54 protein-coding genes and 1 riboswitch (2 of these 55 cut by a window edge) are annotated in these 57,671 nt (G+C 41.5%); of the genes, 30 read left to right on the top strand and 24 right to left on the bottom strand.

Annotated features, from left to right (window positions below; all coding sequences use genetic code 11):
* The 6 genes from AC4CU2_RS08350 to AC4CU2_RS08325 form a co-directional block, all read right to left on the bottom strand.
* Nucleotides 1-852, bottom strand: the 5' portion of a protein-coding gene (locus AC4CU2_RS08350; protein ID WP_004693166.1) for an efflux RND transporter periplasmic adaptor subunit. It extends 375 nt beyond the left edge of the window; 852 of the gene's 1,227 nt are visible here — the first part of the coding sequence; it begins with the start codon at nucleotides 850-852; its stop codon lies beyond the left edge, outside the window.
* Nucleotide 853: 1 nt separating this feature from the next.
* On the bottom strand, nucleotides 854-2,176 hold the full coding sequence (locus AC4CU2_RS08345; protein ID WP_004693168.1) for a TolC family protein: 1,323 nt from the start codon (nucleotides 2,174-2,176) through the stop codon (nucleotides 854-856).
* A 47-nt stretch (nucleotides 2,177-2,223) separates the two neighbouring features.
* Nucleotides 2,224-2,652 carry a cation efflux protein, CzcI-like gene (locus AC4CU2_RS08340; RefSeq protein WP_004693170.1) on the bottom strand — a complete coding sequence of 143 codons (429 nt, stop codon included), beginning with the start codon at nucleotides 2,650-2,652 and terminating at the stop codon, nucleotides 2,224-2,226.
* Between the two features lie 65 nt (nucleotides 2,653-2,717).
* Nucleotides 2,718-3,626, bottom strand: a complete 909-nt coding sequence (locus tag AC4CU2_RS08335) for a cation diffusion facilitator family transporter (RefSeq protein ID WP_004693172.1) — start codon at nucleotides 3,624-3,626, stop codon at nucleotides 2,718-2,720.
* Nucleotides 3,627-3,756: 130 nt separating this feature from the next.
* Nucleotides 3,757-4,593 carry an SDR family NAD(P)-dependent oxidoreductase gene (locus tag AC4CU2_RS08330; protein WP_010326685.1) on the bottom strand — a complete coding sequence of 279 codons (837 nt, stop codon included), beginning with the start codon at nucleotides 4,591-4,593 and terminating at the stop codon, nucleotides 3,757-3,759.
* 756 nt (nucleotides 4,594-5,349) lie between these two features.
* Complete coding sequence (locus AC4CU2_RS08325; protein ID WP_490768634.1) at nucleotides 5,350-6,237, bottom strand: EamA family transporter; 888 nt, start codon at nucleotides 6,235-6,237, stop codon at nucleotides 5,350-5,352.
* A gap of 175 nt (nucleotides 6,238-6,412) precedes the next feature.
* Between AC4CU2_RS08325 and AC4CU2_RS08320 the strand changes: the two genes are divergently transcribed.
* Both AC4CU2_RS08320 and AC4CU2_RS08315 read left to right on the top strand, forming a co-directional pair.
* Nucleotides 6,413-6,718 (top strand): IS630 transposase-related protein, encoded by a 306-nt coding sequence (locus tag AC4CU2_RS08320; protein ID WP_000122230.1) that lies wholly within the window; start codon nucleotides 6,413-6,415, stop codon nucleotides 6,716-6,718.
* A 47-nt stretch (nucleotides 6,719-6,765) separates the two neighbouring features.
* Nucleotides 6,766-7,260, top strand: coding sequence for an IS630 family transposase (locus tag AC4CU2_RS08315; protein WP_490768633.1), 495 nt, complete (start codon nucleotides 6,766-6,768; stop codon nucleotides 7,258-7,260).
* A 143-nt stretch (nucleotides 7,261-7,403) separates the two neighbouring features.
* Here AC4CU2_RS08315 and AC4CU2_RS08310 read toward each other — a convergent pair whose 3' ends face one another.
* From AC4CU2_RS08310 to AC4CU2_RS08300, 3 genes are all read right to left on the bottom strand, one after another.
* Nucleotides 7,404-8,681 carry a DcaP family trimeric outer membrane transporter gene (locus tag AC4CU2_RS08310; protein WP_490768632.1) on the bottom strand — a complete coding sequence of 426 codons (1,278 nt, stop codon included), beginning with the start codon at nucleotides 8,679-8,681 and terminating at the stop codon, nucleotides 7,404-7,406.
* Between the two features lie 240 nt (nucleotides 8,682-8,921).
* The gene (locus AC4CU2_RS08305) at nucleotides 8,922-10,289 is read right to left on the bottom strand and encodes an MFS transporter (RefSeq protein WP_490768631.1); all 1,368 of its coding nucleotides are present in this window, start codon (nucleotides 10,287-10,289) and stop codon (nucleotides 8,922-8,924) included.
* A gap of 280 nt (nucleotides 10,290-10,569) precedes the next feature.
* On the bottom strand, nucleotides 10,570-11,484 hold the full coding sequence (locus AC4CU2_RS08300) for a LysR family transcriptional regulator (protein WP_004979722.1): 915 nt from the start codon (nucleotides 11,482-11,484) through the stop codon (nucleotides 10,570-10,572).
* A gap of 115 nt (nucleotides 11,485-11,599) precedes the next feature.
* Here AC4CU2_RS08300 and AC4CU2_RS08295 point away from each other — a divergent pair, with 115 nt between their 5' ends.
* From AC4CU2_RS08295 to accC, 15 genes are all read left to right on the top strand, one after another.
* Nucleotides 11,600-12,709, top strand: coding sequence for a muconate/chloromuconate family cycloisomerase (locus AC4CU2_RS08295; protein ID WP_490768630.1), 1,110 nt, complete (start codon nucleotides 11,600-11,602; stop codon nucleotides 12,707-12,709).
* 29 nt (nucleotides 12,710-12,738) lie between these two features.
* Nucleotides 12,739-13,029 carry a muconolactone Delta-isomerase gene (gene catC / locus AC4CU2_RS08290; protein WP_005399484.1) on the top strand — a complete coding sequence of 97 codons (291 nt, stop codon included), beginning with the start codon at nucleotides 12,739-12,741 and terminating at the stop codon, nucleotides 13,027-13,029.
* Between the two features lie 145 nt (nucleotides 13,030-13,174).
* On the top strand, nucleotides 13,175-14,095 hold the full coding sequence (gene catA, locus AC4CU2_RS08285) for a catechol 1,2-dioxygenase (protein WP_490768629.1): 921 nt from the start codon (nucleotides 13,175-13,177) through the stop codon (nucleotides 14,093-14,095).
* 78 nt (nucleotides 14,096-14,173) lie between these two features.
* A complete protein-coding gene (gene benA, locus AC4CU2_RS08280; protein WP_004693190.1) occupies nucleotides 14,174-15,571 on the top strand; it encodes a benzoate 1,2-dioxygenase large subunit in 1,398 nt (465 codons plus the stop codon).
* Nucleotides 15,568-16,077 carry a benzoate 1,2-dioxygenase small subunit gene (gene benB, locus AC4CU2_RS08275; protein ID WP_004979732.1) on the top strand — a complete coding sequence of 170 codons (510 nt, stop codon included), beginning with the start codon at nucleotides 15,568-15,570 and terminating at the stop codon, nucleotides 16,075-16,077. Before benA ends, benB begins: the two co-directional genes overlap by 4 nt.
* A gap of 90 nt (nucleotides 16,078-16,167) precedes the next feature.
* On the top strand, nucleotides 16,168-17,184 hold the full coding sequence (gene benC / locus AC4CU2_RS08270; RefSeq protein ID WP_490768628.1) for a benzoate 1,2-dioxygenase electron transfer component BenC: 1,017 nt from the start codon (nucleotides 16,168-16,170) through the stop codon (nucleotides 17,182-17,184).
* 15 nt (nucleotides 17,185-17,199) lie between these two features.
* Nucleotides 17,200-17,985 carry a benzoate diol dehydrogenase BenD gene (benD, locus tag AC4CU2_RS08265; protein WP_490768627.1) on the top strand — a complete coding sequence of 262 codons (786 nt, stop codon included), beginning with the start codon at nucleotides 17,200-17,202 and terminating at the stop codon, nucleotides 17,983-17,985.
* Nucleotides 17,986-18,039: 54 nt separating this feature from the next.
* Nucleotides 18,040-19,272: a benzoate/H(+) symporter BenE gene (gene benE, locus AC4CU2_RS08260; RefSeq protein WP_490768626.1), complete on the top strand. Its 1,233-nt coding sequence runs from the start codon at nucleotides 18,040-18,042 to the stop codon at nucleotides 19,270-19,272.
* Nucleotides 19,273-19,299: 27 nt separating this feature from the next.
* Nucleotides 19,300-19,980: a 3-oxoacid CoA-transferase subunit A gene (locus AC4CU2_RS08255; protein WP_004693199.1), complete on the top strand. Its 681-nt coding sequence runs from the start codon at nucleotides 19,300-19,302 to the stop codon at nucleotides 19,978-19,980.
* 13 nt (nucleotides 19,981-19,993) lie between these two features.
* Nucleotides 19,994-20,644, top strand: coding sequence for a 3-oxoacid CoA-transferase subunit B (locus AC4CU2_RS08250; protein ID WP_490768625.1), 651 nt, complete (start codon nucleotides 19,994-19,996; stop codon nucleotides 20,642-20,644).
* Nucleotides 20,645-20,895: 251 nt separating this feature from the next.
* The gene (gene pcaF, locus AC4CU2_RS08245; protein ID WP_490768624.1) at nucleotides 20,896-22,101 is read left to right on the top strand and encodes a 3-oxoadipyl-CoA thiolase; all 1,206 of its coding nucleotides are present in this window, start codon (nucleotides 20,896-20,898) and stop codon (nucleotides 22,099-22,101) included.
* Between the two features lie 100 nt (nucleotides 22,102-22,201).
* Nucleotides 22,202-22,978: a 3-oxoadipate enol-lactonase gene (pcaD, locus tag AC4CU2_RS08240; RefSeq protein ID WP_490768623.1), complete on the top strand. Its 777-nt coding sequence runs from the start codon at nucleotides 22,202-22,204 to the stop codon at nucleotides 22,976-22,978.
* A gap of 1,093 nt (nucleotides 22,979-24,071) precedes the next feature.
* Nucleotides 24,072-24,527, top strand: a complete 456-nt coding sequence (aroQ, locus tag AC4CU2_RS08235) for a type II 3-dehydroquinate dehydratase (RefSeq protein WP_087527492.1) — start codon at nucleotides 24,072-24,074, stop codon at nucleotides 24,525-24,527.
* A 16-nt stretch (nucleotides 24,528-24,543) separates the two neighbouring features.
* Complete coding sequence (accB, locus tag AC4CU2_RS08230; protein ID WP_004979753.1) at nucleotides 24,544-24,963, top strand: acetyl-CoA carboxylase biotin carboxyl carrier protein; 420 nt, start codon at nucleotides 24,544-24,546, stop codon at nucleotides 24,961-24,963.
* Between the two features lie 16 nt (nucleotides 24,964-24,979).
* Nucleotides 24,980-26,341, top strand: coding sequence for an acetyl-CoA carboxylase biotin carboxylase subunit (gene accC / locus AC4CU2_RS08225; RefSeq protein ID WP_005399493.1), 1,362 nt, complete (start codon nucleotides 24,980-24,982; stop codon nucleotides 26,339-26,341).
* Between the two features lie 63 nt (nucleotides 26,342-26,404).
* On the opposite strand, the gene AC4CU2_RS08220 is transcribed toward accC, so the two are convergent.
* The 6 genes from AC4CU2_RS08220 to AC4CU2_RS08195 form a co-directional block, all read right to left on the bottom strand.
* Nucleotides 26,405-26,842: a hypothetical protein gene (locus AC4CU2_RS08220; RefSeq protein ID WP_224216854.1), complete on the bottom strand. Its 438-nt coding sequence runs from the start codon at nucleotides 26,840-26,842 to the stop codon at nucleotides 26,405-26,407.
* Nucleotides 26,843-27,083: 241 nt separating this feature from the next.
* Nucleotides 27,084-30,689, bottom strand: coding sequence for an urea carboxylase (uca, locus tag AC4CU2_RS08215; RefSeq protein WP_490768622.1), 3,606 nt, complete (start codon nucleotides 30,687-30,689; stop codon nucleotides 27,084-27,086).
* A 5-nt stretch (nucleotides 30,690-30,694) separates the two neighbouring features.
* Entirely contained in the window at nucleotides 30,695-31,345 is a 651-nt protein-coding gene (locus AC4CU2_RS08210; protein ID WP_490768621.1) for an urea amidolyase associated protein UAAP2, read from the bottom strand.
* A 17-nt stretch (nucleotides 31,346-31,362) separates the two neighbouring features.
* Nucleotides 31,363-32,103, bottom strand: a complete 741-nt coding sequence (locus tag AC4CU2_RS08205) for an urea amidolyase associated protein UAAP1 (RefSeq protein WP_490768620.1) — start codon at nucleotides 32,101-32,103, stop codon at nucleotides 31,363-31,365.
* Nucleotides 32,104-32,130: 27 nt separating this feature from the next.
* Nucleotides 32,131-32,234, bottom strand: a riboswitch (guanidine-I (ykkC/yxkD leader).
* A gap of 144 nt (nucleotides 32,235-32,378) precedes the next feature.
* Nucleotides 32,379-33,272 (bottom strand): LysR family transcriptional regulator, encoded by an 894-nt coding sequence (locus tag AC4CU2_RS08200; RefSeq protein ID WP_004979763.1) that lies wholly within the window; start codon nucleotides 33,270-33,272, stop codon nucleotides 32,379-32,381.
* Between the two features lie 319 nt (nucleotides 33,273-33,591).
* Complete coding sequence (locus tag AC4CU2_RS08195; RefSeq protein WP_490768619.1) at nucleotides 33,592-34,764, bottom strand: thiolase family protein; 1,173 nt, start codon at nucleotides 34,762-34,764, stop codon at nucleotides 33,592-33,594.
* Between the two features lie 521 nt (nucleotides 34,765-35,285).
* On the opposite strand from AC4CU2_RS08195, the gene AC4CU2_RS08190 reads away from it, so the two are divergent.
* On the top strand, nucleotides 35,286-35,897 hold the full coding sequence (locus AC4CU2_RS08190; RefSeq protein ID WP_004693224.1) for a TetR/AcrR family transcriptional regulator: 612 nt from the start codon (nucleotides 35,286-35,288) through the stop codon (nucleotides 35,895-35,897).
* A gap of 61 nt (nucleotides 35,898-35,958) precedes the next feature.
* Here the strand turns inward: AC4CU2_RS08190 and cysK are convergent, their stop codons facing one another.
* The 8 genes from cysK to rutD all read right to left on the bottom strand — a co-directional run bounded on the left by cysK (nucleotide 35,959) and on the right by rutD (nucleotide 43,435).
* Nucleotides 35,959-36,957 carry a cysteine synthase A gene (gene cysK / locus AC4CU2_RS08185; RefSeq protein ID WP_062034814.1) on the bottom strand — a complete coding sequence of 333 codons (999 nt, stop codon included), beginning with the start codon at nucleotides 36,955-36,957 and terminating at the stop codon, nucleotides 35,959-35,961.
* 161 nt (nucleotides 36,958-37,118) lie between these two features.
* A complete protein-coding gene (locus AC4CU2_RS08180; RefSeq protein WP_445290546.1) occupies nucleotides 37,119-37,955 on the bottom strand; it encodes an NAD(P)-dependent oxidoreductase in 837 nt (278 codons plus the stop codon).
* A gap of 45 nt (nucleotides 37,956-38,000) precedes the next feature.
* Nucleotides 38,001-39,356: a pyrimidine utilization transport protein G gene (rutG, locus tag AC4CU2_RS08175; protein WP_490768618.1), complete on the bottom strand. Its 1,356-nt coding sequence runs from the start codon at nucleotides 39,354-39,356 to the stop codon at nucleotides 38,001-38,003.
* Between the two features lie 36 nt (nucleotides 39,357-39,392).
* Nucleotides 39,393-39,917, bottom strand: a complete 525-nt coding sequence (gene rutF / locus AC4CU2_RS08170) for an NADH-dependent FMN reductase RutF (RefSeq protein ID WP_419276193.1) — start codon at nucleotides 39,915-39,917, stop codon at nucleotides 39,393-39,395.
* A gap of 97 nt (nucleotides 39,918-40,014) precedes the next feature.
* Complete coding sequence (gene rutC, locus AC4CU2_RS08165) at nucleotides 40,015-40,398, bottom strand: pyrimidine utilization protein C (protein WP_004979782.1); 384 nt, start codon at nucleotides 40,396-40,398, stop codon at nucleotides 40,015-40,017.
* 30 nt (nucleotides 40,399-40,428) lie between these two features.
* A complete protein-coding gene (gene rutB / locus AC4CU2_RS08160) occupies nucleotides 40,429-41,178 on the bottom strand; it encodes a pyrimidine utilization protein B (RefSeq protein WP_490768617.1) in 750 nt (249 codons plus the stop codon).
* The gene (gene rutA / locus AC4CU2_RS08155) at nucleotides 41,175-42,287 is read right to left on the bottom strand and encodes a pyrimidine utilization protein A (protein WP_004979789.1); all 1,113 of its coding nucleotides are present in this window, start codon (nucleotides 42,285-42,287) and stop codon (nucleotides 41,175-41,177) included. The genes rutB and rutA overlap by 4 nt, the downstream gene beginning before the upstream one ends.
* 344 nt (nucleotides 42,288-42,631) lie before the next feature.
* Entirely contained in the window at nucleotides 42,632-43,435 is an 804-nt protein-coding gene (gene rutD / locus AC4CU2_RS08150; RefSeq protein ID WP_490768616.1) for a pyrimidine utilization protein D, read from the bottom strand.
* 390 nt (nucleotides 43,436-43,825) lie between these two features.
* On the opposite strand from rutD, the gene AC4CU2_RS08145 reads away from it, so the two are divergent.
* From AC4CU2_RS08145 to AC4CU2_RS08090, 12 genes are all read left to right on the top strand, one after another.
* A complete protein-coding gene (locus AC4CU2_RS08145; RefSeq protein WP_004693230.1) occupies nucleotides 43,826-44,143 on the top strand; it encodes an ArsR/SmtB family transcription factor in 318 nt (105 codons plus the stop codon).
* A 93-nt stretch (nucleotides 44,144-44,236) separates the two neighbouring features.
* Nucleotides 44,237-44,988 (top strand): IS5 family transposase gene (locus tag AC4CU2_RS08140; protein WP_101495461.1). Its coding sequence is split into 2 segments (ribosomal slippage): nucleotides 44,237-44,573 and nucleotides 44,573-44,988, totalling 753 coding nucleotides; the frame shifts between segments, so codons are not numbered across the junction.
* A gap of 73 nt (nucleotides 44,989-45,061) precedes the next feature.
* Nucleotides 45,062-46,795: a SulP family inorganic anion transporter gene (locus tag AC4CU2_RS08135; protein ID WP_490768615.1), complete on the top strand. Its 1,734-nt coding sequence runs from the start codon at nucleotides 45,062-45,064 to the stop codon at nucleotides 46,793-46,795.
* A 233-nt stretch (nucleotides 46,796-47,028) separates the two neighbouring features.
* Nucleotides 47,029-48,222 carry a serine/threonine transporter SstT gene (gene sstT / locus AC4CU2_RS08130; RefSeq protein WP_004979798.1) on the top strand — a complete coding sequence of 398 codons (1,194 nt, stop codon included), beginning with the start codon at nucleotides 47,029-47,031 and terminating at the stop codon, nucleotides 48,220-48,222.
* Nucleotides 48,223-48,261: 39 nt separating this feature from the next.
* On the top strand, nucleotides 48,262-48,930 hold the full coding sequence (locus AC4CU2_RS08125; RefSeq protein WP_010326651.1) for a YoaK family protein: 669 nt from the start codon (nucleotides 48,262-48,264) through the stop codon (nucleotides 48,928-48,930).
* Nucleotides 48,931-48,950: 20 nt separating this feature from the next.
* The gene (locus tag AC4CU2_RS08120; RefSeq protein WP_490768614.1) at nucleotides 48,951-49,487 is read left to right on the top strand and encodes a DUF2058 domain-containing protein; all 537 of its coding nucleotides are present in this window, start codon (nucleotides 48,951-48,953) and stop codon (nucleotides 49,485-49,487) included.
* 264 nt (nucleotides 49,488-49,751) lie between these two features.
* A complete protein-coding gene (locus tag AC4CU2_RS08115; RefSeq protein WP_490768613.1) occupies nucleotides 49,752-50,990 on the top strand; it encodes a mechanosensitive ion channel family protein in 1,239 nt (412 codons plus the stop codon).
* Between the two features lie 278 nt (nucleotides 50,991-51,268).
* Nucleotides 51,269-51,451, top strand: a complete 183-nt coding sequence (locus tag AC4CU2_RS08110) for a hypothetical protein (RefSeq protein ID WP_010326649.1) — start codon at nucleotides 51,269-51,271, stop codon at nucleotides 51,449-51,451.
* Between the two features lie 238 nt (nucleotides 51,452-51,689).
* Nucleotides 51,690-53,540, top strand: coding sequence for an ABC transporter ATP-binding protein (locus tag AC4CU2_RS08105; protein ID WP_183176075.1), 1,851 nt, complete (start codon nucleotides 51,690-51,692; stop codon nucleotides 53,538-53,540).
* Between the two features lie 302 nt (nucleotides 53,541-53,842).
* Nucleotides 53,843-54,871: an AraC family transcriptional regulator gene (locus AC4CU2_RS08100; protein WP_490768612.1), complete on the top strand. Its 1,029-nt coding sequence runs from the start codon at nucleotides 53,843-53,845 to the stop codon at nucleotides 54,869-54,871.
* A 71-nt stretch (nucleotides 54,872-54,942) separates the two neighbouring features.
* On the top strand, nucleotides 54,943-55,317 hold the full coding sequence (gene gcvH / locus AC4CU2_RS08095) for a glycine cleavage system protein GcvH (protein WP_004693240.1): 375 nt from the start codon (nucleotides 54,943-54,945) through the stop codon (nucleotides 55,315-55,317).
* A 260-nt stretch (nucleotides 55,318-55,577) separates the two neighbouring features.
* Nucleotides 55,578-56,756, top strand: coding sequence for an MFS transporter (locus AC4CU2_RS08090; RefSeq protein ID WP_490768611.1), 1,179 nt, complete (start codon nucleotides 55,578-55,580; stop codon nucleotides 56,754-56,756).
* 47 nt (nucleotides 56,757-56,803) lie between these two features.
* Here AC4CU2_RS08090 and AC4CU2_RS08085 read toward each other — a convergent pair whose 3' ends face one another.
* Nucleotides 56,804-57,671 carry the 3' portion of a PilT/PilU family type 4a pilus ATPase gene (locus AC4CU2_RS08085; protein WP_234966381.1) on the bottom strand. 326 nt of this gene lie beyond the right edge of the window, so the window shows 868 of its 1,194 coding nt (coding positions 327-1,194); its start codon lies off the right edge, out of view; it ends in the stop codon at nucleotides 56,804-56,806.

Below are 57,671 nucleotides of genomic sequence, written 5' to 3'. Positions count from 1 at the left end.
TTGGATAATGGCTTCATATTTTTGTTCAGAAGCATTCGGCTTAAATGTCAGACTCTGATTGGCTTGTAACTGACCTGAGTACTGAGCAGGCAGATTAAACTCAAGCCATAACTCTTTAAATTGTTCAATCACAAAAAGCTGATCGGCCAATTGTACGTTTTCACCCACTACGATATCTTTTTGGCTAATCACACCTGAAATGGGTGCTTTAATGGCAAAACGACCATTTACTCCACCTGTTGCCCCTAGGGCGTTTAAGCGGCTTTGCACCGATTGCACAGTAATCTGCGCTTGTCGGTAAGCATTTTCTGCCCGTTGGTAATCCTGCTTGGCGGAAATGCCCTGTGACCATAACTGCTGTTCACGTTGATAATCTTGACGTGCCAAATCCAAACTGGCTTGAGCCATCCGCAAATTGGCCTGTTGATCAATCAGTTCTGGGACGGACAGTACAGCTAAGGTTTGTCCTTTTTGTACGTTTTGACCAAGTTCAACATTCACCTGTTCCACATGCCCACCAAAGTTTGGCGAAATATGTGCTTGCTGATCGGTATTAACCACAAGCTTTCCAGGCAGAACGGTAACTTGAGACACCACGCCTTGTTGAGCTGAAGCGATTTGAATGCCTTGCTCTGTCAGTTGCTGTGCCGTCAGTTGAATTTCACCTTCCTCGGCATGTCCTTTTTCTGCCTCGGGCTCATCCGAATGTTCAGATTCTTCATGCGCATGTTCATCAGTGGTTGTATCTTTCGAGCTAAACCAAATTCCAACAGCGATGAGAAATGTAATGAGGAGCAAAAGCCCAATCATCAATGGCTGTGATATTTTTCCAAATTGGTTTTTTAGTTGCATATTATTGTGCTCCGCCAAGGATGAGGTCTTGTATTTGTGCGATTGAATTTTTACTGATTTGGCTATAAGCATCTGAACTACTGATCTGCTCATAGCTAGTACCGAGGCTGAGTGCTTCTGCGCTCAATGCAGTCTGCCAAGCTTGACGTAATAACTGCAACTGCCCAAGGCGTATGCTTTGCAGCTGTAAGTTGGCTTGTTGAATGTCGGTAATGGACAGCTTTCCCGCTTTAAAACCTTGCAGCGTGCGGACTTGCACTTGTTCTGCCAAAGACGTTTGTTGACTCATCGAACTAAACTGTTTATTTAGTCCTTTGAGTTCATGCATGGCATTGGCGATATCTAAAATTTGCTGTTTTAACTCACGCTGTTGCTGCTGATTCAACAGGCTTTGCTGACGCTGGGCCATCGGAATGCTGTATTGCTGACGGTTAAAAATATTCAGCGGAATATCCACGCCGACACCTAATGTGGTATCGCTACTTTCATTCGGTGCTTGGCTCCGTTTCATGCCGACATTTAAGGTCGGATTGGGACGTGCCTGCACTTTTAAACTTTCAATGTTTAAATTGGACTGTTGAATGTTCAGTGCATATAGCTTTTCCAACCAACCTTCAGCAATATAGCGCTGTACTGTGGCATCGCTTTGATCTGGCCATGGCATTGAGGTCGCATTGAGTTGAATATCGGCTTTGGTTTCGCCCCAAAGGTTTGAGAGTTGACGCTGTGCTACTTGTTCTGACAGTACCGCTTGTTGGTATAAGCGCTGCATATCCAAACTTTCGATTTGCGCACGTTCATAGTCAACCAAAGCAATACTGCCCGCCTGATAACGTTTTTTGGCACTGTCTAAATTGTTTTGACTCACTTTGAGTTGTGCTGCGTACAGCGATTTTTCAACTTGTGCCAAAGCCAACTGAGACCATGCAAATTTCACCACCAATTGGCTTTGTGCTGTCCACAGTTGTTGTTGTAACTGTCCTTGTTGCTGCGCTGTTTCTGCGAGTTTTTGATTAAGCTTACGCTGTCCAAAAACATCTAAGGGCTGACTGATGGCAATACTGAGCTCTTGATTGGTATTTGAACCCAAACCATCTTGATTGATATTTAAGCTAGGATTTTGCCATAGGCCACTGTTTTTGATGTTCAGCTCTGAAATGCTTTGACGCTGTTGCCCAATGTCGCTTTGGTTTTGATAGCGCTCTACTTTTGCTAAAGCTTCATCCAAAGTCTTGATCGGTTCGGCAAAACTCCATTGCATTGCGGCTGTTGTTATGCCCACAGCAAGGGCTTGGCGTATAAACGCCTTAAATTGATTCGACATGTTTTTTCCCACTAATTTTTAGAAGAAGTGGTGGGAAATGTTTTAGGCTACCCCACCATTAGCGGGGAAAGTTCAGGAGGAGGATGTTGCCCCAATAAATCAGGGGCTTGATAGGCATTGTGCCAAAAAAACTGCGGACGCTCACGAACTTCAAACGCGAGCGGCATTTGATAGTTTATTTCTTTCGGAATAATCAAATGTGCCATTGAAGGCAAATGATCTTGATGGTCTTGATGGTCTTCACCCAATTCAAACTGATCATTTGCCGTTTGAGTATGGCTATCGGCACTGCTTTGCTGGTGTGCCTTATCATCAGACACACACAAGGTGGTTTGATGATGCCCAAAATGAAAATTTTGTTGCGTCACGACTTGAGTTTTTTGTTCTTCATGGACGCAAAAAGCTGCCGCCACGTTCCAAAGACTTTGGAACATGAATAAAGCAACTAAGACGCTAATCCACGTGGTAGAACGCATAATGTCGTACTGAAATAAAGTGACGCTATTGTAAAGCCTAGACTAAGTCTAAGGTCAAGTCTTTTTTAATGACTATGTTCATGTTGGTGTGGATGGCATTCATCTTCTTCAATCTGCAAAGTCACTTGCGTAATCCCATGCTCATGCCCCAATAACTCCACAGCTTGGTGGTATAAAGCTCTCTGATCTACATCAGGTGCAATCAAATGCGCTGTTAAATGCACATTCTTAGAGGTAATGGCCCAAACTTTAAGCTGGTGAATACCTTGTACACCCTCTAAAGCCAGCAAATCATTGCGTAAAGATTCGATATCAATTTCACTTGGTACACCTTCGAGCAAAATATTGATACTTTGTTTCAGTAGCACCCAAGTTCTAGGTAAGACCCAAAAGCCAATCAACACCGCAATAACGGTATCTACCCACATCCAACCTGTGAAATAAATCACCAGTGCGCCAATGATCACACCCACAGAGCCCAAGGCATCACTGAGCACTTCAAGATAAGCCCCTTTCACATTTAAGCTGTCTTGACTGCTCGACACCAAAATCTTCATTGAAATCAGGTTAATGATTAAACCCAGAACCGCAACAACCAACATACCCAAGCTTTGAATTTCAGGTGGCTGACTAAAACGCTGATAGGCTTCATATAAAATGTAAATGGCTACCACAAACAACATCATGGCATTAAACAAAGCTGCCAAGATTTCAAACCGTTGATAGCCAAAAGTACGTTTATCATCGGCAGGTTTTTGCCCAATTTTGATGGCTGCTAAAGCAATCGCTAAAGCAGCGGCATCGGTAAACATATGCGCTGCATCGGACAGTAAGGCCAAGCTTTGCGTGATAAATCCTGCGACCACTTCTACAATTAAGAAGGTAAACGTCAGGGCAAGTGCGATGGTTAATTTCTTGGCATTTTTTGCAGTCACTTCAACATGACTGTGATCATGGTTATGAGAACCACTCATGTAGGACTCCTTATCATTTTATTTAACGGAATGCTTTAGCATTGAAATCGAAGCTTTTTTTAATTTAAAAATTACTCGATTTAGTATACTCGGTTAAAACAATAAAATCATCTTTCATGTGAATACGTCTTTATTTACGGCGTTTTTTCCCTGTCAAAAAGCTCATGGCCTGCGTATAGCCTGTTGGTGTAATACGCTGTACCAGATCGATAATTTTGGCATCTGTTCCAATTAAGACACGGCGCTCATCTTTTTTTACAGCCTTTAAAATGGCCTGTGCTGCCACATCTGGCGGGGTTTTAAGCATTTTATTGAAAGAACGGCTAGCACGCTCTGGGTTCATACCCAGCGCACGAATACTGTCACTCATTCGAGCACTATTGGCAATATTGGTACGTATCCCACCCGGGTGAACACAAGTTGCACTGACACCACAGTTTTCTAGGTCTAGTTCTTGGCGTAGTGCCTCGGTAAAACCACGGACAGCAAACTTTGTCGCATTATAGGCACTCTGAGTAGGTTGAGCAGTGAGCCCAAATAGACTTGAAATATTCACAATATGCCCAGAGCCACTTTGTTTTAAGTAGGGTAAAAAAGCTTTGGTTCCATACACCACACCCCAAAAGTTGATGTTGAAAATCCACTCGGCATCTTCATAGCTCAGACCTTCAACAGTACTCGCTAACGCGACCCCTGCATTATTAAAAACTAAATTGACCTGCCCGAAATCCTGCTCACACTGCTTTGCCCAATCCTCTACTGCTTTACGGTCTGAAACGTTCAGTTTTGTGAGCGTGACTGAAACAGGATAATCTTTGACGTGGTTTAAGGTTTCCGCCAAACCTTGTTCATTGAGATCACTGAGTGCCAAATGTGTACCTTGTTTAGCCAGTTGAATCGCCAACTGCTGCCCAATGCCTGAACCTGCGCCTGTGATCGCTGCCACTTTATTTTCAAAATTTTTCATAATGCTCTCTAAATATCGTTTTAAACTTAAACGCCATGCTGAAGGTTCAAGTACTTTAGTTCTACGCAGACAAGGTCTATTTTAGTTAATGTACAAAAATTACAGTCATGAATGAAATGATCATTTCTAATGATTCAGTATGTATAAAATTCATGAGTGGTATTTTAAATATAAGATCATTTTTAATTTTCTTGTATTTTCAAGTGATAGGACTCTGAAAACAAGTTACTGATATCTACATAGTGTGTCACATAGGCTTTAGACTATAACAGTCCTGAGCAATTCTGCTTCATCTGTTATATTTTTTTAATCTTGTTTTTGTACCTGTTTCATCAGTCGTTTGCTTTACATAATGTACTCATCACCTCAGTTGAGTGCAGTAACCATGAAAGATCTAGACTCAAAAAAACCAGCAAAATATGCAGATAGTTCAATTTCAGATAAAGCATTTAAAAACATGATTATCTGGTTCGCGATTTACTGTGGGCTTTTTTGTATAGGTGTGATTTTCTTTGTCGGTGCAGATCAAAACTACCTTCTTCAATAAGAATCTGAAGTTTGCTGCACTAATATCAACATCTAAATTCGGGCCTCAAAATTAAACTCCACGAGAAAATACACTTTGGAGATTAAACCTAGACATGGGTTTAATCTCTATTTTTTTGAGTTGAAGACTAGTAAAACGGCAGTTACATTACATTTTGAATGGTTAATGTCATTACAAATGAATGACAGGGGCTGTGTAAAGATCAGACTTCAAGCCCAAATCACTAAAAATGCAGCAACCACCACCAATACAATACCGAGATGTTCAGCACGTGCCAGCTTTTCTTTAAAGAAGTAGGCTGAAATCAACATACTAAAAATAATCTCAACCTGCCCCAAAGTTTTTACAATGGGCACTGACTGCATACTCATGGCACTAAACCAACCCAGTGACGCCAAAAAACTACATAAGCTGACACGAAATGTAAGTCCAATACGCTGCCACATGGCCCATAATGTTGCACGGCGAAATATACCCAAATACATTAAAAGTAAACAGCACTGTGTCCCAATCACCATTAAGAGCACCCAAGCTGCACGGTGAATAAACGGTAAATTATCTAGTTCTAAACTGGCCTCACGTACCAAGAGCGAGGTAATGGCAAAACATAAACCACTACCGATACCTATACACAAGGTTTGCACCGAAAAATCAGAAAAGTCCCGCCCTTTGGACATTAAAAAAACTGCGAAGCCTCCGACAGCAACCCCAAACCAGCCTAAAAGGCTTAAATGATCGGATAAAAAGAGCACGGCAATAATCGCGGCAAGTACTGCTTCACTTTTAGCAAGACCCACTCCAATTGCATAATTTTTTTGCTTAAAAAGTTGCACCATCAATGCTGTTGCTGCAATTTGGCTCAACGCCGCAATAAGCACATAGATAGCAAAACGGAGATTGAAATGGACGGAATCTGTCACAGGTTGGAAATGGTAAAGACAACTGATGTAAAGCAGTGCTAAAGGTAAAGCAAAAATGAACCGCGCTAGAGTCACTCCATAAACATCTACAGTAGTACTGAGTTGCTTTTGAAAAGCGTTGCGCCAAGCCTGCATAAAAGCGGCCATAAGCGTAAAAAGAATCCATGTTATTGTCATCAAGTACTCTATATACAGTTACTTACCTCACCTAATGTAACCCGTTGATGGCAACACATGTGCTTTATTTTCATGACTTATTCTTATGTGACAAATAACTTAAGTTCTGATGAAACTTCGACTATTGCATTACATGTATATAGTCAAATCATTATAAAACCAATACAATGGTGCAATGAGTTATTCAGAACATTTTAGACGTAAAATTTTAGCTAAGCTTGAGGAAGGTTATTCTATTCGAGCGGTAGCTGCACAATTTGAAATTAATAAAAATACCATTGTTGAATGGAAGAAACGTATAGAGATTAAAAAAACTCGTGTACGTAAACCTTCTAAAATTAACGATGATGCTTTACGTGAAGATGTTGAAAAGTATCCTGATGCTTATCAATATGAACGTGCTGCACGTTTTAATTGTGGTGTTTCATCTATTGGTGCTGCATTAAAGCGCTTAAATATTACAGTTAAAAAAAGACGTTAAGCCATCCTAAAGCAGATACAAAGCTTAGGGATAAATTTATTCTGCAAGTGAATGAATTAGAAAAAAACCATCCGATTATTTATCTGGATGAAAGTGGTTTTAAGTCACATGATTATAGACCTCATGGCTACTCACGAAAAGGAGTACCCTGTTTAGGGCAATATAATTGGCAATTAAAGAATCAGACCAATGCCATTGGAGCAATCCATGAGAGTAAGTTATTTTCAGTCGGTTTATTTGACTGCAAAATCAATTCAGATGTTTTTCATTTTTGGATTGAGCAATTCCTCATACCAGCATTACCAGAAAATAGTGTAGTGGTTATGGATAATGCAGCATTTCATAAAAGAGCAGATATTCAGGAGTTATTGGAACAACAAGGGCATAAAATTCTTTGGCTTCCTGCATACAGCCCTGATTTAAATCCTATAGAACACATGTGGGCATGGGTTAAACGTAAGCGTAAAGAATGGTTGATCGACTCAGTCGATGAGTTATTTCGAGTTTTTTTCGAATCTTGTATGAATAATAAAGTAGTTTGACTATAACATCTTCTCAAAACTGAGTATCGAGTAAATTAAACGGCAAAACATAAAAAGCCGAAGGGGGGTATCCTTCGGCTTCTATGTGAAATTTCACTTCGATCTATACATATCAAAGTGAAAACCGGTTATCACTTCAAGTATTAGAAGTTATAAATCGCAACCAAGTTCACACGGTTGTCTTCACCTTTTTTACTACCATTTGCCGCAGGTGCAAACGCTTCACGCTCACCGTAGACATACTCGACACCAAGGCTAACAGGCTGAACTGGGCTATAGAATAAATTACCCCATGCTTGCCATAAGTTTTTATTGATTTTGGTATCATCAGCTACAGCATCAACGTAGTCCTGATTTTTATCAAAAGTCATATAACCATAAGCCAAAGTGCCACGTAATTTGTCATTAAACTTCTGTGTTAAACCGACAGTAATTGAGTCAAATTCACTTTGTTCAATACTTGTGCCTGTTGCAACTACACCAGGGTTTGTAAAGGATACAAAGCTGCTATCACCTTTGACATGGTAGTAGTCGGCTTTTACAGAAGTTACAGGGGTGATGTCAAATTTGGCACCAACACCTACGCCATACGCCCACTCTTCTTGATTTTGAATACGTTTTTCATGCGCCATTGCACGTCCACTGACTGAAAGTGCATCATTAAACTTATGATTCAGTCGTCCTGTAAATGCAGGCATACGTTGGCTCATGCTGGCATCTTTCGGGTCTTCAACTGCCGCGACTAAGTTAGTATTTGGCGTGAATTTATGGGTATAACGCACTTGAGGTGTACGTTTAATTGAAGCACCCACATAAGCCAAAGCATCAATCGTTTCAGGGATATAGTCTGGAGTCGCAAAGTTTGACCACGTTTGACCAATTAACCAGTTACCATAGTTTAAATACGCATGACGAATACGTAAATTATCAAGGTTTGCACCGCCTAAAAAGTCGACCTCAATTTTGGCATTTAAGTTCTGATCGGCGACTGGTGCTTTAAAGTCCAAACCTAATCGCGTTGCTGAAAGGGTTGATCTTAAACGATCGCTATTTTCAGCATTTCCTTCTAAAGGTACGCTATTGATTTGGTTATATGGCATATCACGAGCGCCACCTTCAGCCTGATACGATGCGTCCGCGCGAACATTACCGTATAAGTTGAACTCTGCCCCACCTTTGGTCAAACCTAAACCCGTTTTTTCAACTGTTTTTGGCGTCGTCAACACTTGACGTTCAACAGTGCTCAATTGAACAGCTTGCTGCTGTTGTTGCTGCGTATTCTGTTGAAGCATTTGTTTTAACGCATTAATTTCACTTCTAAGTTGCTCAATCTCTGCCGTCGTATTGGTTTGTGCGTGTAATGCTGCACTACTTAACATGGATAAAGTTACAACTAAAACGTTCTTCTTAAATTGTTTCATTCAACACGGGTCCTGTGTATTTAAGTCTGTCCTGACTTTTACTCTTTAATATTTAGCTCTCTTTTTCATCGCTGTTTTCTAACGCAATGCATTTCTTTTAATACTTTAAAATGAAACTTTTTATCGCATTAAAAATCGCGTTAAAAAACAACTTATAAAAAGCAAATTGATTTTAACAGTTCATACAGTTTTTGAAATGAGCCTACTACTAATGCACTAGACTCATGGGTTCAGTATTATTTAATTGGCTGTGGATTTAACTGCATCAAACACTTGTTTTGATTTGGTTTTTTCACCGTCTACAGACACTTTTAAGTTGACCATAAACACTGCCAAAGCCGCAATCACACCAGGTATCGCAATCACGAGAAAATTCATTTGATGTGGCAACTCAAAAGTTAACAATGCACCTGTCAGTACAGGCCCAACAATTGCGCCAATGCGTCCTATGCCTGAAGCCCAGCCCATACCTGTAGAGCGTACTGCAGTTGGATAGAACTGTGCGACAAAGGTATACAGTAGAATTTGTGAGCCAATAGTTGCTGCGCCTGCAATCGCAATTAAACCGTACAGCACCATTTGTGGACTGTTGAAACCGAGTAGAATCAGCGCAATAGCACCCAAGGTGAACATGGTTGTCAAAACTGGTTTTAAGTGGAAACGGTCTGCGAGCGCACCACCGCCAATCGCTCCAACCATACCGCCAATATTTAAAGCAAATAAGAAAATCATACTTGTACCAAGCGAATAGCCTGCTTGAATCATTAGTTTTGGTAACCAGCTTCCAAGCGCATAGACCATGAGTAAGCACATAAAGAATGCCACCCAAAACATCATGGTGCTAAAGGTACGGCCTTGTTGGAACAATGCCTTTAATGGAGCGTCATCACCAGCAACAGGTTCGTTGAGCTTAAATGTCGTTTCAGGCTGAATCGCTTGCTCCGGTGCAATTTTTTGCACAATTTCACGGACTTTTTCAGTTTCGCCTTTTTTAGTCAGGAACATCAACGACTCAGGTAAAAACTTCCAAAGAATCGGCAAAGCCAGAAATGGAATGATGGCGATATAGAACATGATTTTCCAACCATAGTCTGTTACCAACCATGCCCCCAGTAAAGCTGACGTCATGCCACCAATGGCATAACCACTGAACATAACCGCCACGAGTGTGCTACGAATACGCTTCGGAGCATATTCAGTCATGAGTGCGACCACGTTTGGCATCACCCCACCAATGCCAAGTCCTGCAAGAAAACGTAAAATACCAAACTCAATAGGATTGCTTGAAAATGCGCCTAGAAAGGTGAAACCACTAAAAATAGCCACACAAATCATAATGGTCTTTTTACGGCCCAATTTGTCAGACAACGTACCAAAGCTCATTGCACCGAACATCATGCCAAACAAGGCTGTACTCGCAAGCAAGCCTGCTTGTACTGCACTGAGTCCCCACTCTTGCATCAGAAGTGGCAGTGCCACGCCATAGATGACTAAATCATAACCGTCAAAAATAATAATCAGTAGACACCAAATGAGTACACTCCAATGAAAGGGTGTAAATTTGGCTTCATCGACCACCGTGTTGATGTTAACTGGATTTGTATTCACTTTAAGCCTCCTGCTTGCGAATGTTTGTTGCTGTGCACATTGCAGCAAAAGTAGCTTTCTTGTCCAAAACCGAATAACTCTATATTTATACCTTTAAGGTCGGTTAAGGTTTTTATTGTTTTAAATAAATAGCTTATATAAGCCATAATTTCAGTGAGAGACAGAAAATAAGCAAAACTAAGCGAAAATGACTATAAAAAAAGCCATCCGCAAGGATGGCTGAAATGGTTCGTTTTAAAATGTAGACTTTCAAAGTATCGTGGAATTTAAATCCCCAAGTTTAGATAAATGCACGATCATATTTGATCGCTTCAAGGTCATAGACCTGATAAATACAATCAAATAATGAACGAATGTCCTCGCTTTCATCCATAGAACGAATCGCCAGAAAAATGGGGCTGGTCGCTGCATCATCTAAGATTGGAATATAGTTCAAATGCGGGAGTTGAATGGTTCGTGCACTTTCAGGAACCACACAAATTCCTTCTCCAGCGGCAACTAACCCCAGTGCCAATTGTATTTCACGGACTTCTTTTAAATGTTTAGGTTCTAGTCCATATTCTGAAAACAGCCCTTGGACTTGAGTAGAAAAGTTTGGCTTGGGATGACTTGGATAAAGAAATAAGTTCTGATCGACCAAATCAGCCAAATACACGCCTTGTTTTTGCGCCGTCAAAGGATGACTAGAATGTGCCGCTAACATCAACGGTTCTTCACGTAGTAAAACCCGACGCACAGCAGGATCGGAAATGCGTAAACGTCCAAAACCAACATCAATCCGCCCTTCTTTTAAGGCCTGAATTTGGTCTTTGGTACTCATTTCAATCAATTCAATTTTTAAATGTGGCTGCTGTTGGCGAAATAAATACACAATTTTAGGCAACAACCCATATAACAACGATCCCACAAAGCCCATGGTCACCGTTTTTTCAACCAAACCTACACGCTGAGTCATAGCTTTGACTTCTTCGGCATTAGACAAAAGTTTAACAGCGTGTTGATAGAAGAATTGTCCTGCTTCCGTGGTCTTGAGTGGACGGCTGCCACGTTCAAATAATTGCACCCCCAATTCAGCCTCTAGATTTTGTATCTGGCGGCTTAAAGGAGGCTGTGCAATGAATAATTTTTCAGCAGCTTTGGTAAAACTCTGCTCTTCTACAACAGCTACATAGTAGCGGAGGTGTCTCAATTCCATGACTATTTATACCTTTAAGATATATTAAAATGCTAATTTGATCTTCGACAGTTCATATTTATTCTTTTAAGGTATATCAAATCAGGTACACAACGCAAGGCTGCGCAGAGTTAAGATGTATAAATCTATAGAAACCTTACTCGTCGAAATCCCCACTATTCGCCCACACAAAATGGCGGTAGCGACTATGCAAACGCAAACGCTTGTCTTGGTGAAAATCAGCACTGAAGATGGCTTTGTCGGTTGGGGTGAAGCGACAACAATTGGCGGACTGGGCTACGGTGAAGAAAGTCCAGAAAGCATTAAGACCAATATTGAAACTTATTTTGCACCTTTATTGAAGTCCCTTAAAGCTCAAAACATCGCACAAACTATGCGTGCTTTGAAAAAGAATATTAATGGTAACCGTTTTGCCAAATGTGCAATTCAAACGGCTCTACTCGACATCCAAGCGCAACGTTTAGATTTACCCCTTTCTGAAGTGTTAGGCGGCCGCTTACGTGACAGCTTACCTGTACTTTGGGTGTTGGCATCTGGTGACACTGAAAAAGATATTGCTGAAGGCCGAAAAATGATTGAGGCAAGACGCCACAATATTTTCAAACTTAAAATCGGTTCACGCCGTGTAGAAGAAGATGTTGAACATGTGCTTGCGATTAAACAAGCGCTGGGTTCAGACATTTCCATCCGTGTCGATGTGAACCGTGCATGGTCTGAGCTAGATGCGATTAAGGGTATTCAACTCCTACAAAATGGTGGTGTTGACCTGATTGAACAGCCGTGTGCGATCGACAACATTGATGCGATGCAGCGTTTAACACGACGTTTTGATCTTGCCATCATGGCGGATGAATCGCTCATGGGACCAAGCTCAGCCTACCGTTTAGCCAAAACCAATGCGGCCTCTGTTTTTGCAGTGAAAGTGGCTCAGTCTGGTGGACTAATCGAAGGTCATGAAGTCGCGAAGATTGCCAACTTAGCAGGCATTGATTTATATGGCGGAACCATGCTTGAAGGTGCAGTCGGCACGATTGCTTCGGCACATTTGTTCTCGACCTTTGAAAATTTAGCTTATGGCACCGAGCTATTCGGCCCACTGCTGTTAACCCAAGATATTTTAAAAACCCCACTTCAATACACTAACTTCGCTTTGCATCTACCTCAAGGCAAAGGACTCGGTATTGAACTGGATGAAAACAAGATTGATCAGCTGCGCCGCGCTTAAGCGACGTCTTAACCGTTTAGGAGTTATACATGCTTTTTCACGTACGTATGGATGTAAACATTCCACTGGATATGCCTGCTGAAACTGCCAGTGAAATTAAAGCAGTCGAAAAAGCATATTCGCAAGAGCTACAAGCTCAGGGCAAATGGCGACATATTTGGCGTATTACAGGTCAGTACTCAAACATCAGCATTTTTGATGTAGACAGCAATGAAGAGCTACACAACATTTTGCAAGGTTTACCCCTGTACCCGTATATGAACATTGAAGTGATGCCTTTGAACCGACATCCCTCTTCTATTCGCGAAGATGATCGTTAATTGGAAAAAGATTTTATGCAATTTAATCACTGGAACCTAATGAATGATCTAGTGAAAGAAATTAACAAGGAACGTGGCAGCTAAGCTTTTCAACCTATTCATAAAGCTAGCCACCACACAGCAAACATACTTAAGGAGCAATAGTATGAATCGTCAACAGATTGATGCATTAGTCAAAACAATGAATGTGGATACAGCAACAGGTTCTGTAGACGCGCGTACTCAACAAATTGTGGTCCGCTTATTGGGTGACTTATTCCAAGTGATTGAAGACCTAGATTTGAGCCAAACTGAAGTTTGGAAAGGTCTTGAATACTTTACGGATGCAGGCCAAGCCAACGAACTTGGTTTACTTGCGGCTGGTCTTGGTCTTGAACACTACCTCGACTTACGTGCAGATGAAGCCGATGCCAAAGCAGGCATTACAGGCGGAACACCACGTACCATCGAAGGTCCTTTATACGTGGCTGGCGCACCTGAATCGGTTGGTTTTGCACGTATGGATGATGGTTCTGAAGAAGGCAAAATTCCGACTCTGATTATTGAAGGGACAGTGACTGACACTGATGGTCAGATTATTGAAGGTGCAAAAGTTGAAGTGTGGCATGCCAATAGCTTAGGCAACTACTCTTTCTTCGATAAGTCACAATCAGACTTCAATCTACGTCGTTCAATCATTAGCGACCAAGATGGTAAATACGTTGCTCTCACCACGATGCCTGTCGGTTATGGTTGCCCGCCAGAAGGGACAACTCAATTTGTATTGAACAAGTTAGGCCGTCACGGTAACCGTCCTTCGCACGTGCATTACTTCGTATCTGCACCAGGCTACCGTAAGTTAACCACCCAATTCAACATTGAGGGTGACCAATACCTGTGGGATGACTTTGCATTTGCAACACGTGAAGGCTTAGTGGCTACCGCTGTCGATATCACTGATGAAGCTGAAATTGCACGCCGTGGTTTAACAGGTCCATTCAAACACATTCAATTCAATGTTGAACTGGTGAAAGACCAAGCGGCTGCACCATCAACTGAAGTTGAACGTCGTCGCGCTAGCGCTTAATTACCCTTGGAACCGAAATAGCCACTGCAAAGTCGCATTTCGGGGACTTCCTCACTTTTGGAAAGTCGGAGAACGGACATGCCACGTATCCCAGTTATTAATACTAGCCATCTCGATCGTATCGATGAATTACTTGTCGACAACTTTGAAACAGGCGAATTCAAACTTCATCGTTCAGTGTTTACTGATCAAGCCCTTTTTGACCTAGAAATGAAGTATATCTTCGAGGGTAACTGGGTTTACTTGGCACATGAAAGCCAAATTCCAAATAACAATGACTATTACACGACGTATATTGGCCGTCAGCCTATTCTGATTGCACGTAACCGTAATGGTGAACTCAATGCCATGATCAATGCCTGTTCACACCGTGGTGCACAGCTTTGTCGTAATAAACGTGGCAATAAAGCAACCTATACATGCCCTTTCCACGGTTGGACATTTAACAACTCTGGCAAACTTTTAAAAGTTAAAGATCCAGCAGATGCAGGTTATTCAGACTGTTTTAACCATGAGGGTTCACATGATCTGAAAAAAGTTGCACGTTTTGGCAACTATAAAGGTTTCTTGTTCGGTAGCTTAAATCCGGATGTTCCCTCTTTAGAGGAATACTTAGGCGAAACCAGCAAAATCATTGACATGATTGTGGATCAGTCTGAACAAGGTCTTGAAGTTTTACGTGGCGCGTCTACCTACACTTATGAAGGCAACTGGAAACTCACTGCAGAAAATGGCGCAGATGGTTATCACGTTTCTGCAGTGCACTGGAACTATGCAGCGACCACTCAACAACGTAAAGAAAAACAAGCGGGTGACAACATCCGTGCCATGAGCGCAGGCGCTTGGGGCAAACAAGGCGGTGGTTCATACGGTTTTGACAATGGTCACATGCTGCTTTGGACACAGTGGGCGAATCCAGAAGACCGTCCAAACTTCCCGAAAGCCGACGAATACTCTGAAAAATTTGGCGAAGCAATGTCGAAGTGGATGATTGAGCGCTCACGTAACCTTTGTCTTTATCCAAACGTCTATTTGATGGATCAGTTCGGTTCACAAATTCGCGTACTTCGCCCAATTTCAGTCAATAAAACTGAAGTCACGATTTACTGTATTGCCCCTGTAGGCGAAAACGCGGAAGCACGTACGCGTCGTATTCGCCAGTACGAAGACTTCTTCAATGCCTCAGGCATGGCAACACCGGATGATTTAGAAGAATTCCGTGCATGCCAAGCAGGCTACGCAGGCATTGAACTGGAATGGAATGATATGTGCCGCGGTTCAAAGCATTGGATTCATGGCCCAGATGATGCTGCCAATGAAATTGGTCTAAAACCAAAGCTTTCAGGTGTCAAAACTGAAGATGAAGGCCTCTACCTTGCTCAGCACCAACACTGGCTAGACATGATGAAAATTGCAATTGCCAATGAAAAAGCACTGGCTGTTGAAACTGCAAATGAACAAGGAGAAGTGGCATGAATGCTCCTACAACACTTAATACCGTTAGCATCGAACAAATCAGTCAGTTTCTGTATCAAGAAGCACGTTTTTTAGATGATGAACAATGGGACGATTGGCTTGCATGTTATGCCCCTTCAGCATCGTTTTGGATGCCTGCATGGGATGACGACGATACCTTGACTACAGATCCGCAGTCTGAAATTTCCCTGATTTACTACCCAGACCGTCAAGGTTTAGAAGACCGTGTGTTCCGCATTAAAACTGAACGCTCTTCTGCAACCATGCCAGACACACGTACTTGTCACAATGTGAACAATATCGAAGTGATTGAGCGTGATGGAGACAAAGTTACCGTCCGTTTTAACTGGAATACGCTGAGTTTCCGCTACAAAACCAGTTATAGCTACTTTGGTATGTCGCGTTATGAAATCGACTTTTCAGGTGAAAAACCACAAATTTTAAGTAAATACGTGGTCCTGAAAAACGATTACATCAACCAAGTGATTGATGTTTATCACCTCTAAGTTTTAGCCACACATCCTTAGTATGCTTTCAGCCAAATGGAGTTTTGGCTGAAAGTGCCAAGTTTCAACGTTTTTAAAGGATATTCAGCCATGTCAAACCACAATGTTGCACTTCAATTTGAAGATGGCGTAACGCGTTTTATTACCGTGACTCAAGGTGAGTCTTTATCAGATGCCGCTTACCGCCAAAAAATTAACATTCCGCTAGATTGCCGTGATGGTGCATGTGGGACTTGCCGCGCTTTTTGCGAATCTGGTAGTTATTACATGCCTGAAGAGACGTATATTGAAGATGCGTTAACGCCCGAAGAAGCGGAACAAGGCTATATTTTGGCTTGCCAATGCCGTCCAAGCTCGGATGCCGTATTCCAAATTCAAGCTTCATCTGAAGTCTGCAAAACCGAAATTCACCAGTACCAAGGGACTTTAGTCGCTGTTGAAAACCTATCAGAGTCGACCATTACTTTTGATATTCAACTCGATGAAGGTCAACCTGACATTCACTTTCTTGCTGGTCAATATGTCAACGTCGGCATCCCAGAGACAGCAGAAACTCGTTCCTATTCATTTAGCTCGAAACCAGGCAACCGTTTAACTGGCTTTGTTGTACGTAATGTGCTGAATGGCAAAATGAGTAGCTTTTTAAGTGGTGCTGCCAAAGCGGGCGACAAAATGACTTTTACAGGTCCATTTGGTAGCTTCTATTTGCGTAATGTTGTTCGTCCTGTGGTTATGCTCGCAGGCGGTACAGGTATTGCCCCTTTTATGTCCATGCTGCAAGTCTTAGAAGAAAAAGGCGCAGAACACCCTGTGCGTTTAGTCTTTGGCGTGACCAATGACTTCGACTTAGTTGCTTTAGAACAACTGGATGCACTTCAAGCCAAACTGCCATGGTTTGAATACCGTACCGTTGTTGCAAGTCCAGACTCTGCACATGAGCGTAAAGGTTATGTGACGGGTCACATCGACAATGAATGGCTCAATGGCGGTGACGTCGATGTCTACCTTTGTGGTCCTGTACCTATGGTTGATGCTGTTCGTGGTTGGTTAGATAGCGAAGGTGTAAAACCTGCAAACTTCCTGTTTGAAAAATTCTCAGCAAACTGATTGGGGCCACTTATCATGTCTGATCGTCAAAGATTTTTAAACAAAGTCGTGATTGTGACTGGTGCCGCTCAAGGCATTGGTCGCGGTGTTGCACTCCAAGTCGCTGATGAAGGTGCGCAAGTTGTCTTAGCTGACTTATCTGACTATGTCGATGAAACATTAGCAGAAATTGAAGCAAAACAAGGTGATGCAATAACAGTCAAAGCCAACCTTGAAACCTTTGCAGGTGCTCAAAGTGTTGTAGACAAAGCACTTGAAGTCTATGGCCGTGTCGATGTGCTCATCAACAACGTCGGCGGTGCAATTTGGATGAAACCTTTTGAAGAGTTTTCTGAAGAAGAAATTATCAAAGAAGTCAATCGCTCATTATTCCCAACGCTGTGGTGTTGTCGCGCTGTTTTACCTGAAATGATTAAAAATCAGAAAGGTACGATTGTAAATGTATCTTCTATTGCAACCCAAGGTATTAACCGTGTGCCCTATTCGGCTTCCAAAGGTGGGGTCAATACCCTTACTGCATCACTTGCTTTTGAACATGCTAAAGATGGGATCCGAGTGAATGCAGTTGCGACAGGTGGAACCGAAGCACCGCCGCGTAAAGTGCCACGTAATGCAAATCCACTGTCTGAAAATGAAAAAGCGTGGATGCAACAAGTGGTCGATCAAACTATTGATCGTAGTTTTATGAACCGTTATGGCACGATTCAGGAACAAGTGAATGCGATTGTATTCCTTGCTTCAGATGATTCGTCATATATGACAGGTACAGTTGTTCCTGTCGGCGGTGGCGATCAAGGCTAATTGATCGTTACATTACTTTTATATACAGGATCATGTCTGCATGGAGGCAAATGAATGGCTACCCTGTTTAAAACTTTGAAAGAAGATTGGTCTATTTCAGCCACTGTCGCAGGATTTTTGGCGGTGCTGATTTCCTATTCAGGACCACTCATTATCTTTTTTCAGGCTGCGCAACAAGCTCAGGTTTCCCCGACCATGATGATTTCATGGATTTGGGGTATTTCTATTGGGGCAGCCGTGGCAGGGATCTTTCTTTCCATTAAGTTCAAAGTCCCTGTGATTACAGCATGGTCTGCGCCAGGTACGGCTTTATTGGTCACCCTGTTCCCGAATATTAGCCTGAATGAAGCTGTAGCCGCTTATATCACCTCAGCTGTGGTGATTTTTCTGATCGGGATCAGTGGTTACTTCGATAAATTATTGAAATGGATTCCGCAGTCGGTAGCCGCAGGGATGATGGCAGGTATTCTATTTCAGTTTGGTTTAGGTCTGTTTAGTGCAACTGACAGTATGCCGATTATTGTATTTAGCATGCTGTTTGTCTTTTTAGTCGCAAAACGAATTTCACCACGTTATAGCATGCTTTGGGTACTGCTTTCAGGTGTAGCCTTGAGCTTTGGGCTTGGTGAAATGAATGCGGTGAGTTTAGATTTCCAACTCGCCATTCCTCAATTCATCAGCCCAGAATGGACTTGGCACTCCACCTTAAACCTTGCCCTGCCTTTGATTTTAGTCAGCCTGACAGGACAGTTTTTACCGGGCATGGCCATCATGAAACTGAGTGGTTACGACATGCCTGCCAAGCCGATTATCACCACCACCAGTATTGTGTCTTTAGCTGTTGCATGTGTCGGCGGTATCACCATTGTTTTGGCGTCCATTACGGCTGCATTGTGTATGGGCAAAGATGCGCATGAGTTAAAAGAAAAACGTTATATCGCAGGCGTTGCTAACGGTATTTTCTATATTTTAGGTGGTTTGTTTGCAGGCAGTATCGTTCTGCTCTTTAGCTTGCTGCCAAAAGAGCTTGTTGCCGCTTTGGCTGGCTTGGCTTTATTGGGTGCCATTTCAACCAATATCGCTGTAGCCATGAAAGATGAATCTCAACGAGATTCTGCACTCATTACTTTTTTAGCTACAGCTTCAGGTATGCACTTTTTAGGTCTAAGTTCCGTTTTTTGGGGCATCGTCATTGGTTTAACTGCGCATCTAATTTTAACCAAACGCAGCCCTGACGTTTCAGCTTTAGCTTCAACACCAAGCTCCAATCCAAGTTCTAAAAGTTAATAGGTACGTTGTGCCTAGGACAATATTATGATTGATAAAAGTTCAGCTTCTTTAACAGAAGCACTTTCGCAAATAAAGGATGGCTCCACCATCATGATTGGTGGTTTTGGTACAGCAGGACAACCTGCTGAACTGATTGATGGCTTAATTCAACTCGGCATTAAAGACCTTACAATCGTCAGCAACAATGCTGGTAATGGCGATTATGGTTTAGCCAAGCTACTGAAAGCGGGTGCCGTGAAAAAAGTCATCTGTTCGTTCCCACGTCAGTCCGACTCTTGGGTCTTCGATGAACTCTATCGTGCAGGCAAAATCGAATTGGAACTGGTACCACAAGGCAACTTGGCCTGTCGTATTCAAGCCGCAGGCATGGGGTTGGGCGCAGTCTTTACCCCAACAGGTTATGGCACCTTATTGGCCGAAGGCAAAGAAACCCGTCACATCGACGGTAAAGATTATGTGTTGGAATATCCAATCAAAGCCGACTTCGCTTTGATTAAAGCACAGCAAGGCGACCGTTGGGGCAATCTGGTCTATCGTAAATCTGCACGTAACTTTGGTCCGATTATGGCTATGGCGGCAGGTGTAACCATTGCCCAAGTGTCTGAAGTGGTAGAACTGGGTGAATTAGACCCTGAACACATCATCACCGCAGGTATTTTTGTTCAACACGTGGTGCAGGTCCAACCTGAACCTGTTGCTGTGTAATCGGGAGAACATCATGAGCTATCAAAAACTCAGCCGCAATCAGATTGCGGAACGTGTGGCACAAGATATTCCAGATGGCGCTTATGTGAATCTTGGGATTGGCTTACCGACCAAAATTGCCAGTTACCTACCAAGTGACAAAGACGTGTTCTTACATTCTGAAAATGGCTTATTGGCTTTTGGTCCACCACCTGAAAAAGGTCAAGAAGACCCAGAACTGATCAACGCGGGTAAAGAATATGTGACCATGCTGCAAGGTGGTAGCTTTTTCCATCACGGGGATTCTTTTGCCATGATGCGTGGTGGTCACTTAGATATCGCGGTGCTTGGCGCCTTTCAAGTGGCAGCCAATGGTGACTTGGCTAATTGGCATACCGGCGCACCGGATGCGATTCCCGCTGTCGGTGGTGCGATGGACTTAGCCGTTGGTGCCAAGAAAGTGTTTATCACCACCGACCATGTGACCAAACAAGGTGAACCAAAGATTGTGGCTGAACTGAGCTACCCAGCAACAGGTTTGAAATGTGTTGATCGCATCTACACCGACTTGTGTGTGATTGATGTCACCGCAGACGGTTTAAAAGTGATTGAGAAAGTCCACGGCTTAAGCTTTGCAGAATTGCAGGCAATGACCGGTGCAACTTTAGTGGATGCGACACTGTAAATTTCAGAAAAATTTGCTAGAGCTTATAGTCATCAACAACCTGTCGAGCGCTTTAAAAGTATTGTTTTTGCAACAGCAGTGGAAAATTGCTGTGAGTGAACAGGTTTTGTTGATGACAACGTTTTTGGTCACTTTTTTAAAAAAGTGACGAGAACGAGTTACTGCTATTTGACTGAACACGATAAGACTCCGTCGTGAATAGATACAGTTGATCTATCAGCAGAGTCCCGTTTTAAAGGACAAGATTAAACATGAAAGACGCATATATTATCGATGCCATTCGTACTCCATTCGGACGTTATGCGGGTGGACTCGCTCCCGTACGTGCCGATGACTTGGGTGCAGTGCCAATTCAAGCCTTAATGCAACGTAATCCCAGTGTAGATTGGACCCAAGTCGATGACGTGATCTATGGCTGCGCCAACCAAGCCGGTGAAGACAATCGTAATGTGGGTCGTATGTCTGCACTGCTTGCAGGTTTACCGGTTGAAGTTCCTGCCACGACTGTAAACCGTTTATGTGGCTCATCTTTAGATGCGATTGCCATGGCAGCCCGTGCGATTAAAGCCGGTGAAGCCGATCTGATCATTGCGGGTGGCGTCGAAAGTATGTCTCGTGCACCTTTTGTGATGGGTAAGTCAGAAACCGCCTATGGCCGTAGTCAAAAGATTGAAGACACCACCATGGGCTGGCGTTTTATTAATCCTAAGCTCAAAGCGATGTATGGTGTAGAGACCATGCCGCAAACCGCGGAGAACGTGGCACAACAATTTAATATTGATCGTGCAGATCAAGACCAGTTTGCCTTGACGAGTCAACAGCGTACCGCAACCGCGCAAGCTCAAGGCTTTTTTACACATGAGATCATCCCTGTAAGTATTGCACAGCGTAAGGGTGATCCAATTGTGGTTGACACCGATGAACATCCACGTGCATCGACCACCTTAGAAGGTTTAACCAAACTCCAGCCAGTCGTGACAGCAGAAGGTACCGTCACTGCGGGGAATGCATCAGGCATCAATGACGGTGCGGCTGCTGTACTGATCGCTTCAGAAGCAGCGATTGAGCAGTACCAACTTAAACCGCGTGCCAAAATCATTGCTTCAACAGCAGTGGGTGTAGAACCACGCATTATGGGTTTTGCACCTGCACCTGCCATCAAAAAGTTACTCAAACAAGCCAATCTGACATTAGAGCAGATGGATGTGATTGAGCTGAATGAAGCTTTTGCTGCACAAGCACTGGCCGTTACCCGTGACCTAGGTCTGGCAGACGATACGACCCAAGTGAATCCAAATGGCGGTGCGATTGCGATTGGTCATCCACTGGGTGCATCGGGTGCACGTTTAGTCACCACGGCTTTAAACCAATTGGAACAAACCGGTGGCACCTATGCGCTATGTTCAATGTGTATTGGTGTCGGTCAAGGCATTGCAATGATTATTCAGCGCGTTTAATCCTCCCTCTAATCTGACGTGGTGTTTCTGCTCATAACACATTTTGCTGATAACAACAGTAGAAACACTCAAAAATTTTTAATGAATTAAGGAAAAGTATATGCCAAGTTTTACTTCAAATAATGCCGAAATTCACTATCAGACCTTTGGTGATCCCAAAAATCCTGCGATCGTTTTTTCAAACTCGCTAGGCACAAACTTCAACATGTGGAAACCACAAATTACTTTTTTCCAGAAAAACTATTTTGTGATTTGCTATGACACTCGCGGGCATGGCCAGTCTTCTGCACCTCAAGGGCCTTATGATATTGAACAACTTGGTCTAGACCTGATCCATTTACTGGATCATTTAAACATTGAGAAAGCCATTTTTTGCGGTATCTCAATGGGCGGACTTACAGGTCAGTGGTTAATCATTCATAAACCTGAACGTTTTCACCGTGCCATTGTATGTAATACCTCTGCCAAAATTGGCAATGAACAAGCATGGAATGATCGCGCATCATTAGTACGCACCCAAGGTTTAGAACCCATTGCATCGACGGCTGCGAGCCGTTGGTTTACCGAACCCTTTATCCAAAGCAACGCAGCAACTGTAGCAGCGCTTTCAAACGACTTAGGTGCTGGCAGCCCAGAAGGTTATGCGAGTTGTTGTGAAGCTTTGGCTAAAGCGGATTTACGTGAAAAACTCGAAAGTATTTACGTGCCTTTACTTATTATTGCTGGACGTAAAGACCCCGTAACAACAGTCACAGATGCACAGTACATGGTGAATCACATCCGAAGTAGTGCTCTATTTGAAATCGATGCCTCTCATATTTCAAATATCGAACAGCCCAAAGCCTTCAATCAGGCCATCTTAGACTTTATTGCTTAATGCTCTAGATCTGATCCAATAACAGCCCAACATGGGCTGTTTTTTTTCTTACCTATTTTAAAGAAAGCGATAGGAATGCGTAAAACTCAGCATTAGAAATATGCTGGCTTTGGCTCATTCTATTTTTCCTCTTAAAATCATCTAAACTCAAAAATTGTATATAAAACAAACTGAAATTATTATGGTTTCAAAATCATATCTTCAGAATTTCACTTATTGCCAATCCTAAACTCACTAGATCCCATAATGTAAAGCCGAATCTACACAGCTAAAATGAGCAAAATAGCCAATCGTTTTCTTTTATAAATTTTCTTGCACAGTAAAATTCCATACGCAATAGGAGGATATTTTTTCAATACATTCTGCTACTCAGCAATTTTTCTACAGTCTTTTGCTTATTTAACGGCAAAATTTCTCAACCAAGAAGATGCTGAAAAGCACCGTTAAAAACCTGAATTTTCCTCTTACTGTTCCAATTTTTTCAGTTTTTTTCTAAAAGATCATGGCATCAGCTAGATAGACGTTAACAACAGACAAAAACGTCCATATACATTTTAACGTAACAAGTTTATGTTTTAATTGATGAAAGTGATATTCTTCAAGTTCAATATTGATCCAATAAAGCTTAGCAACTGAATTGATCATGGTCGTCAAGCCAGCCAAAAATAGATGGAATAAATTGATCAGATCATGCATAGATACAAACCATATCAGACTTTAGTTTTATTTTGATATACAGTTTAGCCATATAAGAATTGATCTAGATTTGATGTAGCGTGAGCTACCGACTAAGAAGTCTGAGTTGCCCTCTTTTCAAGACTTGAGTTGTACCTCTGGCATAAAACGAAAACAAATCTGCTGCTTTTGGTCAATTTGGCTTACAATGTAAAAAAGAGTAATAATCCGAAAATTTGTAATCTTTTAACATTGTCAATTCCTTGCAAAATTTACATTATATTGCCGAAGTTTGGCACTAAGCATCTACGTCAATTCAAACAAACTATAAAAAAAATGTAGAACTTTATGCCATAATACGCAAACTTTGCAGCCATCTTGCAAAGATTTATTGCAATTTATAAATGGAGCAAGCTAAATGAGTTCGACCATTTTGGTTATTCATGGACCGAATCTAAATTTGCTAGGAATGCGCGAACCAGAGGTCTATGGTTCTCTAACGCTGAATGACATCAATCAGCAACTCATTGCACAAGCTGAAAATGCTTCAATTTCTCTCGATACTTTCCAAAGTAATTGGGAAGGTGCCATTGTCGACCGTATTCATCAAGCCCAAGCGGATGGCATTCAATTCATTATTATTAACCCTGCTGCACTCACGCATACCTCTGTTGCTCTACGTGATGCCCTGCTTGGTGTAGCCATCCCATTTATTGAAGTTCATTTATCAAATGTTCATGCGCGCGAAGCGTTTAGACATCATTCATATTTATCAGATAAAGCCGTTGGCGTTATTTGTGGCTTAGGTGCTCAAGGTTATAGCGCTGCACTCAATTACGCTCTCACTAAAATTCAACCCTCTACGCAATCATAATTAGGAATACTGTCACATGGATATTCGTAAAATCAAGAAACTCATCGACCTGATGATTGAATCTGACTTACAAGCGATTGAAGTTAAAGAAGGCGATCAATCGATTGCATTGACTCGTCGTAGTCCAGTTGTTGCAGCTGGTGCTCCTGTTGCTATGGCAGCTCCTGTTGCTCAAGCGCCAGCGGCTAAAACACCACGTGGTGCTGTAGAAACATCTCCAATGGTTGGTGTGTTCTACGCTGCTCCAAGCCCAGGTGAAGCGCCATTTGTTAAAGTCGGTCAAACCATCACTGCTGGTGAAACACTTGGTATTATCGAAGCAATGAAAATCATGAACCCGATTGAAGCAACGCAAAGCGGCGTGGTTGAAGAAATTTTAGTGAAAAACGGCGAAGTGATCCAATTCGGTCAACCATTATTCCGCTACCGCGCGTAATAGACGGGGACTTATAATGTTGCAAAAAGTTTTAATTGCAAACCGTGGTGAAATTGCCCTGCGCATCACCCGTGCCTGCAAAACTTTAGGGATTAAGACTGTAGGGATCTATTCAGATGCCGACAAAGACTTAATGCACTTACGTTTTGTAGACGAAGCTGTATGTATTGGGCCGGGTGCGAGCAGCGAAAGCTACTTGAACATTCCTGCCATTATTACAGCAGCTGAAATTTCAGGTGCAGATGCCATTCACCCAGGTTATGGCTTCTTATCAGAAAATGCTGAATTTGCTGAAATTGTAGAAAACTCAGGTTTCATTTTTATTGGACCACGCCCTGAACACATCCGTTTGATGGGTAACAAAGTTTCTGCAATTACTGCAATGCGTAAAGCAGGTGTTCCAACTGTACCCGGTTCTGCAAATGCAGTTACACCGCAAAATGCGCTGGCTGAAGCTAAAGAAATTGGTTTCCCATTGATCGTGAAAGCTGCTTCTGGTGGTGGTGGTCGTGGTATGCGTATTGTAGAACGTGTCGACACCCTGCTTGAATCCGTTCAAGCCGCACAGCGTGATGCTGAAATGTGGTTTGGCGATGACACGGTGTATATGGAACGTTTCCTACAAACACCTCGTCACGTTGAAGTTCAAGTTCTTGCCGACGGTAATGGCCACGCGATTCACCTGTATGACCGCGATTGTTCTTTACAGCGTCGCCATCAGAAAGTGTTAGAAGAAGCGCCAGCGCCAAACTTACCTGAACAAGCACGTGCTGACATTTTAGAAGCTTGCGTAAATGCTTGTAAATTAATGCAGTACCGTGGTGCAGGTACATTCGAGTTCTTGTTTGAAGATGGTGAATTCTTCTTTATTGAGATGAATACACGTGTTCAAGTTGAGCACCCTGTAACTGAAATGGTGACAGGTATCGACATTATTGAACAACAGCTCCGCATTGCTGGTGGCTTAGGTCTTGAAATTGAACAAGATCAAGTTGAAGTCAAAGGACATGCGATTGAATGCCGTATCAATGCTGAAGATCCAACGACCTTCTTGCCTTCACCAGGTAAAATTGAGAATTTTTATGTGCCAGGTGGTGCAGGTATTCGTCTTGATTCGCATATCTATCAAGGCTATAGCATTCCGCCATACTATGACTCGATGATTGCAAAGCTGATCGCACACGGTAAGGATCGTAAAACATCACTTGCTCGAATGCGCCAAGCGCTTGATGAAATGATTCTGACCGGTATTAAAACCAATATTCCATTGCATAAAGATTTGATTCTTCAAGATGAAAAATTCTGTGAACAAGCGATGGATATTCACTACCTTGAAAAGCATTTATTAAAGCAAATTGAAGGAAATCAAGATAAATAATTGTCTTGATCCTTAAATAAAAAACCGCGATTTATCGCGGTTTTTTATTTATAAAAGAATTAATTAAGGCAGTACACGACGTAGCGTTGCAAAGCATTGTTGTGCTTTATCATTGGCACAAAAATTAATGGTCGATGGACTTTGCCATTTCACGAAATACTGAGACATTTCACCAGTCTGATCTTCTTGAGACCCAGAACAATCCACTTGGTTATTATCAAATTTGACTTGTAAAATCAAAGCAGGTAATTGCACATTTTTGTCGGTTGATGGCTGGTAATCATAAATTCCCGTAGACCATTCTTCCCCACTTTTAATCACAACATCACTATTACTTTTAAAATTATAGTATTCAACGCATTTACGATTATTTGGAATTTCCATTCCCCATAAGCCCACAATTTCAGGGCGTGTCGTTACACGAATATTATTTTGATTTGATGCTTGAGTATCCTCAGGCTGACTTGGCGTATTTGCCATAAGCACTGATGAAGTTAACATGAATAACATGCCGAGTAATGTTTTTTTCATACAAGCCATAATGTTTTTAAGCGTCTCACTAAATTAGCATATTTTGATTCAAAACATCATTTTATAACCATTTCATAACAATCTATTTTTTGTTATGGGTTGCAATCTCGATTTAACAAAACGATTTATTGTCAGCACTAGATAAATTCTCCTTTCAGAATCGAAAAAAGACCGCTTAAGCAGTCTTTTTTGTATTTCTTGATATTTGAATTTAGGCTACAGGTGCCAGTGTAAACAGCACCTGACCTGTTTTTACCGTTTGCCCTTTTTCAATGGTAATGGCTTCAACCTTCATCCGCTCAGGTGCAATAATGGGAATTTCAATTTTCATGGCTTCAATCACGGCCAAAGTTGCCCCTTCTTCCACAATGTCTCCAGAGGTACATTCAATTTTCCAAATAGAACCCGGCATATGCGACTCTACTGCACAACCACCTTCAGGAATTTGAATTTCACTATCATCTAACACCGTATCTATACTTTCAGAAACATGTTCAGCCAAACCTGCCTCATGCCAACGACGGCGTTCATCTTCAAAGTTCGCTTGCTGTACCGCTTTAAAACTTGAAATGGATGCCGCATTTTCAATGAGGAAGTCATTGTATTCTTTTAGATTTAAAACCCCATCTTCTACACGAAGCTTTAAGCGTCCCGCTTTAAAGTCTTCCCGCATTTGCATCAGTTCTGTTTCAGACACTTCGTAAAATTTAATTTGATCAAAGAAGCGCAGTAGCCATGGCTTATCCTGTTCAAAGTCTGGATTTTTGCGGTAACGACTCCACATTTGGGTTGTACGTCCAACAAACTGATAACCGCCCGGGCCTTCCATGCCATAGACACACATATACGCGCCACCAATACCGACTGCATTTTCAGGTGTCCATGTTCGTGCAGGATTATATTTGGTAGTTACTAAACGATGACGTGGGTCCAGCGGCGTTGCCACAGGTGCACCCAAGTACACATCCCCCAAACCCATCACCAAATAATTGGTGCTGAATACGATATCCTTCACTGCTTGCTTTGAGTCTAGACCATTGATACGACGAATAAACTCAATATTGTCAGGACACCACGGCGCATCTGGACGGACTGTTTGCATATAACGTTCAGTCGCCAACTGAGTTTGTGAGTCCTCCCAAGCCAAAGGCAAATAGACTGTGCGCGAAGGCACTTCCATTGCGGTCACATCAGGCAATTCACTTTCTGCTTGCTGTAAAAGGCATAATAAATGTTTTTGATCTAGCACCAATGAATCAAAATGAATTTGCAGTGAACGAATACCCGGTGTTAAGTCTATAATCCCTTCGATACTTTGGTCTTTAACCCATTGCATTAAAGCATGAATACGGAAGCGTAAATTGAGATCTAAAACCAACTCTCCATATTCAACCAACAGATAACTATTACCTGCAGGACGATAAGTCACATCAGGTCTAGCGTTCTCACCTTTTAATGTCGCTAAAACGGCATCTGATAAGGTCTCCATTTCAGTATGAAAGCTTGGAGCAAATTCTACATTTTCAGTCGTATCCGCTGTTAACGCTGCGCTATATTTTTGATTTAATACTTGTGCTTGATCATAAGAAATCGGGATAAATTTAACTTTATCGCCCGCTTTAAGCTGACCAATTTTCCATAGTTCTGAGCTAACCACCACCGCAGGACAAACAAAGCCGCCTAAACTTGGACCATCGGGTCCTAAAATAATTGGCATATCTCCAGTGAAATCAATCGCGCCAATGGCATAAGCATTATCATGAATATTCGAAGGATGCAGCCCTGCCTCACCACCATCGGTACGTGCCCATTCAGGTTTTTCACCGACTAAACGAATGCCTGTACGACTTGAGTTAAAGTGAATTTCAAATTCTTGCTCAAAGAAGCGCTCAATATCGCGTTTGGTGAAAAAGTCGGGCGCTCCATGTGGTCCATACATCACTGCAATGTTCCAAGTATGGCTAAAGCTCGGCACTTGTACTGTACTCAGTGCAACAGTTTCTACCGAGCTATAAGCCGTAATAGGTAACATATCTCCAATGAGTAAATTGCGTCCTGCATGACCACCAAACTGACCTAAAGTAAAAGTCGCTTGCGAGCCTAAGTAGGCAGGTACATTGAATCCGCCTTTAATGCCAATATAACTACGACAACCTGTGGTGATTTTACCTGTTTTAAGAATTTGCCCTTTTTTAACATTAAGGGTCTGCCACATGGCAACGTCGACACCATCCAATGTCGCAAGCATGTCGCCACCCGTAATCACGATTTGGCTGTCACAATGGAATTTTAAAGTTGGGCCTTGTAATGTACATTCGAGCCCTGCGGTATTAAATGGATTTCCCAATAGTTGATTAGCAACATTTAACGATAGTGGATCAATCGCACCTGATGGTGGCACTCCAACATCCCAGTACCCCAAACGACCATTGACGTCTTGTATTGACGTTTGAATACCAGACTGTAATACCTCAACTTTTTGGGTTTTCCACTCAAAAGTATTTAAGAAACGTGTAGTCTGTGTCCCTGCTTTAAACACTTCACAGTCAATAATATTTTGTAAATACTCAAGATTGGTTTCAATTCCTGCCACTGAGGTTTTTGCCAAAGTATCGCTCATGGCCTGAATTGCACTTTCACGGTTTTCGTGAGTCACAATGATTTTGGCAATCATTGGATCATAAAAGGAAGACACGTTTGAACCTGTTTCTACCCATGTTTCATTACGCGCTTGCGGATCAAACTCGACATAAGTCAATAACCCAGCACTGGGTTGAAAATTCTTAATTGGATCTTCAGCATATAAACGGACTTGGATCGAATGGCCTTTAGGTGCAAGTGTATCTGTTGGCGCAGTCCAGTCACCGCTACCTAAAGTAACCATCCATTCCACAAGGTCTACACCAAACACTTGTTCAGTCACGCCATGTTCAACTTGTAGACGTGTATTCACCTCTAAGAAGTAGAATTGCTGGGTGTCTGTATCCATCACAAATTCAACCGTACCTGCCGAACGGTAATTCACTGACTGCATCAGTTGAACCGCAACACCCTGAATATAAGTACGTTGTTCAGCATTTAAATGTGGTGCTGGAGTCTCCTCGATTACCTTTTGGTTACGGCGCTGTACTGAACAGTCCCGCTCTCCCAAAGCCAGAACCAAACCTCGGCCATCACCAAAAATTTGGACTTCAATATGACGCGCATTTTCCACAAACTTTTCTAAATACAAGCCTGCATCTTTAAAATTCGCTTGGGCCAAATAAGATACAGTTGTATAAGCATCTTTCAGCTCCACTTCATTCCACACCAAACGCATACCAATACCGCCACCACCTGCGGTACTTTTCAGCATCACGGGATAACCGATACGATTCGCCTCTACCAATGCTTCCGCTTCATCTGCTAAAAGTTGGCTCCCCGGTAACAATGGCACGTTCGCCTGAATGGCTAGTTCACGCGCAGTATGCTTTAAGCCAAAACTCCGCATTTGCGCTGAATTCGGCCCTAGAAACACAATGCCCTGTGACTCACACAAATCACAAAACTCCACATTTTCAGACAAGAAACCATAGCCTGGATGAATGGCTTCAGCACCCGTTTCTTTCGCGACCTGTAAAATTTTTTCAATATTTAGATAACTTTGGCTGGCTGGACTATCACCAATAAATACCGCTTCATCGGCTAACGTTACATGTAAGGAATCACGGTCTGCTTCTGAATACACCGCAACAGACTGAATGCCTAAATTCTTTAATGTAAGAATTACTCGGCAGGCAATTGCCCCACGGTTGGCGATGAGAACTTTTTTAAACATGCTGCTTACTCCTTGCCTTCACGTACAATCAGTTGAATTTGGGTCGGGTTATAGGCATTACATGGGTTGTTCAGCTGTGGGCAGTTTGAAATCAGCACGATGAGATCCATCTCTGCTTGAATTTCAACATATTTACCCGGCGCCGATATTCCATCGTCAAACTTGAGATGCCCATCACTACTCACGGGTACATTCATAAAGAAGTTAATATTCGGCCCAATATGACGAACATTTAGTCCATACTTTTTTGCGATAGGGTGCAAAGCTAAAGCTGTCATAAAGTTATTACGGCAACTGTGCATCGGAAATGTGTCGTGTGCATAACGTACGGTGTTACTCTCACATGAACAAGCACCGCCTAAGGTGTCATGGCGACCACAGTTATCATCATGGATCGTGGCGATTTTGTTGCCATAGTTGGTATATAGAGCTGTGCCTTTTTCGAGATAAATCTGCTGATTAATGGCTAAAGTATCGGTTGCGCTGTAACGTTCTTCAGGATTGTTCGCAGAAATAAATAAAGTATCGACTGCTTGGTTGCCTTCGAGGTCAATAATGCGGAAATATTGCCCTTTCTGGACTTCACACATCCATGCCTCACCCGCTGGACAGACTTCATTTAAAACGGTTTGATCAAATGCTTGTAAACTGGTCATGCGTATTCTCCTTGGGCTTAAGCAGCATCAAATGCGTAATAACGTGCGTTGTTTTGAAAACCGCGTTGGTTTTGTGGGCATGAGTCACGACAGACATCGTGTACTGCTAAAGTGGAGGCTTTGAATAAGCGCATTTGAATATCGGCAGGCTGATACTTTGCTGCTTGGCTCAAACCATGTGGCGCAGCAGATAAGAACACCAGACAGTCCATCTCAAAACGCAGTTCAATAGTTTGATGGGTATTATCGACATCGATATAAGATAAGTTGCCTGCATCATCAGGGCGAACTTTAGAGAATAGGTTGACCGTAGCTGACAGGTCGGCTTGACCTAATGAATACTTGGTCATTTCAAGTAACAGGCTGTCGCGTCCACTCCGAAACATCTCATTTCGTGTATCTTGGAAAGTTTGAGTGCCAAATTGTTTTTGGATCTGTTCTGTGCGGCTCGGACCACTTAAGGCATCATTCCAACCATGATCATCGTGAACAATTGAGGCCATAACCCGACCTAAGTCTGAATACAACACATGTCCTGTACTTAGAAATGCTGTGTGCTGTGCCTTTAAGCTATCGGGCATATTAAAGCGTTCGAGCTTGTCTTCGCTGTTGACACAGAAAAGTGAAACGTTGGCTTGTGCTCCCAATGCTTGGAACTGTAAAACGGTGCCGCGTTGAATACGCCCAGACCAGTGATGCCCACCCGGTAAAAGTTCAGTCCATAGTGCGTTATCGTCGTGATAAGTTATTGTGCTCATGCGCCTCTGCCTAAATCGTAACTGTTTACCTCCCGGGCTTTTATCCCTCCGTGTAGCTCTTTCGAACCGTGAACTCTCGGTCGCAGACATACATAAAATAGATATGTATCGGAACCCTAGATCACTCTTTCAGATTAGACGATGCAAAGGCTGTGCCAATTCAGTATTACGATTTTTAAACTTCGTAATACTATTTATGAGCAATAAATGGGCACTTTAGATTTCAAGCACGCATATTTTCGCTATGCGCACTAAAAAGCATCAAATTTTAAGAATTACTTCATTAAAATTTCATGGAACATGTGACGCAGCCACTGATGACTGGTTTTATGATGACAAGACATATGCCAATACTGTTTCACCCCATAACTTGGGAAGGCAATTGGTGCATTGAAGATCTTTAAATTGCCACGTGAAAGCAGCACTTCACTTAAATAATACGGGACTGTCGCAATTGCATCGGTTTCTTGTACCACCAAGCCTACCCCTAAATAGCTCGGTAAACGCATTAAAATGTCACGTTTTAGTTCTAAATTAAGCAGTTCGTTTTCAATATGGTAATGTCCCATACCCGCATCAATATCGATATGTGACTCAGCCAAATACTGCGCTGTGCTGATACTGTCACCTGTCAAACGCGGATGATCTTTGGCGGCAATCACCACATAATACTGCTCGAACAGTTGCTGTTGATAAAAGCCATTTTCCAATTGAGGTAAAAAACCCAGCGCCAAATCAATCTCACCATTTGCCATTTGATAACTGGTTTCAGAGGTGATCGGACGGATATTCAAACGAATATGCGGCGCATGTTTCTTTAAATATTGCGAAATTTTCGGCAATAACACCAAATGCGAAACATCGGTCATGGCCAAACTAAACTGTTGCTGCGAAGTGGCTTGGTCAAAATCAATCGTAAAGTTATTGATGATTTCAACCTTGTTTAAAGCCTCACTGACCAACGGAAACAGCTGTTTCGACAGCTCAGTTGGCACCATTTCATTGCCAATCCGTAAAAACAGCGGATCATTATAATGTTGGCGAATTTTATTCAGAATGTTACTCACCGTCGGTTGACTCATTTCTAAATGATCAGCCGCCAGTGACACACTTTTAAACTTATAAACGTAAAAAAAGATACTGAGTAATTTACAGTCCAGTTCAAACACGAAAAAAATGTTCCTTATATGCATGTGATGGTAGACGATCCATCATCTACTCATTATAGCGATGATCCAATGCTCAAAACTTACTTTTACAGGCATCTAGGTCTAATATCAGACATTTCAGCAATAAAAGAACATTAATTATACTTTTAGCTGTACTCAACAATCGATGCTTTCCCTGAAAAGTTATGTCGCATGATCTGCATGTATTTTACAAAATAAAAAAGGCCCGAATCAATCGAACCTTTGATGAAATCAACCATGCCGAATTATAGCTATTTAAAATATTTTCTTCACAGGCATAGCTAAGAATATTACAGTTTTAGTCCAGCAGCTCGACGGCAATAGCAGTCGCCTCACCACCACCAATACATAAAGCAGCTACACCCTTTTTCCCACCAGTACGTTTCAAAGCATGCAGTAAAGTCACGATAATACGTGAACCAGATGAACCCAATGGATGACCAAGTGCACAAGCGCCACCATTCACATTGACTTTTGCTGGATCTAAATCAAATCCATCAATGGCAAGCATTGTGACCATCGCAAATGCTTCATTGACTTCCCACAGATCTACATCACTCGCAGACCAGCCTGCTTTGGCTAAAACTTTCTCAATGGCACCTACAGGGGCAATGGTGAACTCAGATGGATGCTGGGAATTACTTGCATAAGCCACAACTTTTGCCAATGGCTTAAGACCGCGTGCGTCAGCAACTTCAGATGAAGTTACAACCAATGCCGAAGCACCATCCGAAATAGAGCTCGAATTTGCCGCAGTAATCGTGCCGTCTTTTTTAAATGCTGGACGTAAAGTTGGAATTTTATCCACTTTGGCATTGAGCGGCTGTTCATCTTGATCAACCACAACATCGCCTTTACGGCTACTTACCGTCACAGGCACGATTTCATCTTTAAAGAAACCACCTTGAATCGCAGCAACAGCTTTATTTAAAGAACCAATGGCATACTGATCTTGCTGCTCACGGGTATAGCCTTTTTTATCTGCCATTTCTTGAGCAAGTACACCCATCGACAGACCTGTTTCAGCATCTTCTAAACCTTCTTGGAACATGTGATCGGTTGTTTTACCATGTCCCATACGATAGCCTGCGCGTGCTTTTTCAAGTAAATACGGCGCATTTGACATCGACTCCATACCACCCGCCACCACAATCTCAGCTGAACCTGCTTTAATCGCGTCAGCCGCTTGCATGACGGCTTTCATACCAGAGCCACAAATTTTATTGATGCTTGTTGCACCCGTTGAGTCAGGTAGGCCCGCCATACGCATTGCTTGACGTGCAGGGCCTTGTTTTAAACCTGCTGGAAGTACACAACCAAAGATCACTTCATCGACATCGGTCGGCTGTAAGCCAGAACGGTTTAACACTTCTTTAATTGTCACCGCACCCAGTTCAGGCGCGGTACAGCTCGATAGTGAACCTTGAAAACCACCCATTGCTGTACGTACACCGTCTACAATAACAATCATTTTCTATTTCATCCTTTTTTGCGGTTTATTTACTTTAAGTCCAATTAAGAGACTTAAAGACATTCCCTATCTATTTTTTCATATTGCAAAGGAGTTAACCTTTTCAGATATTATTTTAATGTTTTTCATAGTGCTACCATCTCAAAGCAAGTCATCTATAAAGACATTAAAATAAACACAAGTGCATAAGACATCGATCCATAAGACACATGATCTATTTACCAACCCGCACTGCATTCAAGGTTTGAGCACTAAAGGTTCTCGTCTCTAAGAACACAGTGGCTCTACTGACAATAGTGTAAAAATCACGAAAAAGGAATGCAATGGCCCAAATTTGATCTCTAGAGATCAAATTTATTGACAACGAAATGAGAAAATGCACCTGTATTTATTTCTATTGTTGAACAAGTGGATATTTTTAAAACGATTGTAGTAATATCCAAGACCTTAGTTGCATTTTCATTTTCAACCAAGTTCAATAGCCTCTCTATAGTTCTCATGAAATACACTGGAATAAGCCAATGACTTCAGTACGCCAACAAAATTTTCTATTACGCAAAGAGAAAATTTTAGCCATGGCTGAGACTTTATTATTAGACAATAATCAAGACATCACCTTAAGCGAATTAGCAACGGAACTCGATATTGCGAAGGGTACGATCTACAAGCATTTCAAAAGTAAAAATCAACTTTATTTAGAGCTGATTATCTTGAATGAAACTCGCCTGCTAGAGATTTCTCAAAAGCATAACAACGATATTAAAACGTATGTTTCCGAATACATGCTTTATAATATGTTGAACTCGAACCGTACGATTTTACTGCACGTTATTGAAGAACGTTTAACCAATAACGAACGTAAACTCAAAGAACTTTTTGAGAAGCTCTATCAAATACGTGAGCAACGTATTATCGAAATTAAAGACATGACTTCTGACTACTTAAAGTCTTTAGACAGCGCAATGTCCATTCGTGATTATTTATCTTATGTATGGACAGTGACCTACGGTGCGTCATTGTTACTCAATTCAACGCATTATCAAAAATCAATCGGTTCACGTGAGCGTCTGATTAAACTGTATGTCAACCAAGCCCTCATGACACCCGATAAAATTTCACACGCAGCACTTTAAGTTTCTAAACGTCATAAAAAAAGCTAAACATGAAATGTTTAGCTTTTTTTCATACAGTAAATTAGTCTGCAGAAATATCTTCAAACAAAACTGAAGATAAATAACGTTCACCACCGTCAGGTAAAATCACCACAATAGTTTTACCTGCATTTTCAGGGCGTGCTGCAAGTTCAGCTGCTGCTGCCATCGCGGCACCACTTGAAATACCCACCAAAATACCCTCTTGACTTGCTGTTTTTCGCGCCCAATCAATTGCTGTTGCAGCATCAATTGGCATCACTTCATCGACCAAGTCGAGGTCTAAGTTTTTAGGAATAAAGTTAGCGCCAATGCCCTGAATCTTATGTGGTCCAGGCGTCAAAGTTTCACCACGTTTGGTTTGACCAATAATCGGCGACTCAGCAGGTTCTACCGCAACTGAGTACAGGGCTTGTTTTTTTACTTTTTCAAAATAACTTGAAATCCCTGAAATCGTACCGCCCGTCCCGACACCTGCAACTAAAATATCAACTTTACCACCTGTTGCTTCCCAAATTTCTGGGCCAGTCGTTGCTTCATGAATAGCTGGGTTTGCTGGGTTTTCAAACTGTTGTGGTAAAAAATAAGTGTCTGGATTTTCATCCAACAAACGCTGTGCTTCTTCTACCGCACCGCGCATCCCTTTTGCAGGGTCGGTGAGAACCAAGTTCGCACCCAAAGCTTTCATCACTTTACGACGTTCGATACTCATGCTTGATGGCATAGTCAGGGTTAACGCATAACCTTTTGCAGCAGCAACAAATGCCAAAGCAATGCCTGTATTGCCACTGGTTGGTTCGACAATGTGCATTCCCGCTTTCAGCACACCGCGTGCTTCCGCATCCGCAATCAGCGCAGCCCCAATACGACATTTTACTGAAAATGCAGGATTACGGCTTTCAACTTTGGCTAAAACGGTGGCTGGACTTTGTATAATTCGGTTAATACGAACCAATGGTGTGTTACCAATCGCTTCTGCATTATTACTATAAACCGCTATCCCTAAATTATTAGGCGTTGGAAAAGCTGAGTCAGTACTCATACCAATGTTTCCTATGTTGTTTTTAATGATCCACTCATTATCATACCCTGATTTTTAAATGCAAACTGACATTTGGTCGGGCTTATGTTTTTATTTGATAAATAAATCACTTAAACAGAAAAAGCATGAGTTTTCCCATGCTTTTCTCCCGCGCGACCAGCTTAAACGAGCCTTACACTATTCCACTTTTCTAACTGTGTAATGGCCGCGCTAAAGTCTACTTGTGCAGCCTGTTCTCTATCTGTTTTTAAGAACAGTTCTTGTGCCATTTGAAAAATAGGTGTTTTCATCTGTCCTTCTTCGGCCAGATCTACCGCAATACCAATGTCTTTTTGCAACAGGTTTAAAGCAAAAGTTTTTTGAAAAGTTCGGCTCAAAACTTTTTGCGCCATCACCGTTTCAGACATGGTACTTTTACCACTGGAGTGATTAATACAACTCAATGCTCCAGCCAAGTCAACGCCTCGATTCTTCAAAATAGACAAACCTTCAGACAGTGCCCATAAATGCGTTGCCATGAGCGTATTGTTCACCGCCTTAACCGCAAAGCCTGCACCACTTTCCCCAACGTATTCAATTAGCCCTGCAAATGCCTGAATAATAGGTTTTGCCCTTTCAAATCCAGCGATATTACCACCCACCATAACCGTCAAAGTACCGCGTTCAGCACCAACGGTTTGACCCGAAACAGGTGCATCTAAGTAAGTTACTCCACGTGCTGCCAAATCAGTGGAAATTCGCTGCGCAGACTCAGGCACTCCACTGGTACAATCCACCCATAAACTTCCAAATTTGGGTGGATGTAACGCCATTAAAGCTTCAACATCTGCACTGGTCGGTAAGCATGAAAATATCACATCGGCTTGCATCGCTTGTTGAAGTTCAACCTGCAAAGTACCGAAGGTTTGCGCATGTGAAGACGCTTTTTCCGCTGTGCGATTCCACACCCAAACATTATGACCCAGTTTTGGCAAATGGGAGGCCATGTGCCAACCCATTGCCCCAAGTCCTATAAATGCAATATTCAGACTCAAAATGTACTCCTAACTGTGTGCAATAGTGCTATTGATTTGATCTTCCGACTTTTCTACGACTTGCTCTTTTTCACGGCCTCGGTTCAAGAAAAGATTAAGCAGAATGGCTGCTAGTGTTGCAGTGCCAATACCACCTAGGTCAAAACTCCCTATTTGTAAGCTGTAATTACCAGTTCCCATAATCAGACACACGGCCCCAATCATTAAAGTACTATTCTTGGTGAAATCAATTTTGTTATCGACCCAAATTTTTGCGCCAGCAACGGTAATCAAACCAAAAACTACAATGGATGCACCACCCAAGAGTGCAACGGGAATTGTGCTAATCACTGCGCCAAACTTAGGCGAAAGCCCCAGTAAAATCGCAAATACACCTGCAAAAACAAAGATTGTGGTTGAATAAACTTTAGTGACTGCCATCACTCCAATGTTTTCAGCATAGGTGGTCATCCCTGTGCCACCAACTGAAGCAGACAGTGTGGTACATACGCCATCTGCAAAGAAACCGCGCCCCATATAAGGAGACAAATTTTTCCCCGTCATCGCCGATACAGCTTTGAAATGTCCTAAGTTTTCCGCCACTAAAATAATCGCAACGGGTGCAATCAACATCATGGCGTTTACATCAAAGGTTGGGCTGTGGAAAGTTGGTAAACCAAACCATGCTGCTTGACCGACTTTTGCAAAGTCAATTGCAGTACCAAAACCCATGACATTAGTGAGTAAAAAATAAATAAAATAGGATGCAACTAAGCCTAAAAGTAGCAGTAAACGGCGCACCATACCTTTGGTAAATACCGCAATGACACTGATACAAATAATCGTGATTAACGCCATCCAAGAGTCAAACTGATTGGCTGACACACTTTTGATCGCAACTGGTGCAAGGTGTAAGCCAATAATCATCACGATGGCGCCTGTCACAATAGGTGGCATCAGCTTTTCAATCCATGCCGTACCAGTGCGTATCACAATTAAGCCAATTAACGCGTACAACACTCCACACGCAATGGTTCCACCCAGTGCTAAAGAAAGATTTGGGTTTGCTCCAACACCTGTATAACCCGTAACTGCGACCACTGCTCCAATGAACGCAAAGCTTGACCCCAAATAACTTGGCATACGTCCACCGGTCATGAGGAAGAAGAGTATCGTACCAATGCCTGTAATGAAGATCGTTAGATTCGGATCAAAGCCCATCAGCAATGGGGCAAGTACGGTTGCACCGAACATGGCAAAAGCATGTTGCAACCCCAAAATAATGCTTTTTCCTGCGGGTAAATATTCATCTGTTTGCACAGGCGTTGTATCTAAATCGCCTTGATAAGGCTTAAATTTTGGAAACCATGATTCTTTTGTTTGCATGGGTTTCCCCTCCTTGTAAAAGTAGGATTTTTTGAATTAGCACATTGGTAATGGCTCACAGTAACCACGGTTAAAATACATCAGCGCATTTAGTCCATAACTTTGCTTCATGGCTTTGACTTGGCAAAACAGCACATCATGACTGCCTACAGACATAGTCTGTACCACTTCACAATCAAAGCTCACCAAGGCATCCTCCAATACAGGTGCATTGGTCAACAGTGTGGACCATGTGCCCTGTGCAAAACGTTCAGGCATTGGCGTTTTACCTCCAAACAAATTGGATAAATGTTGTTGCTGACTCGACAACGTGTTTACACATAACACTTGATTGGTTTTAAATGTCTCAAACACAGAGGCTGAACGGTTTAAACACACCAACAACGTTGGCGGTGTATCGGTCACACTACATACTGCCGATGCAGTAAAGCCTGCCTGACCCGCACCCCCATCTGTTGTAATCACATTGACAGCAGCCCCTAGATTCGCCATACCTTGACGAAACGTGTGTTGATCCAGCATCGCCTCACCCATTGCCTCTGGTGGTTTATGATTCAGCATGGTTTCAACTTGATCTTGATTCATCAGTTTTGCATTCATCGTATTCTCCATGCCCTAAAAAATCGTATATCAGGGCATTAAAATTTGATTATTCCACTTAAGCCACATGTGCAACCGAAGCGATTTCAACCAAAGCCTCTGGCTTGACCAGTCCAGTCTGTACACAATAGCGCGCAGGTTTATCGTTTGGAAAATACTCGGCATATACAGCATTAATCGCGCCATAATCGGCCCAATCTTTCACAAAAACATGATTAAAAGTGACGTCATCCATTGTGCCACCTGCGGTTGCAAGGACTCGTTTAATGGTTTCTAAAATATGTCGAGTCTGTGCTGCTGCATCACCAACATGAACGACGTTGTTATGTTCATCAAAGGCCAAGGTGCCTGATACATAAACGATATTGTCAGCCTTAGTTGCAGGTACAAATGGTGCAAGTGGTTTCGCTGTGCCTTCAGGCACAATAATTTCTTTAGGCATGAGGTTTCCTCTATCTTTCGTATGTATGACTTATGCTGTTTTTGCCAGTGTGTGACTGCTTGAAGTTTGAAAGGTATTCACAAAACTTTGTGTATCAGACACCCAACCAAAAAAGGTTTTGATGTTATAGAGACTTGCTTCTTGCACCTCGATAGGCCCAGCTTGATAGCACGCATCCTTAAGAGCGACCCCAAAATACTCCAAGAAAAAACCATCCCTTAAAGTCGACTCGACACAGACATTGGTCGCAATACCGACAAAAACTAAATTTCGGATTCCTCGCACCCGCAACATACTGTCCAACGCAGTATTAAAGAATCCACTATAGCGAGGCTTTTCTATGACTAAATCTTGTGGCTCAGGCTTGAGTGCATCAATCAACTCAAAATCCCAACCACCTTTTGCCAGTAGTTTTCCCTGCAGCTCTGGATTTTTGCGCATGGTTTTTAAAGCATTCGACTTATGGAAGTTTGGTGAATCACTCCCTCCTGCTTCACGGTACTGGTCATCCCAACCATTTTTAAAGTAAATCACCTGAATGCCAGCTGCATGTGCAGCAGTAATGGTTTTTTGAATGTTTTCAACCACAGGTTTGGTTTTAGATACATCAAACCCGGCCAAGTCCAAATAGCCTCCTACTGAGGTATAGGCATTTTGCATATCAATCACAATCAATGCCGTGTGCTCAGGTGCTAAAGCAATATGTTCAGGTTCTGCTTTTAATGTTTTTGCTTGCAGACTTTGTTTAGTAAATTCTGTACAGACTATAGAGTCATTCATGCGCTTTTCTCCAAAACAACGCGTGGTGCATCCGCTTCAACCACGATATGTTCACGGCATTTCATCAAAGGTTGTATACGCTGACCAAAGTCTTCGACCCCTTGTACAAAATCATCAAAGGTAAGCAAAATACCTTCAGTCCCCTGAATTTCACCAATTTCATCCAACATTTGTGCAACATGTTCAAAAGAACCGACTAAAGTCCCCATATTGATATTCACAGGCGAAACCGAAGATGCCATTTGGCGAATATTAGTATCTGTTCCAGATTTGGTATCTTTACCCCCTTGGTTCATTAGCCAATTAATCGCCTCCATATCCGCACCAGCATTATATGTTTGCCATTTCGCATGCGCCTCTTCATCAGTTTCTGCAGCAATCACCATAAACAACACATAAGTTTGTACATCACGCCCTGTTTTATCGGTTTGCTGTTTTAAGCGCTCATTGATTTCTGCATAAGCTGTCGGTGTATTCAGCCCTTTACCGAAAACAAAGTTGTAATCGGCATATTTGGCAGAAAACTCAAGCCCTGTATCAGACTGGCCCGCACAAATAATTTTCATATCTGCTTGTGGACGTGGGCTCACACGGCAGTCCTGCATAGTAAAATGCTCTCCTTTAAAATCTGAACGACCTGTCGCCCAGAGTTCACGCAAAATTTCCACATATTCGGAAAGATATTCATAGCGCTGTGCAAAATACTCATCTCCTGGCCACATCCCCATTTGCGTATATTCGGGTGCTTGCCAGCCTGTCACGACATTTAAACCAAAACGACCATTTGAAATGGAATCAATCGTTGATGCCATACGTGCCACAATTGCAGGCGGCATCACCAACGTCGCTGCTGTTGCATAGATTTGGATTTTACTGGTCACCGCAGCGAGCCCAGCCATCAAGGTAAATGTTTCTAGGTTATGATCCCAAAACTCTGTTTTCCCGCCAAAGCCACGCAGTTTGATCATCGACAAAGCAAAGTCAAAACCATAATACTCAGCACGTTGAACAATTTTTTTATTTAGTTCAAATGAAGGCATGTACTGTGGCGCGGTTTCAGAAAGCAGCCAGCCATTATTTCCAATCGGGCAAAATACACCTATTTTCATCTCGTTCATCCTCTACACTTATTTCATTATTTGCAGAACATCAAAGGCTAAATACAGCAAGACTTTTAACCTTTAGTTTGGTAAAAATATATTTGCACAAGCCATGCCAACTATTATTTATTATTATTTTTCAACATATTAAATAATTTTACTTAATTTTATTTTTTACCAAAAAGTAAAATTATTTATTATATTATGCACTATCTCTGTGAGGCGTGATCAATGATTGTGCGGTAAATGATCCAAACTAGAGTTTTTATATTTTTAGCCTAAATAAAAAAGGTGTATAGATTTTAAAACCTATACACCTTCACTTTATAAAGCCAAATTAAACAATCGATAATCTAAACTAAACTTTCCAGCACTGTTAAAAAAGCCAACATTTCCTTATTCATCACGACTGTTTCGGTTACAGTCGCTGCATGAGCGCCCTGCTTTAAAAGAGTCAACTGTGCATGCGGAAACAACCGTTTTAGGTTTTGTGAGCGTTGGTAAGGCACAAGGAAATCATCTTGGTTTGCAATCAAATGCATCGGTATATTCTGCAAAGCGGCTCGTACCTCCTCGCTCAGTTCAAAGTCCATTAAAGCACTTAGCCGTCGCAATACATTTTCATGCGGTGGAAAGTTTTGAATTTGAAACTGTTCTTGTTTTTGAATACTTTCTATATTTGCTGAAATCCAAGCTGGCGGATATAAAAACAAGGCCTGTGCTTTGACATAAGCCTCAGTGCCAGCAGATGTTAAAAGGTTAATTCGGGTTTCAAAGCATTTATAGGTATGCGCATCTAACGTGTCCCAACCATTTAAAATCGTGATTGACAACATCTGATACTCGGTCGATTGGCATAAGGATGCCAACTCCGCACCAATAAAACCACCCAGTGCATGGCCGATAAAATGAAACCGTTGAATATATTGTTGCTTTAAAATCAGCAAAAGCTGCTGGCCCAAATCGCGTATACAATAATCTGGTTTTAATAATGTACTGTTTTCATGGCAACCTTCTTGATCGTAAGTTAGGACATGAAATTTGGTTTGTAGGTCTTGAATTTGTGGCTGCCAAAACTGCGCATGTCCACCTAAACCCGATGATAAGACCACATAATCAGCATCATCTATATGGGATGGAAAAATTTGTACATTCATCTCAAAGTTTACTTTTTGGTCAAAAATATTATCTAGCAATAATTATGCCTTTTAATAAATGTTTGTATTTTTTAAATTTATAATGATTTTTTTAAAAAGCTCTGTAATTATGATTTTAATGCCTCTATATGATAAAATATTCAAAGCTTATTATAAATAATCATAAAGAATGAGTTTTTGATTTAAAAAATCAACTTAAATTATATAAATATCGAGAACTTAAGCAACATTTTGAATAACTAATTTTGATGTAAACATTCAGCATATATAACTTTAGCTAATATTTTATTTCACTAAAAGCCATGCATATTGGACTTGAAAAGACAGCATTATGAACGGCTTGGTTTTATACTAAGCGCACAGTTGTTTTGTTTTATGAGTAGGTTTTAAATGAACACAGGACTTGAAATAACGTCTATGCGTGACTCTGCTGAAGTTGTTGTGAGTATTTTAAAATCTCTAGCCAATACTGATCGTTTATTAATTTTGTGTCATTTGTCGCAACAAGAACTTAATGTTTCTCAAATTGAAGAAATTACCGACATCAAACAGCCGACTCTTTCTCAACAATTAATGATGTTACGTAAAAGTGATGTGGTAAATACGCGCCGTGATGGTAAGCAAATTTATTACTCCATTAAAGATGAACGCATGATTGAAGTTTTAAATACTTTGTATAGCTTGTACTGCCCAAAACCACGTCTCTAAACCAAATCACTGCTATATTTTCTGTGCTCTGAAAACGAATGCTAGGGCTTGTTGAGAATTAACAAAGGCTACTGATTAATTTATAATAGTACTATGGATAGATACATACTTACTGATGCCCAATGGGCAAAAATGGAACCTTTTTGCCTAGGTAAAGTGACCGATCGAGGTCGTAGTGGAAAAGATAATCGATTATTTTTAGAAGCAGTCCTATGGATTGCCCGTACAGGCAGTCCATGGCGTGATCTACCTCCTCATTTTGGTAAATGGAATACCGTCTTTAAAAGATACCGTGATTGGGTGAAAGCTGGTGTATTTGAAACTATTTTTGCATCTGTAAATGAAGATGTTGATTTGGAATACGCCATGATTGATGGAACGATTGTTAAAGTTCATCGACATGGGCAAGGTGCAAAAGGGGGACTTTCAAACAGTCTATAGGTAAATCTCGAGGTGGAATGACCTGTAAAATTCTTGCCTTAGTGGATAGTCTAGGCAACCTTATTAAATTTCGATTAATGCCTGGTCAATATCACGATTTAGTAGAAACCAAACCTTTAATTGAAGATGTTGATTTTCAAGCATTACTGGCTGATAAAGCATTTGATGCAGATTGGCTCATCCAAGAACTCAATGAACGTAAAGTGAAAGTGGTGATCCCACCTAAATCTAATCGAAAAGTAATGAGAGCATTTGATACGATTATGTATAAATGGCGTCATCTCATTGAAAACTATTTCTGTAAGTTAAAAGAATTTAAACGTATAGCGATGCGTAGTTGTAAAACAGATACGAGTTTTGAAGCCATGATTCAATTGTGCGCGAGTTTAATTAACTCTCGGTAATTCTCAACAGACCCTAAGACTTCTTAGCATTTTTTATGCATAATATATCTATATTTGTGATTTAGATTTTTTTATGTCTGATTGGAATCGTCTTCTAAGCCATTATCTACCCGCATGGCAATGGCTCAAGCACTATGACACGCCTACGTTTAAGTCAGATTTACTTGCCTCTTTTATCGTCATTGCCATGTTGGTTCCTCAAGGCATGGCCTATGCCATGTTGGCAGGCTTACCGCCAATCACTGGGTTATATGCCAGTATTATTCCAATGATTATTTATGCCATCATTGGTGGCAGCCCGACTCTTTCTATTGGCCCTGTTGCCATCATTTCGATGATGACCTTTGCGACTTTGAACTCGATGTTTGAAGTTGGTTCACCTGTTTATATACAAGCGGCATGTTTATTAGCCCTAATGGTCGGTATCATTTCCCTGCTGTTGGGTTTATTTCGGTTTGGTTTCCTCATCCAACTGATTAGCCACCCCGTCATCCAAAGTTTCATTATTGCATCTGCTTTGCTGATTGCTTTGGGTCAGTTGAAGTTTATTGTCGATCTGCCTTTAAAAGCCAATAACATCCCCGAGTTTGTGGTTAGTGTTTGGCAATACATCAGTTTGACTCACATAGGTACACTTCTGTTTGGACTGTATGCAATTGCATTTTTAATTTATGTACCAAAGTTGCTGAATACTAATGCCTTAAAAGGTTGGTTCGGATCGACCGTATTACTTTCGCGTACTATTCCTTTATTTTTAGTGGTTGCCTCGATTGCCTTGGTCTATTTTTTCCAGCTGCAAACGCTTGGAATCAAAACGGTCGGAATCATTCCATCTGGTATGCCTCCACTCGATATGCCGTATTGGAACTGGACTTTAGTTCTGCAACTTTTGCCAGGTGCAACCATGATAGCGATGATCAGTTTTGTTGAATCACTTTCCATTGCTCAAGCCACTGCTTTACAAAACCGAAGCCAACTCAACAGCAACCAAGAACTTATCGCTTTGGGGCTAGCCAATATCAGTGCAGGTTTCAGTTCGGCCTTTCCTGTAACAGGCAGCCTTTCTCGTACTGTCGTTAATGCAGATGCAGGCGCTCAGACCCCTATGGCGGGTGTGCTCTCTTCGCTGCTGATTATTGTAGTGAGCTTATACTTTACAGGTTTCTTTCAGGACCTTCCTTTAGCAATTTTGGCTGCAACGATTATCGTCTCCATATGGAAACTTGTGGACTTTAAACCCTTTATCGAAGCATGGAAGTATTCCAAAGCAGATGGTATCGCGATGTGGATTACCTTTTTTGGTGTTGTCTGTATCGATATTTCAACTGGCCTGATCATTGGCATGGTTTCGACCTTTATTTTGTTGCTTTGGCGGATTAGCCGGCCACATATTGCTGTGATTGGCTTGGTCGAGGGGACGCAACATTTTCGCAATGTTGAACGCCATCAAGTTCAGACGACGGCACAAGTACTGTCTATGCGTATCGATGAAAGCCTAACCTTCTTAAATGCCAATATATTGAAAGGCGAGCTGATCAATGCTGTGAGCCAACAACCTGAGTTAGCTCATGTCGTGATTAATTGCTCCAGTGTCAGTAGTATAGACTTGAGTGCTTTAGAAATGCTGGAAGATATTAATCTAGAATTGGCCAAGCAAAACATTCTACTGCATTTGTCCGAAGTTAAAGGCCCTGTGATGGATCGACTGCAAAGCTCAAAACTATTGAAAAATTTGAGTGGGAATGTCTTTTTAACTCACTATCAAGCCATTCAGACCCTTTCACCTCAGCTGCTTAAAACTTCATAAGAGACCGAATGTCTGCTTGCACTTTTTCAATTTAGTGAGAAATATCAAGCAGGCATTTATGATAAAAATCCGTTAAATATGTCATTTTAATGAATTAAAATGAATAATAAAAACTGGAATTACAATAACTTAATTTTTATATCTAAATATTTTTCAGTCAGTTAGCAAATTAGGTATAAAATGGCGCACTTAAAATCCGTATTTTGTCCTCGTAATTTCAACAAGGCGCCTCTATGTTTTCTGTTTTAGCGCGAATGAGTCTAGTTACTCGAATTATTATTGCCATTATTTTGGGTATTGGTGTAGCCCTTGTTTTCCCAGGCGTTGCACCTTATTTGAGCCTGCTAGGCGACTTATTTATTAAAGCGTTAAAATCTGTCGCGCCTGTACTTGTATTTGTCTTGGTTCTTGCTTCTATTGCAAATTTTAAAGTAGGTCATAGTGCGAATCTACGTCCTATCATCATCATGTATGCCGTGGGTATGCTACTGGCTGCTTTTTCAGCAGTTGCTGTCAGCATCGCTTTCCCAAGTACGTTGTTCTTAAATTTACCTGCAAATACTGACTTACAACCACCAAGTAGCTTAATTGAAATCTTTAAGAACCTGCTGCTGAGCTTTATTGCTAACCCTGTAACTGCCATTAGTGAAGCAAACTTCATTGGTATTTTAGCGTGGGCTGTGGCCTTGGGTGCTGCATTCCGTCATGCCAAAGACTCGACCAAAGACTTGCTTAATGATACTGCACACGCAGTAAATAGCGTGATTCGTTTGGTGATTAACTTTGCGCCTATCGGTATTTTCGGTCTGGTGGCGGTAACCTTTGCAGAAACAGGTTTAAGCACATTAGCAAGCTATGCACATTTATTGGCCGTCTTACTTGGCACAATGGCTTTCGTTGCCTTAGTCATCAACCCGCTTATGGTTGCTGTGGTAACACGTAGCAATCCATATCCTTTGGTATTTCAATGTTTACGTGAAAGTGGTATCACTGCTTTCTTCACGCGTAGTTCTGCTGCGAACATTCCTGTGAACTTAGATCTTGCAAAACGTTTGGGTGTGGCTGAATCTACAGCGAGTGTAGCCATTCCACTCGGTGCGACCATTAACATGGCAGGTGCCTCAGTGACTATTACTGTGCTTACACTGGCAGCAGTCAATACGCTAGGCCTTAATGTTGACTTTACCACCATGATGATTTTATCTGTGCTTGCAACAGTTTCAGCTTGTGGTGCTTCTGGTGTTGCAGGTGGTTCTCTACTTTTAATTCCTGTGGCGTGTGGACTGTTTGGTATTTCATCTGATATTTCAATGCAAGTGGTTGCAATTGGTATGGTGATTAGCGTACTACAAGACTCTACTGAAACAGCATTGAACTCATCAACTGACGTATTATTTACTGCAGCAGTTGACCGCGCTTCAAAATAATATATTGTAGAATCAGTATATTATTTCTTTTTTGAAGTTATGCCATTTCAACACTTACCACTTTGGATTCAACTGGGGGCATTCTTTCTTGCAGTCAATGCAGGAATGATTAATGTCTTAGGACTGGTGACTGTTTTACACCAGTCTGTTTCCCATATGACTGGTAATGTAAGTGTTTTGGCGATGTCGCTTGTACATTGGCAATCCGAAAGCATTTTATATTTGCTATTAGTAACTGTCTGCTATGTCATCGGTTCATTTTATAGCGGTGTAATTCTGGGAAATAGTCACTTTCGATTGGGACGCCGCTATGGCGTACCACTCACGTTAGTGGCTTTTTTTATTTTTCTGTGTTGGTTCTTTCTGCCTTATTTTCCACGCTATGCTTTACTCTGGGCCTGCGTCGCAATGGGTGTGCAAAATGCCATGGTGAGCCATTATAAAGGCACTATCATTCGCACTACACATTTATCGGGTGTCCTTACCGACCTCGGTTTAGCGCTTGGTTATCGAGTGCGCGGACTCGTGGTTGAGCGTCGGCGCGTAGTTTTACATCTTTTGATTTTAAGTGGCTTTTTGATCGGTGGACTCTGTGCAAGTTGGATGTATCCCTATTTAAAACTCAATTCTTTTTTAGTTCCAACAGCATTAAGCTTGATCCTTAGTGTTGTATATTGGATCATTTACTTTCGTTATCGTCGTTTTTAAACGCAGTTGTGGAATTCGCTATGGTAAAAAATGCATTACAGGCTCAGTTACTCAAAGCCGGTTTAGTTGACAACAAAAAGGCCAAAAAACTTTCTAAACAAGCAGTGCATGAGCAAAGAACAGGTCAAAGCAGTGAAGCTGAGATCAAGGCAAAAATTGCACAAGACAAACAGCAAAAACAGGCCAAAGATCAAGCCATTGAACTTGAAAAGAAAGCGATATTGCAAGAAAAAGAGCTCAAAGCGACGATCATTCAAATGATCACGCAGCATAAAATCCGGGATACCGACGGTGACGTGGCCTATCAGTTTATTGACGATGGCAAAATCAAAAAACAATATATCAATCAACAAATTTATAATGCCTTGGTTGCTGGTAGCCTCGTGATTGCACGTGATCATGAAAGTTATGCCTTCTTACCTAAAGCTTTAGCTGATCGTATTAATGCCAAACTTGAAGGCTTTATTATCGTAAATACCTCAGCGAAAAATGAAGCAGTCACCGATGAGGAAGATCCATACGCTGCGTACGTGATCCCTGATGATCTCATGTGGTAATTGTTGAGCCATCAGAAGCTTCCATATTGGAAGCTTCTTTTTTCCTAGTTCACTATAAAACTAATTTACCATTCCACTGACCTGACATATCCCAACCATCAACGAGCTATATTTCACGACATCCAAATAACGACTTAAAAGCCGAATCTAAGAGAGTAAATAAACAAGTCGTTGATAACATGTATAAACTTAGTGACACAATTTGCTTAATTCGTATAGCTGGTTACACTATTTGCAGTGTTTTAATCAAAAGAAGATCGCATTTTGGATAATTTTCATTTTATACAGAGTTTAAAAGACTGGTCAGATCAGTATCCTTGGATCGAAATGCTGACAGGATTCTGCATACTCATTCTAGTGGCTATACTGGCGTATATTATTGCCAAGCATGTTGTCGTTCGTGGTATTCAGCATCTCATCACTAAGCTAAAATTTGCCAATCACGACATCATGTCACAGCATAGCGTGATTCGTCGAATTGCGAACATTGTCCCAGCAATCGTCATTATGAATGGTATCGTCACCGTTCCTCACCTGTCTGCGAAAATGGTCAGCTTTGTCCAAATGGCGGCACAGGCCTTTATTTTCTTAACCATTGCGCTCGCGATTGGTGAATTACTGAATATCTTCAATTTGGTTTATCAACGCAATCCGAAGTCTAGAAATAAACCCATCAAAGGCTATTTACAGCTGATCAAACTGATTATTTTCATCGTTTGTGGTTTGATGATCTTAGGCACCTTCCTGAAAAAAGATGTCTTCACCTTGCTAGCGGGCTTCGGTGCTATGGCAGCAGTGCTGATGTTGGTCTTCCAAAACACCATTTTGTCTTTGGTAGCTTCTGTTCAAATTTCATCCTATGACATGGTCCGTATTGGAGATTGGATTGAAATGCCATCTCTGAATGCAGACGGAGATGTCATTGATATGTCATTACATACCATCACCGTACAGAACTTTGATAAAACCTTTACCACGATTCCAACCAACAAATTGGTCACAGATACTTTTAAAAACTGGCGCGGTATGTCACAGGCAGGCGTACGTCGTATTAAACGCTCACTTTATATTGACCAAAGTAGCGTTCACTTTATGTCTGAAGCAGAACAAAGCAAACTTAAAGAGTTTTTATTATTAGACCAATATCTAGATCACAAGAGTACAGAGCTGGTTGAGTTTAATCAAAAACTGAGCAATACATCTCCTTGTAATCAGCGACGTTTAACCAATATTGGGACCTTCCGTGCGTATGTTGAGCTGTACCTTAATCAGCATCCGAACATTTCAAAACATCAGTCTTTAATCGTACGTCAGTTACAACCGACTGAAAAAGGCTTGCCACTAGAAATTTATGCATTTAGCAATCAAATTGCATGGAAAGATTATGAAGCGATTCAATCGGATATTTTCGATCATTTGATTGCCATTCTTCCCGAATTTGGTCTCAAAATTTACCAAGCACCATCGGGATATGACATGCAAATCGCAATGTCAAACCCGTAATTTTTTCACTTTGGTATGCTAAAACTACTCTAGTTTTGGCATTCCAAGGTCTTAAAAACGCAGAATAAGCGTTTCAACATATGTTCTAAATCACCAACTCTAGAATAAAAATTATGAAAATACATAACATTAGTTTTTCAATAACTGTGTTATTTACGTTGTGTATTATGTAAGTTAATTATGTGATTATTTACATGAAATATACCGCAATATCACAATACCAACCTTTTCTCTTCATTAAATTAGCCACTCCTTTTCACTTTGTAAGACTTTCTAAAATGAATACTTTAAATAAATCTTTGTGTGCTGCCCTTTTAGCTGTAGCAGCGACATCTTCTTTTGCAGCAGAAACTCAAGTTGTAGAAACCACTCAAGCTGCTGTTGCAACTGAAAATGCAGCACCTGCTTCAGAAGCTGCTGCATCTGATGCGGTTGCGACATCAGAAGCTCAAGCAAACTAATACTTTAAGCATCTTGGGGGATTCATTTGGTTGGATTCCCTTTTATCACTCTTCTGTATATCAGACTTTTATATCTATTCATCTACATTTCTTGCTATCAATACTGCTACAGCAACGTTTAGTCTCTCACAATTTACACAGACCACTGAGGTCTTTTCATGCTAAAATTTTCAAATTCTACTTATTTATAAAACAAGTCATTACCTCATAAATGACTTATTTTTAGAAGGTTTTATTCATGTTCAAATGGTTTGAAAAACGTGTTGATCCCTATCCAGAAGAAGGTTTAAACCAACCTTTACCGACCACGTTCTTTCCGTTTGTATGGCAGGCCGCTAAAGGTGTACGTGGCTATTTGCTGATTTTGGTTTTATTCACGGCTGGTGCTGCCAGTTTTGAAGCCTTGTTTTATGCCAAAATTGGTGACTTAGTAAACTGGCTCAGTAAAAGCCAGCCAGAAACATTTTTAGCAGAACATGGTTCAAATTTAGTCCTGTTATTCTGTATTTTATTGGCCAATATTTTATTTGCCAGTTTACAGTCGATTATTAAACACCAAATATTATTTAGCACTTTTCCCATGCGTCTGCGCTGGCGCTTTCATAATTTACTGTTGAAGCAAAGTCTCGACTTTTTTCATAATGATTTTGCAGGAAGACTCTCCGCAAAAGTCATGCAAACTGCACTGGCAATACGTGAGTTCTGGGTTATTTTGGGTGACATGTTGGCTTATGTGCTGATTTATTTTGTCACGGTCAATTTGGTGCTTGCCGCTATTTCTCCGCTCCTAATATTACCGTTATTGGTCTGGTTAGCTTTGTTTATCTGTGCAGCGTATTACTTCATCCCACGTTTGAGCAAAGTTTCAAATGAACAGGCTGATGCCCGAGCTGTGATGACTGGCCGTGTTACCGATGCCTATACCAATATTCAAACAGTAAAGCTTTTTGCCCATGCAGGACGAGAAAGCTTATATGCCAAAGCCTCGATGCAAGAGTTCATGGTCACCGTTTATAAACAAATGCGTTTAGGTGCTAAGTATGAAATTAGCATCCTGTTTTTAAATATAGTGCTGTACGCGGGCGTATTGGGCACTGCAGTTTGGTTATGGATGAATGGGCGAGTTGAACTTGGTGTTATTGCTGCTGCAACGGCTATGATTTTAAAACTGAGCAGTATTGCTGAATTTATCATGTGGCAAACCTCAGCACTTTTTGAAAGTGTCGGCACCATTCAAGATGGCATGAAAACTTTAGGTCGTTCGATCACGATTCAAGACAAACCTAATGCCAAAGACCTTGAGGTTAAACAAGGTGTGATTGAATTTAAAGACGTAACTTTTGCGTACAACAGTAAAAATGTCATCGACAATTTAAACCTACGCATCCGAGCTGGTGAAAAAATTGGGATCGTGGGTCGCTCTGGTGCAGGGAAATCAACACTGATTCAACTATTACTGCATTTTTATCAATTGAAACAGGGTGAAATTTTAATTGATGGACAGAATATCGAAGATGTCACCCAAGACAGCTTACGTCGTAATATTGCCTTAGTGACTCAAGACACCTCCTTGCTACACCGCAGTGTTGCAGAAAATATTAAATATGGCCGTCCAAATGCCAGTGATGAAGAAATGTATGCTGCAGTACGTAAAGCCAAAGCCGAAGAGTTTATTCCTCAGCTGACTGACTTACGTGGTAAATCAGGTTATGAAGCCTATGTTGGTGAGCGTGGAGTGAAACTTTCAGGTGGCCAACGCCAGCGTATCGCGATTGCTCGTGTGTTCTTGAAAGATGCACCAATCTTAATTTTAGATGAAGCCACCAGTGCCCTAGACTCAGAAGTTGAAGCTGCAATTCAATCTAGTCTTGATGACTTAATGCAAGATAAAACGGTGATTGCGATTGCACACCGTCTTTCAACCATTGCTCAAATGGATCGTTTGATTGTGCTTGATGAAGGTCGTATTGCAGAACAAGGGACACATGAAGAGCTGATTCAAAAAAATGGTATCTATGCGCACCTTTGGCAGCGTCAAACAGGTGGATTTTTAACGGAACAACATCCAATTAAAAAGAAAGAAGCCTAATTTTACTTCCCGTCCTCAGCACGCTTAGATCATTATCATCAATGATTTTAGCGTGCTGATTTTGAAAAGATTTTACTTAACTTTTAGCATCATTTGCTGAGCCTTGATTTTTATCGAGAGTCTTATATTTTTGCTCAGAAATTTATGATATTTATAATATCGTTCCACTAAATCAAAAATGAAAAGGATACTGAATTGCTAAGGCTCGGAGTATATTGTCCAACAATATGCTCCATGAATTTAGAATATTCATGCCAATATAACTTCAGTCAGAAAAGAAAGAAAAATGCAATGGATCGCGCATGAAAACAGTTTCACTTCGCCAAGATCAAGGAATTCCTGGTGTTTATGGCTTATTGTTGTTAGATGTAGTGTCTCGTTGGGGCTATAACGCAGAGACCCTATTTTCCCCTTTTCAACTCACGAGCGAACAACTCGCAGAGCCTGAGTTCCGCATACCCGTTCATACTGCCAATGAACTTGTGAAGTTGGCCAGTCGTCTCACTGGTGAGCCTACGCTTGGCTATCATCTGGGCACGCAAATGCGTATTTCAATTCATGGCTTCATTGGCTATGCCATTATGACAACTCATGATATTGGCGAAGCCTTGGTACTCGCTAACCGTTTTATTCAACTGCGCATGCCTTTTTTGCAGCTTTTTTTTTCCACCTTTGGCGAAAAAGCGACTTTACAATTACGCTGTGATGTCGATATAGAACCGTTGCGTACCGATATTGCGATCAGTATTATTTTTGGCATTGTTTCTATGAGTAAGGCGCTCACTGGCATTGAAAATCTGGCTGGGGAAATTGATTTCGATTTTCCAGAACCCGAAGGCTTTGATCGCTATCGTGCAAAGCTACCTAACCATAGTGTTCGCTTTGATCAACCACATTTACTTTTGAGTTTTGATAAGCATTATCTCGGCTTTAAAATGGTCAATGCTGACCCACTTGCAAGCCAAATAGCCATTAATCAATGTGAAGCTGAACTCTCAGGCATGGGTGAACGCCGAAGATTATCGATGCGTGTACGTGACATTTTGACGCGCTCAGAACAACACTATTTAAGCATCGAGCATGTGGCTGACCTCTTACACATGTCTGATCGAACACTGAAGCGCCAATTGGCTGCTGAAAGTACGTCTTTTTCAACCATTGTGGATGAAGTGCGTTACCGTCATGCCACGTCACTTTTGTCACGTACAGACTATAGCTTAGAGCAAATCGCGGATGAACTGGGATATAGTGATGTGGCAAATTTCAGCCGAGCATTTAAGCGTTGGAGTGGACGCAGCCCGAGTAATTGGCGTAAAGATCCGTATTTATAGATCTTTTGTTTTGATAGAAAAGCATGTATAAATCATGCGAAAAATGATTTTTGTATTTTAAGGAGTTATTCATGAATCATCCTTCAGAATTGAAGTATGCAAGTACACATGAATGGGTGCGTATTGAAGGTGATCTTGTTGTAACTGGTATTTCAGACCATGCACAGGATGCTTTAGGCGATTTAGTCTATGTTGAAACACCAGAAGTTGGTCAACAAATCACTGCGGGCGAACAAGCGGGTGTGGTTGAATCTGTAAAAACGGCTTCTGATATTCATGCACCGGTTTCTGGCACCGTGGTAGAAATCAATGCCAATCTGGAAGATGATCCTGACTTCGTCAATGATGACCCCTACGGCAAAGGTTGGATTTATAAAATCAAACCAGACAATATCGCAGATGTAGAACAACTCCTTTCAAGCACAGCCTATGAAGCAGGTCTATAAGCCTAGTATTCATATTTACGGCTCAAAAAATCAGTCTGCGGACTGATTTTTTTGCAATTATTCTCTTATTTTGATAAATTAACTTAATATTTTTATTTTCAAATCGCTTAAATATCAGCATTTATTACTATAATTATACTTTTCACGTGCATTATCTTATAATTTGATTGTTCTAATTTCACAGCCGTGACCTAGCTTCTACATAAAATAATAGCAACAGCTCACGCCCTGTGGCCTCATCTTCGGACCAAAGGTTCTGCATGTCTGCTCTTAATACATCTTCGCTATGGAATAAGTCTTTTATTCTTTGTTTAGCGAACAATCTGTTTTTGTTCATCTTTTACTTTGCGCAGACCTCAATCCTCCCAATCTATATTTTGAATGATTTGGGTGGAAACCTTGCACAAGCAGGCTTAGCTATGACCTTGTTCATGGCATCGTCTATCGCAGTTCGCCCTTTTAGCGGACTCATTATTGAAAAATTGGGCAATAAGAAAACGCTTTTTATCGCGGAAGCCCTATTTTGTTTGTTTTCCTTGGCTTATTTTTTTGCCGATAATTTACAACTGCTGTTACTGATTCGTTTTCTACATGGCATTTGGTTCAGTATCGTCACCACAGTTGCCGTACCTATCGTCAATGAGTTTATTCCAGAAAAACGTAAAGGCGAAGGTATGGGCTATTTTGTCATGTCCATTAATCTGGGGATTGTACTTGGGCCATTCCTCGGTTTAACCCTGATCCAGTCTGTATCCTATCCAATGGTCGCAGGGATTTTAGCGTTTAGTGTCTGTCTCGGTTTCTTGTTTTGCTTCTTTATCCCAATTCAGCAGACCACTCAAAAATTGACACCACCCGTGAAGCGCAAGCTCAGTATCCATGACTTTGTTGAAACTAAAGCCTTGAATATTTCAATTATGGGCATGATCGTTTCTTTTTCCTATGCCAGTATCATGTCGTTCATTTCAACTTATGCAGAGTCTAAACATCTGCTGAACTATGCGAGCCTATTTTTTATCGTCTTTGCGATTTCCATGATGAGTCTACGCCCAATTACAGGCAAAGTTTATGACCGTCGTGGGGCAAGTTATGTGATTTACCCAGCGATTATATTATTTAGCTTAGGGCTTGTGATTCTCAGTCAGATTCAATCTCTGACGGGTTTATTGGTTGCGGCAGTATGCGTTGGCATGGGCTTTGGTTCTGCACAGCCTTGTCTACAAACTTTAGCTATTCAAGGTGCGGAAAAGCATCGGATTGGCCATGCGACCTCCACGTTCTTTACCATGTATGACTTAGGTATTGCTCTTGGCTTTGTATTGTTGGGTCTACTCATTTCTAAGCAAGGTTATAGCTTCACCTATTTATTCTGTGCACTGACAACAATTTTAAGTTTATTGTTCTATGCCGTTATCGCGAATAGAAAGAAAACCGTTTAAAACATCAGTCCGTATGCGCATAGCAATGAACATACGGACTCAGAAAATTAGGCATCGGCCTTCTCTTCTTCAGCGTCTTTGGCTTTTTCAGCAATCGCTTGATCAAAAGACAAAGCACTATTTGAGCTTAACTGCGGGTTGGCACGACTACTCTTTAACTTAATCTGTAGACGCAATTCATTGACCGAGTCTGCATTTCGTAGCGCCTCTTCATAAGCGATTGCACCTTGATTGTATAAATCAAATAAAGCTTGGTCGAAGGTCTGCATACCGAGCTCTCGTGATTTTGACATCACTTCTTTCAGTTCATGGAAATTCCCTTTAAGGATCAAGTCTGACATTAACGGTGTATTAAGCATGATTTCTACTGCTGCTCGGCGGCCACGGCCATCTTCAGTTCGTACCAAACGCTGTGAAATAATCGCCTTCATATTAGAAGATAAGTCCATCAAAAGTTGATTACGACGTTCGTCTGGGAAAAAGTTAATAATTCGATCTAAAGCCTGATTTGCATTATTGGCATGCAATGTTCCTAGGCATAAGTGACCTGTTTCTGCAAAAGCTATGGCATGCTCCATAGTCTCCGTGTCACGAATCTCACCAATTAAAATGACATCGGGCGCTTGGCGCAGAGTATTTTTCAAAGCATTGTGCCAAGAATGACAGTCCACACCCACTTCTCGATGAGTAATCATCGATTTCTTATGTTTATGTACATACTCCACAGGATCTTCAACCGTAATAATGTGCCCTGCTGAGTTTTCATTTCGATGATCAATCATGGCCGCCAAAGATGTCGATTTACCCGACCCTGTACCGCCAACTACCAATACTAAACCACGTTTTTCCATAATCACGTCTTTTAAAGACGTTGGAAGTTGTAACTTGGTGAAGTTAGGAATTTCCGCGGTAATC

Source organism: Acinetobacter sp. 797_lipA (assembly GCF_058243025.1).
This window is presented reverse-complemented; position numbering and strand designations above follow the sequence as displayed.

Excerpts from the sequence above, each read along its gene's own strand:
- AC4CU2_RS08345 (WP_004693168.1), bottom strand. The coding sequence starts at position 2,176 with ATGTCGAATCAATTTAAGGCGTTTATACGCCAAGCCCTTGCTGTGGGC.
- AC4CU2_RS08340 (WP_004693170.1), bottom strand. The coding sequence starts at position 2,652 with ATGCGTTCTACCACGTGGATTAGCGTCTTAGTTGCTTTATTCATGTTC.
- AC4CU2_RS08335 (WP_004693172.1), bottom strand. The coding sequence starts at position 3,626 with ATGAGTGGTTCTCATAACCATGATCACAGTCATGTTGAAGTGACTGCA.
- AC4CU2_RS08330 (WP_010326685.1), bottom strand. The coding sequence starts at position 4,593 with ATGAAAAATTTTGAAAATAAAGTGGCAGCGATCACAGGCGCAGGTTCA.
- AC4CU2_RS08325 (WP_490768634.1), bottom strand. The coding sequence starts at position 6,237 with ATGACAATAACATGGATTCTTTTTACGCTTATGGCCGCTTTTATGCAG.
- AC4CU2_RS08320 (WP_000122230.1), top strand. The coding sequence starts at position 6,413 with ATGAGTTATTCAGAACATTTTAGACGTAAAATTTTAGCTAAGCTTGAG.
- AC4CU2_RS08310 (WP_490768632.1), bottom strand. The coding sequence starts at position 8,681 with ATGAAACAATTTAAGAAGAACGTTTTAGTTGTAACTTTATCCATGTTA.
- AC4CU2_RS08300 (WP_004979722.1), bottom strand. The coding sequence starts at position 11,484 with ATGGAATTGAGACACCTCCGCTACTATGTAGCTGTTGTAGAAGAGCAG.
- AC4CU2_RS08295 (WP_490768630.1), top strand. The coding sequence starts at position 11,600 with ATGTATAAATCTATAGAAACCTTACTCGTCGAAATCCCCACTATTCGC.
- catC (WP_005399484.1), top strand. The coding sequence starts at position 12,739 with ATGCTTTTTCACGTACGTATGGATGTAAACATTCCACTGGATATGCCT.
- catA (WP_490768629.1), top strand. The coding sequence starts at position 13,175 with ATGAATCGTCAACAGATTGATGCATTAGTCAAAACAATGAATGTGGAT.
- benA (WP_004693190.1), top strand. The coding sequence starts at position 14,174 with ATGCCACGTATCCCAGTTATTAATACTAGCCATCTCGATCGTATCGAT.
- benB (WP_004979732.1), top strand. The coding sequence starts at position 15,568 with ATGAATGCTCCTACAACACTTAATACCGTTAGCATCGAACAAATCAGT.
- benC (WP_490768628.1), top strand. The coding sequence starts at position 16,168 with ATGTCAAACCACAATGTTGCACTTCAATTTGAAGATGGCGTAACGCGT.
- benD (WP_490768627.1), top strand. The coding sequence starts at position 17,200 with ATGTCTGATCGTCAAAGATTTTTAAACAAAGTCGTGATTGTGACTGGT.
- benE (WP_490768626.1), top strand. The coding sequence starts at position 18,040 with ATGGCTACCCTGTTTAAAACTTTGAAAGAAGATTGGTCTATTTCAGCC.
- AC4CU2_RS08255 (WP_004693199.1), top strand. The coding sequence starts at position 19,300 with ATGATTGATAAAAGTTCAGCTTCTTTAACAGAAGCACTTTCGCAAATA.
- AC4CU2_RS08250 (WP_490768625.1), top strand. The coding sequence starts at position 19,994 with ATGAGCTATCAAAAACTCAGCCGCAATCAGATTGCGGAACGTGTGGCA.
- pcaF (WP_490768624.1), top strand. The coding sequence starts at position 20,896 with ATGAAAGACGCATATATTATCGATGCCATTCGTACTCCATTCGGACGT.
- pcaD (WP_490768623.1), top strand. The coding sequence starts at position 22,202 with ATGCCAAGTTTTACTTCAAATAATGCCGAAATTCACTATCAGACCTTT.
- aroQ (WP_087527492.1), top strand. The coding sequence starts at position 24,072 with ATGAGTTCGACCATTTTGGTTATTCATGGACCGAATCTAAATTTGCTA.
- accB (WP_004979753.1), top strand. The coding sequence starts at position 24,544 with ATGGATATTCGTAAAATCAAGAAACTCATCGACCTGATGATTGAATCT.
- accC (WP_005399493.1), top strand. The coding sequence starts at position 24,980 with ATGTTGCAAAAAGTTTTAATTGCAAACCGTGGTGAAATTGCCCTGCGC.
- AC4CU2_RS08220 (WP_224216854.1), bottom strand. The coding sequence starts at position 26,842 with ATGTTAACTTCATCAGTGCTTATGGCAAATACGCCAAGTCAGCCTGAG.
- uca (WP_490768622.1), bottom strand. The coding sequence starts at position 30,689 with ATGTTTAAAAAAGTTCTCATCGCCAACCGTGGGGCAATTGCCTGCCGA.
- AC4CU2_RS08210 (WP_490768621.1), bottom strand. The coding sequence starts at position 31,345 with ATGACCAGTTTACAAGCATTTGATCAAACCGTTTTAAATGAAGTCTGT.
- AC4CU2_RS08205 (WP_490768620.1), bottom strand. The coding sequence starts at position 32,103 with ATGAGCACAATAACTTATCACGACGATAACGCACTATGGACTGAACTT.
- AC4CU2_RS08195 (WP_490768619.1), bottom strand. The coding sequence starts at position 34,764 with ATGATTGTTATTGTAGACGGTGTACGTACAGCAATGGGTGGTTTTCAA.
- AC4CU2_RS08190 (WP_004693224.1), top strand. The coding sequence starts at position 35,286 with ATGACTTCAGTACGCCAACAAAATTTTCTATTACGCAAAGAGAAAATT.
- cysK (WP_062034814.1), bottom strand. The coding sequence starts at position 36,957 with ATGAGTACTGACTCAGCTTTTCCAACGCCTAATAATTTAGGGATAGCG.
- AC4CU2_RS08180 (WP_445290546.1), bottom strand. The coding sequence starts at position 37,955 with ATGGGTTGGCACATGGCCTCCCATTTGCCAAAACTGGGTCATAATGTT.
- rutG (WP_490768618.1), bottom strand. The coding sequence starts at position 39,356 with ATGCAAACAAAAGAATCATGGTTTCCAAAATTTAAGCCTTATCAAGGC.
- rutF (WP_419276193.1), bottom strand. The coding sequence starts at position 39,917 with ATGCTGAATCATAAACCACCAGAGGCAATGGGTGAGGCGATGCTGGAT.
- rutC (WP_004979782.1), bottom strand. The coding sequence starts at position 40,398 with ATGCCTAAAGAAATTATTGTGCCTGAAGGCACAGCGAAACCACTTGCA.
- rutB (WP_490768617.1), bottom strand. The coding sequence starts at position 41,178 with ATGAATGACTCTATAGTCTGTACAGAATTTACTAAACAAAGTCTGCAA.
- rutA (WP_004979789.1), bottom strand. The coding sequence starts at position 42,287 with ATGAAAATAGGTGTATTTTGCCCGATTGGAAATAATGGCTGGCTGCTT.
- rutD (WP_490768616.1), bottom strand. The coding sequence starts at position 43,435 with ATGAATGTACAAATTTTTCCATCCCATATAGATGATGCTGATTATGTG.
- AC4CU2_RS08145 (WP_004693230.1), top strand. The coding sequence starts at position 43,826 with ATGAACACAGGACTTGAAATAACGTCTATGCGTGACTCTGCTGAAGTT.
- AC4CU2_RS08135 (WP_490768615.1), top strand. The coding sequence starts at position 45,062 with ATGTCTGATTGGAATCGTCTTCTAAGCCATTATCTACCCGCATGGCAA.
- sstT (WP_004979798.1), top strand. The coding sequence starts at position 47,029 with ATGTTTTCTGTTTTAGCGCGAATGAGTCTAGTTACTCGAATTATTATT.
- AC4CU2_RS08125 (WP_010326651.1), top strand. The coding sequence starts at position 48,262 with ATGCCATTTCAACACTTACCACTTTGGATTCAACTGGGGGCATTCTTT.
- AC4CU2_RS08120 (WP_490768614.1), top strand. The coding sequence starts at position 48,951 with ATGGTAAAAAATGCATTACAGGCTCAGTTACTCAAAGCCGGTTTAGTT.
- AC4CU2_RS08110 (WP_010326649.1), top strand. The coding sequence starts at position 51,269 with ATGAATACTTTAAATAAATCTTTGTGTGCTGCCCTTTTAGCTGTAGCA.
- AC4CU2_RS08105 (WP_183176075.1), top strand. The coding sequence starts at position 51,690 with ATGTTCAAATGGTTTGAAAAACGTGTTGATCCCTATCCAGAAGAAGGT.
- AC4CU2_RS08100 (WP_490768612.1), top strand. The coding sequence starts at position 53,843 with ATGAAAACAGTTTCACTTCGCCAAGATCAAGGAATTCCTGGTGTTTAT.
- gcvH (WP_004693240.1), top strand. The coding sequence starts at position 54,943 with ATGAATCATCCTTCAGAATTGAAGTATGCAAGTACACATGAATGGGTG.
- AC4CU2_RS08090 (WP_490768611.1), top strand. The coding sequence starts at position 55,578 with ATGTCTGCTCTTAATACATCTTCGCTATGGAATAAGTCTTTTATTCTT.